Genomic DNA, 56,262 nt, shown 5'->3' on the forward strand with positions numbered 1-56,262 from the left:
CATGACTACTCGTAGTATGACTATGGGCATTGTTAAAACTAAAACATACATCATGCCCTGTTCTTTTTCTATAGTGAGATTTACATTTGGCGTTCTCTAGCCAAGAGCGTGTTTTTAAGCAACATCGCGATAGTCATCGGACCAACTCCACCAGGTACTGGCGTTATAAAGCTCGCTTTTTTACTGACGTTCTCAAAATCAACATCACCCGTAATACGATAGCCTTTTTCGGTTGTATCATCAGGCACTCGGGTAATTCCAACGTCAATGATCACCGCATCATCTTTTACCATTTCGGCCTTCAAGAAGTTGGGCACTCCAAGAGCTGAAATAATAATATCGGCTTGAGACGTAATTTGTGTAATGTTTTTGGTATGACTATGCGTTAAAGTAACAGTAGAGTTCCCTGGAAATCCTTTCCTTCCCATTAAAATACTCATTGGACGGCCAACAATATGGCTTCTACCAATAACAACAGTATGCTTGCCCTGAGTATCAACATTATACCTGTCCAAAAGCTCCAATATCCCAAATGGTGTTGCAGGAATAAAGGTGGACATATCAAGAGCCATTTTCCCAAAATTCATTGGGTGGAAACCATCCACATCCTTATCTGGGTTCACGGCTAAAATCACTTTTTGAGTATCAATTTGCTTTGGTAATGGCAGTTGAATAATGAACCCATCAATCTCTGGATTTTCGTTCAATTCCTTAATCTTATCCAACAATTCAACTTGACTTACGGTATTGGAAAGGCGCACCATGGTAGATTCAAACCCAACTCGTTCACAGGCCTTAACTTTGCTGGCTACATAGGTCAAACTGGCACCATCATTGCCCACTATAATTGCAGCAAGATGTGGCACTTTTTCCCCGTTTTCCTTCATTCTTTTTACCTGTTCGGCAATTTCATTTTTAATGTCATTGCTTATTTTTTTTCCATCTAAGATTGTCATTCCTTTAATAGTTTACAGTCGCAGTCGCAGTTTTCAGTTTGATTGTGGTAAACATATCATTCTGGCTTAACTCCGAATTTACCTGGATTATTGATCATAAAATTTATTAATTTTCTAATTTCTAATGATTAAATGTTTAAATCCTGAAATGTAGAATCATCTATATAATTGCAAGCCAAAGCAAATTCCAACCATGCGAAAGTTTCTGAATTTTAGCAGCCGCATCGGTAAGCTTACTTATAAAGTGACGCGGATACAATCGCTTTCTATACGATTCAGAAATATAAGCCGTGACTCAACGAGAACTTCTAATTAATTGACTAATTAATGAATACGTCTTCTCTTTTGGAAAATTTTTAGAGACTTCGAAAATATCCATGGCCAATTCTAATGACTTTTGACACACTATCAGTTTCTTGAAATCCATATCACAAAAGTTTATTAAGTATAGAAAAACCAGTATTGCGATTGCGACTGAAAACTGCCAACTGAAGCCTACCTCATCCCCTTCATCGCCTGCATCATCGCCTTTCCTTTGCCACCTTGCATCATTTTCATCATCTTGCTCATCTGGTTGAATTGCTTTAAAAGCTGATTCACTTCTTGCACGGAAGTTCCTGAGCCTTTTCCAATACGTTTTTTTCTACTGGCATTTATTACTGATGGATTTGCCCGTTCTAATGGGGTCATGGAATGGATGATGGCTTCAATACCTTTAAAAGCATCATCATCAATATCAATATCTTTCATCATTTTCCCAGCTCCCGGGATCATTCCTATCAGATCCTTCATATTACCCATCTTCTTGATCTGCTGAATTTGCTTTAAGAAGTCATCAAACCCAAATTGATTTTTGGCAATTTTCTTTTGAAGTTTTCGTGCTTCCTCCTCGTCAAACTGCTCTTGGGCACGTTCAACAAGAGATACGACATCTCCCATTCCCAGAATACGATCTGCCATACGCGATGGATAGAACACGTCAATCGCTTCCATTTTTTCACCCGTACCAATAAACTTAATTGGTTTATTGACTACCGATTTAATAGAAATGGCCGCCCCCCCACGAGTATCACCATCCAATTTAGTCAGAATAACACCGTCAAAATTTAAGACATCATTAAAGGCTTTGGCGGTATTAACGGCATCCTGGCCGGTCATGGCATCAACTACAAATAAAATTTCCTGTGGCTGAATGGCATCACGGATATTGGAAATCTCGGTCATCATCGCTTCATCTACAGCCAATCGTCCTGCGGTATCAATAATGACCACATTATGACCATTTGCTTTAGCATGTGCAATACCTGCCTTTGCAATAGCTACAGGATCTGTATTTCCCTTGTCGCTATAAACCTCAACATTGATTTGTTCTCCCACTACATGAAGTTGATCAACAGCAGCTGGACGATAAACGTCACAGGCAATCAATAAAGGTTTTTTTGTTTTTTTGTTTTTAAGATAATTGGCAAGTTTACCGGAAAAAGTCGTTTTACCAGAACCTTGTAAACCAGACATCAAAATTATGCTTGGATTACCTGAAAGATTAATACCCTCAGCATCGCCACCCATGAGCTCAGTCAACTCATCCTTGACCAATTTCACCATCAACTGGCCTGGCTGCAAAGTGGTCAATACGTTTTGACCCAAGGCTTTTTCCTTAACCGTATTGGTAAATTCCTTGGCAATTTTAAAGTTGACATCGGCATCCAACAAGGCTCTTCGTACCTCTTTTAAGGTTTCGGCAACGTTGACCTCCGTAATACTTCCGTGCCCTTTAAGGACGTGCAGGGCTTTATCTAACTTTTCACTTAAATTATTAAACATATATTTTCAGTCTTCTGTTTGTAGTATTAAAAACTACAAGAATTAAATTTTGAGTTGCAAATTTACATATTTGATGTCTATTTATAAAACCTAAAGGCTTAATAAATATCATCTTGGCAAGCTTGTCGGACATTGAACTTCAGATCTCTCTAATCCCAATAACCGTCGGGAGGGGTCACATGCGCTCAGGTACATCAATCCCCAACAGACCAAATGCATTCTTTATGGTCACCGCCACTTTATTGGACAAGGCTACCCTAAAGGCCTTTTCATTGTCATTTTCCGCTCCAAGAATAGACACATTCTGATAAAAGGAATTGAACTCTTTTACCAAATCATAGGTGTAATTGGCCACCAATGCAGGGCTGTGATTATCTGCGGCATTTTGGATCACTTCAGGAAACAACAACAACTGTTTGATCAATTCTTTTTCCTTACCGTGAAGTGCTATATCCTGTATGTCTATAACCGCATTTAAATCTGATTTTCTTAATATGGATTGAATTCTAGCATAGGTATACTGAATAAACGGCCCCGTATTACCTTGGAAGTCGATTGACTCCTTCGGATCGAAAAGAATGCGTTTTCTTGGATCCACTTTTAAAATAAAATATTTCAAGGCACCCAAACCGATAGATTTGTACAGTTCTTGTTTTTCAGCATCTGAATACCCTTCCAATTTGCCCAATTCCTCTGAAATCTCTTCAGCAGTCTTAGCCATTTCAACAATCAAATCATCGGCGTCAACAACAGTTCCTTCCCTACTCTTCATTTTTCCAGAAGGTAAATCGACCATGCCATAACTTAAATGGAATAAATTTTTCGCCCATTCAAATCCCAGTTTCTTAATGATTAAAAACAACACTTGAAAATGGTATTCCTGTTCATTGCCTACGGTATAAACCATTCCGCCAACATCAGGAAAATCTTTAACACGCTGAATGGCCGTACCAATATCTTGGGTCATGTAAACTGCGGTACCATCTGAACGTAAAACAATTTTTTCATCCAAACCGTCTTCGGTCAAATCGCACCAAACAGAGCCATCTTCCTTCTTGAAAAACACTCCTGACTTCAATCCTTCTACCACAAATTCCTTTCCTAAGAGATAGGTTTGGCTTTCGTAATAAAGTTTATCAAAATCAACCCCCAAATTTTTATAGGTTTGATCAAAACCTTTATAAACCCAAGCGTTCATTTTTTCCCAAAGGGCAACCGTTTCTACATCGCCAGCTTCCCATTTCTGAAGCATTTCCTGAGCTTCAATGATAATAGGAGCTTGTTTTTTCGCATTTTCTTCAGACTTACCTTGGGCCACCAACTCCTGAATTTCCTTCTTGTATTCTTGATCAAACTTAACATAGTAGTTCCCTACCAACTTATCGCCTTTTAAACCCGATGACTCGGGAGTCTCTCCATTTCCAAAACGTTTCCAAGCCAACATACTCTTACAAATATGAATACCTCGGTCATTAATAATTTGCGTTTTATATACTTTTTTACCGGAAGCTTTTAATATCTCAGAAACACTATAACCCAATAAGTTGTTTCTAATATGTCCCAAGTGTAATGGCTTATTGGTGTTTGGCGATGAATATTCCACCATTATGGCTTTATCTTTTGGTTGAGGGGCTGCAAATCCGTAAGATTCATTATCTTTTATGGTTTCAAAAATTTTGAGATAATGTGCATCCTCAATTTCAATATTTAAAAAGCCTTTCACGACATTGAAGGATTTTACGACATCAATGTTTTCCAACAGATATTGGCCAATCTGTTCGCCAATCTGAACTGGATTCCCTTTTACCACCCGCAACATTGGAAAAATCACCACAGTGACATCACCCACAAACTCTTTACGGGTGGATTGTAGTTCTACCGACTCCAAGGTCGCGCCAAAAAGTTCATTTACTGCTTTTTTTACTTGATGTGATAAGGTTTCCTGAAGATTCATCTGCTGTTCATTTTAAGTTTGCAAAGATAGGATTTTAATTAATTTTTTATAAGTGCAATAGCTCTATTGTTAGGAAAAAGCTATAAGTCTAAGGGCTGATCATAACCTCATCTGATTTGATTTTTCAAAATTTGATTAAATTTGAACTTCAAAACTTCCTATGAATCGCATCTTCTACTTTCTGAGTCTCATATTTATTATTATAGGATGTGACGATTCCAAATATACTTCCGATGTTTTATCACCAGTAGAACCTCAGTTTTATAAAGGCATGGATTTATCATTTCAATCGGAGTTGGAAAAATACGATCTGGTCTATAAAGACGAAAACGGAAAGCCCATCACCCTTTTAGATTACGTTTCTGAAAACGGAACCAATCTCGTCCGCCTCAAGTTATGGCACACCCCACAGAATGGACAGAACAGTTTATCAGATGTCAAAGCGTATGCACTAAAAATAAAAAGCAGGAATATGGATTTTCTACTAGACTTTCATTATTCGGATACCTGGGCCGATCCAGGGTCGCAAACGCCACCTCAAGCATGGCAAAATATGAACTTTGATGAAATTAAAAATGCCATTTACAACTATACAAAAGAGGTCCTTCTCGAATTAAAAGAACAAAATACACTTCCAAAAATCATTCAGATAGGAAATGAAACGGACAGTGGCCTTTTATAGAATTACGGAAAAGTTTGGAATGAACATAACGACAATTGGCCCAATTATGCTGCCCTGGTAAAAGAAGCCATAAAGGGAGCAAAGGAGGTTGACCCGAACAACAATATTCAAATTATGCTGCACCATTCGAGTGTTGAAGATGCGATATATTTTTTCAATGAACTCCAACCCTATCATTTAGAGTTTGACATTATCGGACTTTCTTATTACCCACAATTTCAGACCAAAGATTTGGGTTTGGTAAAAACAAAACTCAATACCTTGGCAACTACTTTTAACAAAGATATTTTAATGGTAGAAATGGCCTATCCATTTACTTTGGAATGGAACGACAAGAGCATCAACTTTATTGGCGACGACAGCCAGATACTGACAGAATTCCCAGCAACTCCATGGGGTCAGAAAGCCTATCTTGAATGGCTTGTGAACACTGTTAAATCCATTCCAAACCAAAAAGGAATTGGTTTTTGCTATTGGGCGCCAGACTGGGTTGCCTTTGTTGGCAATGGGAACACCTCAACAAAGGGGAGTGCTTGGGAAAACCAATGCATGTTTGATTTTGACCATAAGGCCCTACCAATCTTTGACGTTTTTAGAAACAATTAGCATTTATTTTAATCTCTTACCTCCCAGAAATCCCAACACCAAAGCCACCAATCCAAGGCCTATGGTCATATAAGCATCCGTATTATCTTGAATATCCACACTGAAATCCCCAATGCCAATAGAGGCTTCCGGCGCAATTAAGGTGTATATGCCATATACTAGCAGTACAGTGCCTACAACCATCAAAATGGTTTTAATCGTTTTATTCATTCTTGTGTTATTTAATTTCATTAAAGTTAGTCAATATTCCTTTTCATCTTATTTTTTATAAACCAATGATTCGTAACCTTTTGTGCAACCTTAAATTTCCGCATATCAGCATTTTGCATTTCATCGATGAAAGTGTCGTTTTTCTAAGATATTGACCTTTCACCCGATATCTAAATTATTCAAAAAAAATACCATATCACTTCATCTAATTTTTTGGCATTAAAACCCGAAAATTAGATTATTAAAACCCTTTTATCCATTTTTGAAGAAGCTATTAATCAAGGTCCCAAAAAACGTTGATGCATATATTGAAAAGTCCTTAACACCATTGTTATTGTATTTTTGTGTAAGTGCCTACCCTCTCCCTCAAGGCAAGCTCAAATCACATCGCATTACAATTTTATAACTAATTGCAAAAAAATGAAACGGTTAATTGCCTTAGCTGCCTTTTTTGCTGTCTTGTCTGGTTATTCCCAAACCAAAGAGATAGACAGTCTTGCTATACAATTAGCTTTTCAAAAGCAGGATTCCTCCAAGGTTGACACCTCGATACTTCTTATTAAAGCACTTTATAAAGCGCAAGATTATCAAAAGGCACTCTCCTATATTTCAGAAACCGAGCAGCTTTCAAAATCAATTAACTACGCCAAAGGCATCGCAGCAGTCAATTATTTTCAAGCCCTTATCTATGCCGATAGAAATGACTATTTCAATGCAATTGACCATTTCAATAAATCGAAAAAATTATATACAGAGCTCAATGATGCTTTAGGAGTCGCACAAGTGAGCAACAGTATTGGTCTTTTAGAGATCAAAAGAGGGAATTACAGAAACGGGTTATTGAATTCCCTATCTGCAATCAGAATATTTGAAGAACGCAACTTGTACGAAGATCTTAGTTTGGCTTACAACAATCTGGCAAAAGCCTATTATAATACGAACCAAATTGATAAATCGCTTGAATTCAACCTGAAAGCTTTAAATATTAGAGAGCGGTTAAATGATAGTTCAGGCATTAAAATGTCCACAAAGAATATTGCCCAACTGTATTCAAGGCGGAAAGAACACCGAAAGGCAATTGAATACTATGAAGACGTTTTATCGATGCTCAATCCTGAAGCAGACCAAGCCCTAAAAGGAGAAATATTGCCACGTATAGGCGAAGAGTACCTTAAGTTTAAAGATTATGACAAGGCCGCCAAATACCTTGTGGAAGGCCTTAAATTTAACCGAAGAGCTAATGATAAGGAAGGTATTTTACGAGCCTTGAATTCAATCGGACAACTTAATCTGGAGCAGAAAAACACGCGATTGGCAGAAAGTCAAATCTACGAAGCCCATGACTTGGCAAAAGGAGTGGGGAACAACGAAGAACTTCTTAAAAACTACAAACTTTTAATGGCCTTGGACTCCACCAAAGGAAAGTTTGAAAATGCCTATCGTTGGCAACGCGAGTATTTTAGTTTAAAGCACATTTTAGATCAGGAAAACCAACCTTATTTGCCGGTAAATACCGACTCCATTGAGGATATTCTTGAGAATGAAGCCAACCTTGAGACGACAACGCCTGATGACACCATAAAAGAAACGGCTAACAATACCAATCAAGTCAAAAATTTAAAGCTTCTTTCTTACGGATTAATCGTTGCATTTCTCATCGTTCTGACCTTTTTACTACTGATTTATCTGAAAAGAAAAAGCTCTATTAAATACACCCAGGAACTTGAGGAAAAGAATAAGCAGATCCAGCTTCAAAATGAAGCCATTATGGAGCAAAAACTCCATCTCCAAGAAATCAATGACGTTAAAGATCGTTTGTTCAGTATTGTTTCTCATGATCTAAAAGACTCCATATCGTCCATTAAAGCATTCTTAGATTTACTTAAGGAAGACAGTATTAGTAGAGAAGAATTCAATGAGTTGATTCCGGAATTGAGTGAAAATGCCGATAATGCCTCCTTATTATTGTTCAATCTTTTAAATTGGTCGAAATCGCAAATGCAAAACTTGGAACCAAAGCCCGAGCTTTTTGATGTTCAAGAAGTGTTTCACAGTAAAGTCAGATTGATAGAACAAAAAATTGAACAAAAACGGATTGTCCTCATTGATGAATCTCAGCAGGGATTCATCTATGCTGATAAAAGTATGGTGGAAATTATTATCCAGAACCTATTGACCAATGCCGTAAAATTTAGTCGTGTTGGAGATATTATTACCATCTCCAATAAAGAACACAATGGAAAGTCCTTAATCTGTGTGGAAGATACAGGAGTTGGGATTCCAAAAGAAAACCTCAAAAAGCTTTTTCAAAACAATAATTTCACGACTGTTGGCACCAAGAACGAAAAGGGTACCGGTTTAGGTCTGACAATCTGTAAGGAATTAGTAGAACTTAACCAAGGTCGAATTTGGGTTGAAAGCACTCCGAATGTTGGCACAAAATTCTATGTAGAGCTTCCCAAGATGAAAACGGAAGAAGAGAGCTAAAAAGGGTTTCGAGTTTCGAGTTTCGGGTTCAAAGTTATTCCTTGATTACATAGAATTAATCATTTTTAATTCAATTCCAGTTTTGCTCAATTCAATTTTATCTTCCTGCTTTCGGCAAAAACACTTCCGCCATCATACAACGAGCACTTCCACCACCACACGTTTCTATAGTTTCCAAATCACTGTACAACATCTCGCAATGCATGGAAAGTTTCGCAATTTGCATGCTGGTTAAACTGTCATGTGCCGCCTTACTCATCACCAAGTAGCGTTTTTCATCGGCGCCTCTCACCTGTAGCATATTGCCAGCAAAACTGTGCATTTGGGCTTCGGTAATTGCAATAACTTCCTTACCGTCTTTTTTCAGATGGTCCACGACGTTTTTACGCTCCTTTTTATCATCGATACTATCCAAGCAAATGACAGCAAAAGTTTCAGCAATACACATCATGACGTTGGTATGATAAATAGGCAAACGGTCATCATCCACAGTTTGATACGCTGTAAAAATGACAGGAAAATAGTCAAAATCTTCACAAAACTCTATAAATAGTTCTTCATCTGCCCGTGGAGAAAGCGCACAGTATGCCTTTTTATGTACCCGATCCATAATAATACTGCCAGTACCTTCCAAAAAGAAATGATCTTCTTCGGCACTGGTATAGTCCATTATATTTGTAATCTCAAAGCCTTCTTCTTCCAAACGGTCGAGCAGTTCTTCACGTCGTTCCTTACGCCTATTCTCGGCAAACATTGGATATAGTGCCACATCGCCATTTTCATGAAAGCTTACCCAGTTATTTGGGAAGATAGAGTCAGGAGTATCGTTGACCTTATCATCATCTTCCACAATAACATTGACACCTACAGCTCTGAGCTTTTCTACAAAGGCATCAAATTCGGCTTGAGCCTTTGCATTGATTTCAGAGTTCTTTATATCCAAATCTTCCTGAAAATAATTATTGACCGCTGTTTGTTCATTCATCCTAAAATTTACAGGCCGAATCATCAAGATTGTATTTGTGGTTTGGTGCATAGTAAAGGCGATTTTATGCCGGCAAAAATAGTTTAATTTGATTAAATTTGGAAGCTATTGCGATTTTAAATATGCGCAGAGCTCAAATGCAAATTACTTCTGATGAAAACCATTTTTATTTTCTTTTTAACGAGTCTTTCCATCATCGCTCAAGAAGCGAATCTGCCCAAGGATTACTTGACAGTTTTTGAAAAAAGCAACGGACTTGAAACGGCAAGCTATCAAGAAGTAATTGCGTATTATCAACTCTTGTCTGATAACTATCCTGAAATCCGTATGGACAGTATCGGCATGACAGATGCTGGCATACCTCTGCACATAGTGATTTTCAATCCTGATAAGGTTTTCGACTTTGAATCCATTAGAAAAACCAAGCAGACGATGATGATCAATAACGGCATCCATCCAGGAGAACCTGATGGCATTGATGCCACAATGCTTTTATTCAGAGATCTTGCACAAGGCAAAATTGCAACACCAGTGCATACTGTATTGGTAACTATTCCTATTTATAATGTTGGAGGAAGCCTAAATAGAAACTCCACCACCCGTACCAACCAAGTTGGACCTAAGGAATACGGCTTTAGAGGTAATGCCAGAAACTATGATCTGAACCGCGACTTTATAAAAGCAGATACCAAAAACGCTCGTAGTTTCACCCAAATTTATCACTTGGTCCAACCTGCAGTTTTTATCGACAACCATGTGAGCAATGGCGCCGATTACCAATATACCTTGACCCATTTATTTACACAGCACAATAAACTTGGAGGTGATTTGGGTGAATATCTCCATGAGGAAATGATGCCAAGTTTGGAAAGTAAATTGGCCCACAAGAAATGGGACATCACGCCTTATGTCAATGTTTTTAACGAGGTACCTGAAGCCGGATTTACCCAATTTTTGGATTCACCACGTTATTCTACAGGCTATACGGCAATGTTCAACAGCTTAGGAATGATGGTCGAAACCCATATGCTCAAACCTTACAAACCACGAGTGGAAGGCACTTACGAATTGATGAAAAGCATGTTGGAGATCATGGAAACTGATCATAATAAAATAAAGGAACTACGTGCCGATGCTATTAAACAATTTCAAGCTTCAAAAACCTATCCCCTAGATTGGATGGTTGACACCACAAAATCGACCCGTCTGACATTTAAAGGCTACGAAGGCAAGATGATTCCAAGTGAGATCACAGGAGCAAATCGCTTAAAATATGATAGAAGCAAACCATTCACAAAGGATGTGGTCTACAAAAACTATTTCAAGCCAAAAGTTGAAGTCTCTGTCCCAACGGCTTATATCATTCCTCAAGGTTGGTGGAACGTTATTGACTTGTTGAAGCTGAACCAAGTTGAAATGACATTTCTTGAAAAAGACACGACCATTACTGTTGAAAGTTATAAAATAGATACTTACCAAACCAGAAATCAGGCCTATGAGGGGCATTACCAACATTATAACACCAAAGTGATTCCATCAACCCAAGCCATGCGATTCAAAAAAGGAGACTATTTTATTTCTACAGATCAGGACGCTATAAGATACCTCTTGGAAACCTTAGAGCCACAAGCGCCCGATTCATTTTTTAATTGGAATTTCTTCGATACGATTCTGCAACAGAAAGAAGGTTTCTCGCCTTATGCATTTGAGGACGTTGCAGCCGAATTATTAAAGAATAAACCAGAATTACTTGCTGCTTTCGAAACCAAAAAGAAATCGGAACCTGAATTTGCAAAAAGCTGGTATGCACAATTGGATTGGCTGCATAAGCAAAGTGAGTATTATGAGTTGGCACATATGCGGTATCCTGTGTATAGAGTGATGCAACATTCCACTGACCAATGAAGCAAACCATACCGTAAATACTCTTGGGGATTGTATTTGATAAGATTCTAATTTGAAATTTAAACCAAAAGCTTAATATTGGCATACGAATTTTCCATAGCTTTCTTAACCTGGGTTGGGTTCAGCCATTCTACTTTTGTGATGCCTTCGTCTTCCTGGGGTATCAATTCGCCTTTATAAGTGGAAGTCATTTCAAACCAATAGGTTATTTTCAGTTGGTGTCTCCCGTTCCTTTTAAAAATATGATAGGTCGTTTCCAATGGTTTGATAATTTTCAGACCATTGACTTTGGTTTCTTCCTCAACCTCTCTCAAAGAGGTTTCCTCAATGCTTTCATTCCCCTCTATTTTTCCTTTGGGCAAATCCCATTTATCATTTCTGTAAATAAAAAGAATTTCACCTTTATCGTTAAATACCTTGCCCCCACCGGCAACCACATTTGGTAACTTCTTTAAAAATGATTTCAAAAGTTTTTTTTCGCTCTTACCAATGATCCTTACACCTTTTAAGTCGGTAGAATTGAGTTCTCTAATAACTTTTCCTATGTTGACCGTTCGCATCAAGTAATTTTTAAAATGCTTTTCTTTCTTGACCTCTGTAGTCAAAATAATAGGTTTGTCATTGACAAAAACTTTATACATCTTTTCTATAATGAAGAATTGAATTTGTAAAAATATAATAATTTGATTCACAGCGCGGTCTTTGAAAAAATTTTTCCGCAAATTTTTAAATTTAAAATCTATAAAATTGTTTAATTTTACCCCATGATTCTTAATAAACAAACCGCTAAAAAGACTGCCGAACTGCTATTGCAGATTCACGCGATCAAACTACAACCGAATGAACCATTTACGTGGGCCTCTGGTTGGAAATCACCAATTTACTGCGACAATCGCATCATACTTTCTTATCCACCCATCCGTAATTTCGTTCGTGAAACCATGGCCAAACATATTGAACAGCAATATGGAAAACCCGACGTCATAGCTGGAGTTGCCACTGGGGCCATTGGTATTGGTATTTTAGTGGCTGAGTATTTGGGACTGCCATTTGTGTATGTCAGACCAGAACCAAAAGGTCATGGGCGTCAAAATCAAATTGAAGGTTATATTGAGAAAGGCCAGAGTGTGGTAGTGGTAGAAGATTTGATCAGCACAGGCAAAAGTAGTCTTAATGCCGTAAAGGCTTTAGAAGAAGCTGGCGTTAATGTTAAAGGAATGGTCGCCATTTTCACATACGGATTTGAAGTGGCCAATAACAATTTTAAAGAAGCCGATGTTACCTTACAAACATTAAGTAATTATGAATCACTGTTGGAACAAGCCTTAGACACTAAATATATCACCACTAAGGAACAGAAAGTTTTGGCAGATTGGAATGCCAGACCAAGCGAATGGAATGCTTCTTGATGTTCCTTCACCAACAAAAATGAAGTCGTGAGGGAATGGATCGAGGGATCGTTTTCAGCCAAAAAGCACGACTTAACCACAACAATATAAAATAATTATTTCCCCTCCGCAGCATTATCGCAAACGGGATAAAACAACAAACAAAAATGAATTTAGAATCACCAAAAGTAAGTCTTGGGAAAAGCCCACAAGAAGTCTTCGACTTCCTATCTGATGTTAAGAATTTCGAACAGTTAATGCCTGATAATATCAGTAAATTTGAAGTCTTGGGCGAGGATAAGTTTTTATTCGCATTAAAAGGAATGCCTGAGATTGTATTGAAGAAGAAGGAAAGCAACGCGCCAAATAAAATTGTTCTTGGTGCTGCCGGAGGAAAATTGGATTTTTCACTGACTGGCGATATCCAAGAAACAGGAGACAATCAGAGTGATGTTAAATTGACCTTCGAAGGCGATTTCAATCCTATGATGGCCATGATGATCAAAGGTCCAATTTCAAAATTCATTGAGACCTTGGTAACCAACATGTCCAAAGCGGTTTAATACAACAGAGCTACTTCCTTAAAGTCAAAACTTCTTATCTTGTTGTCTTGAACTTTAACCTGTAGTAGTCCAACATCTGAAATTCCAATAATATAACCTGAAAACACAGAACCTTCAGCATCTTGAAATGTTGAAGGTTTGTTTTTTCTAAATAGCTGTGATTCGTATCGTGCTTTTAAAGATTTGAACTGCTTTTCTTTCAAACAATTAAAATGGATATCAATCTGTTTTAAAACCAAGTTCAATACCTCGTCCAAATTGTTCACTTGCCCTGAAAGCAACAGTAAGGATGATGCGTTTGGCAATCCCGTAAAATCGGTCTGATTGACATTGAGCCCTATTCCAATTACAGACCCACTAATCACGTTTATTTTGATGACATTCTCAATCAGAATTCCCCCAATTTTTTTATTGTCTGACAAAATGTCGTTGGGCCATTTCACCTTTAATTTGGCTATTCCCAGGCTCTTTAAGGCCTCATAGACCGCCAAGGAGACCGCCATACTGATATAGAAATGTTGCCGAATATTGAGAAATGAAACATCCTTAAACACACTAAACGTAAGGTTCTTGGCCTCTTGAGAGCTCCAAACGGTTCCCATTTGCCCTCGTCCATTGGTCTGTAAACTAGCAACTACCGTCAAACCATCTTCAGCATTGCCTCCACTACTGAGCCTTTTTAAGTACGTGTTAGTTGAGTCAATGGCATCAAGTTTGATTATACGCATGTGCAAGCTTCAATAATTTATAAATTTCTTATGAGATTATAAGGCTTAAAAGAATTAAAAAAAACAATAACTTTGCACAAATTTAAAATAAATTAATGGCGAAAGAAAATAATAACTCAGATGCACTGATTTCCACTATATTAGAAGGTATTGAAGACGTCAAGGGAAAAGAGATCAAAATTCTCGACTTGCGGGATATTGAAAACACGGTTTGTGATTATTTCATTATTTGCGAAGGAAACTCAAATACACAAGTAAATGCCATTGTGAATGCTGTTCAAAAGAAAGTCAGTAAAACCCTTAAAGATCATCCTTGGCATGTTGAAGGAAGTGACAATGCAGAATGGGTTCTAATGGATTATGTCAATGTGGTGGTCCACGTATTTCAAAAACATATAAGACAATATTACGATATCGAAGGCCTTTGGGGCGACGCAAAAACAACCGTTATAGAAACCAGTTACTAAAAAAAGATTAATGTCAAAAGAAAATAAAAACTTAAACAAAAAGCCAAAGTTAAGTCCGTACTGGATCTATGGAATGGTCATTGCTGCTTTTTTCGCAGTTCAGATATTCTCAGGTGGTTTTGGTGGACAGGATGCTAAAACTACAACACCAGCTCAGTTTTTTGAATATTTAAAAAATGGAGATGTTGCCAAAGTTGAAATTGTCAACAATAGAGAGGCCAAAGTATATTTAACAGAAGCCGCACTTCAAACAGATACCCATAAAGGGACCAGGCCCAATAACATTATTCCTACTGTCAACCCTAGTCCGAATTACAAATTTGAATTTGGTGATTTGGCACTTTTTCAGGAAGAAATCAGAAACGTTATTAAAGAAAATAACCTCAGCAACACCGAAGTCACTTTTGAGACTGAGCACAACGTATGGGGAGATTTCCTTTTGGGTCTCCTACCATTTATCTTGATCATTGGAGTTTGGATTTTCATCATGAGACGGATGTCTGGTGGCGCTGGCGGTGGTGCTGGTGGCCAGATATTCAACATAGGGAAATCTAAAGCCAAATTGTTCGATGAAAATACTGATATAAAGACTTCATTTAAAGATGTTGCAGGTTTGGAAGGCGCCAAGGAAGAAGTTCAAGAAATTGTGGACTTCTTAAAGACTCCAGAAAAATACACCTCCTTGGGGGGTAAAATTCCTAAGGGAGCACTCCTTGTAGGACCTCCAGGTACAGGTAAAACCTTATTGGCCAAAGCGGTTGCAGGTGAAGCTAAGGTTCCTTTCTTCTCCTTATCCGGCTCAGATTTCGTAGAAATGTTTGTGGGTGTCGGAGCTTCAAGAGTGCGTGATTTGTTCAAACAAGCAAAGGAAAAATCGCCTTCTATTATTTTTATTGATGAGATTGACGCCATTGGCCGTGCCAGAGGCAAAAATGCCATGTCCGGTTCCAATGATGAGCGTGAAAACACACTGAATCAGTTATTGACCGAAATGGATGGATTTGGTACCAATACCAACGTTATTGTCCTTGCCGCAACCAATAGAGCTGATATATTAGATAAAGCATTAATGCGAGCTGGTCGATTTGACAGACAAATTTTTGTAGATCTTCCGGACATCGTTGAACGAAAGGAGATATTTGAAGTCCATTTAAGACCCATCAAAAAGGGCGAGGATTTAGACATCGATTTCCTTGCCAGGCAAACACCGGGATTTTCGGGTGCAGATATTGCCAACGTATGTAATGAGGCTGCCTTGATTGCTGCTCGTAAAGGCAATAAGGCCGTTCACAAACAAGATTTCTTGGATGCCGTAGATAGAATTATTGGTGGTCTTGAAAAGAAGAATAAGATCATTACTCCAGACGAGAAACGCGCTGTTGCCTTCCATGAAGCTGGTCATGCCACGATAAGTTGGATGTTGGAACATGCTGCGCCTTTGGTGAAAGTAACCATTGTACCAAGAGGACGATCTTTAGGTGCTGCTTGGTATTTACCTGAAGAACGTCTGATCGTAAGAACAGAACAAATGTTGGACGAAATGTGTGCTGCCCTTGGGGGTCGGGCCGCTGAGCAGGTCATTTTTGGCAAGATTTCAACAGGTGCTTTAAGCGATTTGGAAAAAGTTACAAAGCAAGCACGTGCTATGGTAACCGTTTACGGGCTAAGCGATAAAGTAGGAAATATAACTTACTACGATTCCTCTGGGCAATCTGAATACGGATTTACCAAACCTTACAGTGAGCAAACGGCAGAGTTGATTGATAAAGAAATCTCTGAAATTATTGAAACGCAATACTTGCGCGCCATCAAGATTTTGGAGGAAAACAAGGATAAATTAACCGAATTAGCAGAAGAGCTACTTGAAAAAGAAGTTATTTTCAAGGATAATCTTGAACGTATTTTTGGTATTCGTCCATTTGATAAGGACGTTTTGGAACGGGAGAACAAGGCGAAGGAAACCCCTCCAGAAATTGAGAACGTTGAAGTGCCGGCAGAAGATATTAAAAAAGATGAACCACTAGTTTAGAATCCAGTTTCAAATTCATATAAAAAACTTAAATTAATCTTATGTTAATTTAAGTTTTTTTATATTTGAGCTAATCATTAGTAAAATCAGGTTAATAGCAAACCATACATGAGTCTATTTCGTAAAATTTTCGGCCTAAAAGACACGCCAGAAGATCACATAAAAAGCGAAGAGAGAGGCAAGTACATGCCTGAAATCAAGCTGCCTATAGACGAAAAATTTACTATAAATTTCAAAGCTAATGGGGGAAAATTTCTGTATTGTGAAAATATGGAAGAAATCCATAAAACCTTAAAAAAAATCCTACAAGAAAACAACTGGGAAGGCAAGAGCGTTTTTCTGTTAGACACACGACTTAAGGATTTATTCAAGGATTTTGATCTTAAATCCACCAGAAACCCTTCAGAAAGTGAATATTTCTTATCTACCTGCGAATATCTAATAGCAGATGACGGCTCCTTATTGATTTCCTCCAACCAAATTGCAGAAAAGCAATTGCGGGACTTACCTCCCAATTTTGTAATCTACGCAACCACAAGTCAGTTTGTTGAAAATATTGGTGAAGGTCTTAGAGGCATTAAAAACAAGAATAGAGATAAAATCCCTACCAACATCACAACTATCAAACATTTCAAAACCATAGAAGATAAAAACTTTCTTAGTTATGGAAGTAGCTCAAAAAACCTATATTTGCTGCTACTAGAAGATCTTTAATGAACCTTTTTACTTTATTCTATGTCCAGAAATTCATTTCAAATGTCTCATCTGTTATTTCAATCTCCTTAAACACAACAGATGAACGAACTTAGTACAAGAGCCGTTTCTGGCGCAATCTACATTTCATTGCTGATACTTTCTATATATTGGCAATATATGTTGGTGGTTCTTTTTTTTGCCTTTGGACTTATCTGTATGGCCGAATTTAAAAAGCTCATCCAATTAGAAAGTAAAGCTCCCTATATCGTTTTTACCGTGATGTATTTGGCCTTTAGCATTTGGGCCGTCATTCCTGAAACAGATTTAGGCTTTAATGAAACCATAAAAATTCTTCATGTCCTTACCATTTTTGTACAACTATTTTTAATCAAGGATTTATTTTCTGAAAAAAAAATCCCTCTCTTTGAGTCCAAACGCTATCTACTCACCACGTTTTATCTTACTAGTGCATTTATATTTCTCATATTGATTGCAAATAATGATAAAGAGTTCACACCCATGCTGCTTTTAGGCGCATTTATATTAATTTGGGTGAATGATACGGGGGCTTATTTGGTAGGTAAAAATTTTGGAAAACAGAAACTGTTCCCAAGTGTATCTCCAAAAAAAACTGTTGAAGGCTTTATGGGTGGCCTATTTTTTGCTTGCGTGGCTAGTTATTTTATTGCTACATTTACAGGTACTTTAGATTTTACGCGTTGGCTCATTTTGGGTATTATTGCGAGTGTTTTTGGAACTTTGGGCGACTTGATTGAGTCTAAGTTCAAAAGGCAAGCTGGTGTCAAGGACAGTGGTGTCATCATGCCAGGACACGGCGGTTTGTTAGATCGGCTGGATAGCATTATTTTTGCTGCACCATTTTTTTATTTATTTTTAAGATTATTCCCCTATGTTACATAAAGAAGGCCATAAAATAGTGCTGATATCTATCGCAGTCGTTGTGATAGCCATCATGTGCATTGATTACTTTGTCACGATATCTTGGCTAAGAACGAGTTTAATGTTAGTGATAATAGCATTCTTTCTCATTATTCTTCAGTTTTTTAGAAATCCGAAGCGTATTGGCACACTTCACGACCATCATGTACTGTCGCCAGTTGACGGAAAGGTTGTGGTCATTGAAGAAGTTTTTGAGAAGGAATTCTTTAAGGATAAACGTATTCAGGTGTCGGTGTTTATGTCGCCCATCAACGTACATGTTACGCGCTATCCAATAGGCGGCAAAGTAGTATTTAGCAAATACCATCCTGGGAAATTTTTGGTGGCATGGCATCCAAAAGCCAGTGAAGAAAACGAGCGCACCACCGTGGTGGTTGAAAATGAATTTTTCGGCAAGGTGCTGTACCGTCAAATTGCGGGAGCTTTGGCAAAGCGAATTGTCAATTATGCCCAAGTAGATGATGACGTACAGCAAGGAGCTGATTCTGGATTTATAAAATTTGGTTCGAGGGTAGATTTATTTTTACCTTTGGATACTGAGATAAAAGTAACACTTAACCAAAAAGTAAAAGGTGGCATAAGCGTAATTGCAGAAACAAAATGACGTCAGAAGATAGTTTAGATATTGAATTTAATGAGGCTGTAGAGCGCATCAACAGCTACACAGAACCGTTTCCTGCAGATCTGTTACTTCGACTCTACGCCTATTACAAAAAGGCAACCAATAACTACAAGACCCCAAGAAGCAAGAAACCAATCATCACTGCGTTTAAAACCAATGCCCTATTTCAGGTACAAAATGTAACACCAGACGAGGCGAAACGCATCTATATTGACCTGGTCAATCATTATTTTCTGTACGGAAAATAGGTTAAACTTCTTCCTAAGTTAGATTCAGAAAAGTATTGTTTATCGAATTTTATTCTAATATATTTATTGCGTTGGATTTTGTGATGAATGAATTCGCGATTTCATTGCTTTACATTTCGCTAACAATAAAGATACCAATACAATCATTCCAATCGATAGCGCCTTGACATCAAAAACACTTTTAAGAAATGATTATATCTTAGTGCTTCTAATGAGCGTGATGCATTTTTTAACCATCAAAAACGTTATTGCCACATTTGTATATTTGGTCGTTGCAGTGGTAGTGAGTATCTATTTTTTTCCTGTAAGATTATTCTTGGGAAACGATTTTTTGAGTGAATCCAATAAAAAGAAAGTGGCTTTAGCGCTTTCATATTTTGTGATCAGCAATATCATCACATTAACGGCGCTGATAATTTATGCAGATGGCAAAGGGTTTCTCCACACGACCCTTTTAATATATCACGTTATAAATATGGCTTTTATCTTCTACTTTCATTTTAAGGAAAATATGCGTTACAACTTTAGACTATCTATTTGCGCCACTTTTTTAAGCACGGCTGTCGTTGGTTTGCAATACTAATGGCAAAGGTTATTCAAGTGATAATTTTTAGCGCGTTCCTTAATCTCTGATTAGAGGCATCGTACTGCATCGCAACAAGCCTTCCTGCTTGGATATTTCGGCATAAGGCACTTCTTCCACAGTAAAGCCATTTGTTCGAAGCCAATCATTCAAACGTGTGAAATTCCGTTCTGATATAACCACATTTTCTGAAATGGAAAATACATTGCTGTACATATGGTACATTTCCTCACGGGTAATATGGAATAAATTCTCTTTTCCAAACAAATTGACCAAGTACATATAGTCACTTTCTTCCCTGAAGCCACTTTTATAAATAATCCCCTTGTCTGTCCCAACAGGCTGAAAACAACAATCTAAATGTAGTGCATTATCTCTGGGTTCTATTTTTGATTTGACCAAATCAAATTCTTTCACAATCTTATTGGGAAACAAATCCTTTATAAAATTGACACCCTCCATATTGGTCCGTGCGGTAATATATTCGCTATAATCACTTCCTTTGTAGGTACCCACAAAGATGTGGTCGTTCCAGAGCATCACGTCACCACCTTCAACATGGGCTTCCTCCGGTGGACTTATTACTTTGATTGGATCAATTTGATCAATGACATACTGAATGGCATCCAGTTCCTTTTCCCTATCTGGTAGAATATTGGCCTTAATAAAGGTGTCGTCTATAACGAATGCAATATCTCTTGCAAAAATTTGGTTATAATCTTTGATCAGTTCAGGCCTAAAGACCTTAACCTCATATTTTTCAAAAACTTTGGCTACAGCCTCCATTTCAAGTACCATATCCGCTTCAATTGGATAGGTTCCTGCCTTTATGTGCTCCAATGATTTTGGGTCATATGCATCTTCTGCTTTGGGTGTTGGGCCATTACTAATGGCCGTGCCCAATACAACAACCCGGAGTCTTGATGTTTCGTTTTTAATATTCAGTTTTAGCATGATCTAAAGTATAAAAAAAGCTCCATTTGAAAAAATGAAGCTTTATTGCATTAATAGATGTGTTTTAACGCTTATCAATATTTTTAAAAGATCTTAAAGTTTCACCAACATAAATCTGTCTTGGTCTTCCAATTGGCTCTTTGTTCAATCTCATTTCTCTCCATTGTGCAATCCAGCCTGGCAATCGTCCTAAGGCAAACATCACCGTAAACATATCTGTCGGGATGCCCATCGCTCTGTAAATGATCCCAGAATAGAAGTCCACATTAGGATAAAGCTTGCGTTCCACAAAATAAGGATCTTTCAGAGCTTCCTTTTCTAGAGCCTTTGCTATATCTAAAATTTTGTCTTCCACACCCAGATCGTTCAATACTTCGTCGGCTGCTTTTTTAATGATTTTAGCCCTCGGGTCGAAGTTTTTATAAACGCGGTGTCCAAAGCCCATTAAACGGAATGGATCCTCTCTATCTTTAGCTTTGGCCATATATTTGTCAGTATCTCCACCGTCCACATTGATAGCTTCCAACATTTCTAAAACCGCTTGATTGGCGCCACCATGTAGTGGTCCCCATAGTGCAGAAATACCTGTAGAAAGAGATGCGAACAAACCTACGTGAGATGAACCTGCAATTCGTACTGTAGACGTAGAGCAATTTTGCTCATGATCAGCATGAAGGATCAATAATTTATCCAAAGCATTTAAGATAATAGGATTGATTTTATAGTCTTCATTAGGCTGTTTGAACATCATTTTAAGAATGTTCTCCACATAGCCCAAGTTTTTATCGCCGTAATCTAAAGGCAACCCGTTCTTTTTGCGGAAGGTCCAAGCTACCAAAACAGGGAATTTACCCAATATTTTCACGATAGCCTTATACATGTCCTCTTCAGAATCAACATTTACTGAAGATGGGTTAAAAGCCGTGAGTGCACTTGTAAGTGAGGCAATAACGCCCATAGGATGCGCCGATTTAGGAAATGCATCTACAATTTTACGAATATCCTCATCAACAACTGATTGTGCTTTTATATCCGCATGGAATTTATCCAATTGCACTTTTGTTGGTAATTCTCCAAAAATCAGAAGGAAAGCAACTTCAAGAAAATCTGCCTTTTCTGCCAATTCTTCGATAGAATATCCTCGATATCTTAAGATTCCTTTTTCACCATCCAAAAATGTGATGGCACTCTCACAAGAACCTGTATTTTTATACCCTGGATCGAGCGTAATGACACTATCGGTCGTGGCTCTTAAATTACTGATATCGATGGCAACCTCTTTCTCGGTGCCTATAATTAATGGAAATTCGTATTTTTTACCGTGTATTTCTATCGTAGCTTTATCTGACATATGGATTTATAAGTTTTATTTGAGTTTTTATTTGATGGATGTCACGAAATTACAAAATATATCACGATATATAAAGCAACTTAACAAGCATTTTAACAATCTTTATATTTTTAAAAACTATACAAAACATTGGTAAAAATGGTCTGTTCTTCGATTGGTTTTATATTTTTGTTTGTCGTCAAATGGCACAAAGATCGAGTTGGTTTTCTCTGGAAATTTCAAAATATTATTTAAAAAATAAATAGGTATGAGATTTATTATTTGTTTGCTCTTTTTACTGACTTATAGCTATTCGCAAGGACAGGTGATCAACGTAGAAACGTTAAGAAAAAAGACCGATTCTGCAAAATGGACGGGATCTGTGAGTTTAGATGCGAGCCTCATCAAAAACAAGAACAACATCTTTAAAATTGCAACCAAAGCAGATCTTCAATATAATAACAAAAAGGAGTTATGGCTTTTTATCAATGATTTAAAATTTGAGAAGGCAGCAGGTGAATCATTCGTCAACAAAGGCACCCAACATTTGCGCTATAATTATACGATTACTGAAAAGATTAAGATGGAAGGCTTTGCCCAAGCTCAGTACGATGCAATCTCCGAAATAGATTTTAGAGGATTGATTGGTGCTGGACCACGATTCAAGCTTAGCACCAATGACGATTATCGGTTTTATTTGGGAACTTTAATTATGTATGAATATGAAAAAGCCTCAGATATTGCAACGGATAGAGTCCATAAAGACGTCCGCGGAAGCACCTACTTATCATTTAGTCTTTATCCAACGGAAACATTAGCCATCATCAGTACCAGTTATTATCAACCCCGATTGGATAAACTAAAGGATTTTAGGTTATCAAGTACCACAAGCGTACTATTCAAAATCTGGGAGAATCTCGCTTTTAAAACCACGTTCATATACAACTTTGATGCTTATCCAGTGGTCACCATACCTAAATCACAATACGAATGGACAAATGGGCTTTTATATACGTTTTAAAATCTGATATTATTTTAAAAGAAGGAATATGGTCTATCATTAAACAAAATAACCCAAACGCATCAACGTTTGGGTTATTAAATTAAGTATTTATCTATATTTATTTCTTAATCTTAAATGCTTTCTCCTTTGGGAAATAGGCCACATTCTCAAGTTCTTCTTCAATACGCAACAACTGATTGTATTTTGCCATACGGTCACTACGTGATGCCGAACCTGTTTTTATCTGTCCACAGTTTAAAGCAACTGCCAAATCGGCAATGGTATTGTCTTCGGTCTCACCAGATCGATGCGACATAACTGAGGTATAACCAGCATTGTGGGCCATATTGACAGCAGCGATGGTTTCTGTCAAGGTTCCGATTTGGTTGACTTTAATAAGAATTGAATTGGCAATCCCGTTCTCGATACCTCTTGATAAACGTTCCACATTGGTAACAAACAGGTCATCACCCACCAATTGTACTTTTTTACCTATTTTTTCAGTCAAATATTTCCAGCCGTCCCAATCGTTTTCATCCATTCCATCTTCAATAGAGATTATTGGATATTTAGACGCTAATTCTGCCAAGTAATCCGCTTGCTCTGTACTTGTTCTTACTTTTCCAGATTCGCCTTCATACTTGCTATAATCATATTTACCATCCACATAGAATTCGGCTGCGGCGCAATCTAAAGCAATCATCACATCATCGCCAAAAGAATAACCAGCATTTCCTACTGCTGTTTTGATAGTATCCAAAGCATCTTCAGTCCCACCAGCCAAGTTTGGTGCGAATCCACCTTCATCTCCTACAGCAGTACTTAAACCTCTACGGTGCAAAACATCTTTGAGATGATGGAAAATCTCCGTTCCCATTTGCATGGCATGTGTGAAATCTTTTGCCTTTACCGGAATGATCATAAACTCCTGGAAAGCGATAGGTGCATCCGAATGTGATCCACCATTAATGATGTTCATCATTGGTAAAGGAAGAGTGTTGGCCGAAACACCGCCAACATATCTGTATAATGGCATACCCAATTCGCCGGCAGCTGCTTTCGCAACGGCTAAAGAAACACCCAGAATGGCATTGGCGCCCAATTTCGATTTGTTTTTAGTTCCGTCCAAATCAATCATCAACTGATCTACCTTATTTTGTTCAAAAACAGAAGTGCCCAAAAGTTCCTGAGCAATAATGCCATTCACATTTTCAACTGCCTTAAGCACACCCTTGCCCATATAGGCCTTTCCGCCATCTCTAAGTTCTACAGCCTCATGTTCGCCCGTAGAAGCTCCAGAAGGCACCGCAGCGCGACCCATAATGCCATTTTCGGTAATAACATCTACTTCGACCGTCGGATTTCCACGTGAATCAAAAATTTGTCTTGCATGAATGTTGATGATGATACTCATTGTTATATATTTTATTGTTATTGATATTTTTTGTTGATAAAATCCTCACTAGACTTTCCAAGTTTTGAGAAACCGAGAGGTTTGATCAATGTAAATTTACGAAATAGTTCACCCAAACTTCCCATTGGGCTTCAGAATTACAAATAAAAACAGCGATAATGATTTCGCTATAAGAAAACCTCAAAAAAGCCGATGGTTTTTTGAGGTTTTCATACTATTTTTTTTTGATGTTTTCTACAAATTGATCAAACAGGTAGTTTGCATCATTAGGTCCTGGACTTGCCTCCGGATGGTATTGAACAGAGAACACATTTTTTGATTTCATCCGAAGTCCAGCAACGGTATTATCGTTTAAATGCACATGTGTGATTTCAATGTCCGGATGGTTTTCAGTTTCCTCTCGATTAATGGCAAAACCGTGGTTTTGAGACGTGATTTCACCTTTGCCAGTGATCAGGTTTTTTACTGGATGGTTGATGCCCCTATGGCCATTATTCATCTTATAGGTTGAAATGCCATTGGCCAATGCAATAATCTGGTGTCCCAAACATATACCGAAAAGCGGTCTGTCCCGTTCAATGATTTCTTTGGTCAGAGTGATGGCACTCTCTAATGGTTCTGGATCTCCAGGCCCGTTGGAAATAAAAAATCCGTCAGGCTTAAAAGCGTCCATTTCCTCAAAAGTGGCATCAAACGGAAACACTTTAATATACACATCTTTTCTGGCCAAATTCCGAAGTATATTTCGTTTAATTCCCAAGTCAAGGGCAGAAACGCGGTAAGTTGCATTTTCATCACCTACAAAATAGGCTTCTTTTGTACTGACTTTTGATGCCAGTTCAAGACCTTCCATTTCAGGCACGGCGGCCAGTTGTTTCTTTAACCCTTCGATATTATCTACTTCGGTGGATATGACGGCATTCATAGCGCCGTTATCCCTTATATAACTCACTAATGCTCGTGTATCAACGTCAGACACTGTGAATAGATCATACTTATCCAAGAATTCTTCCAAGGAAGCATTTGCTGCCGGTCTGGAGTAATTGTAGCTAAAATTCTTACAAATCAATCCGGCAATTTGTATGGCATCAGATTCAATTTCATCCTTATGGGTACCGTAGTTTCCTAAATGTGCTGTAGTAGCCACCATTAGTTGTCCAAAATAAGATGGATCTGTGATGACTTCCTGATAACCTGTGGCTCCAGTGTTAAAACAAATTTCGCCAAAGGCTGTACCTTGTTTTCCTATTGATTTACCGTGAAAAATAGTACCATCTGAAAGTAGAATGATGGCTTTGTGTTTTTTAGTATATTTCAAAATAAAAAATATTACTTGTTTAGTTGTTCAGTTATATAGACCTACAAGGTTTTAAAAACCTTGCAGGACGTTTTAAAAACCTTTCAGAACGTTTTAAAGTTTTGCAAAATTGCATAAAAAAAAGGATAAACTAAAACGTTTATCCTTTTTATATTTATAAATGTACAGCCATTTATTCTTCTTCCTCGTTGGTTGCTTTATCTTCAACAACTGGAGCAGCAGGTGCAACAGGAGTAGTAGATTTTTTGGAACGCCCTCTACGGGTTGATTTTTTCTTAGGTTGTTTATCGGCGTTGTAGATTTCGTTGAAATCTACCAATTCGATCATTGCCATATCAGCGTTATCACCTAAACGATTACCCAATTTGATGATACGTGTGTATCCTCCTGGACGATCGCCAACTTTTGGTGCAACTTCTCTGAACAGTTCAGCAACGGCTTCTTTTTGTCTAATTCTACTGTACACAATACGTCTGTTGTGTGTGGTATCTTCTTTAGACTTTGTAATCATTGGCTCAACAAATTGCTTTAAAGCTTTTGCTTTCGCAACTGTAGTGTTGATACGTTTGTGTTCTATTAAAGAACAAGCCATATTAGCCAACATTGCATTTCTGTGTGCGGTTTTACGACCTAAATGGTTTCCTTTTTTTCCGTGTCTCATGACCTTTGTTTATAACCTTCATCTTGCTACAACCCATTTTGAGGAGCAAACTATGAAGCGATTAATGATTTTTGATTTGCGACGTACGATTCACGATTTCCCTATTCTGAAATCGCGAATCGTAAATCTAATAGTATTTAGTCTTTATCTAATTTGTATTTACTTAAATCCATTCCGAAGTTCAAACCTTTTCCTCCTACTAATTCTTCTAGTTCTGTCAAGGATTTCTTTCCGAAGTTTCTAAATTTCATTAAGTCATTTTTATTGTAAGACACTAAATCTCCCAAAGTATCTACTTCTGCAGCTTTTAGACAGTTAAGAGCACGTACTGAAAGATCCAAATCAACCAATTTGGTTTTCAATAGTTGTCTCATGTGAAGTGATTCTTCATCATAAGTTTCTGTTTGTGCAATTTCATCGGCTTCTAATGTGATACGCTCGTCAGAGAATAGCATGAAGTGATGGATTAGAATCTTAGCTGCTTCAGTCAATGCATCCTTAGGATTGATTGATCCGTCAGTAATAATTTCGAAAATTAATTTTTCGTAATCTGTTTTTTGCTCAACACGGTAGTTTTCAACCGCATATTTCACATTGTTTATTGGTGTGAAAATTGAATCTGTAAAGATGGTTCCGATTGGTGCAGATGCTTTTTTATTCTCTTCTGCAGGAACATATCCTCTACCCTTTTCAATGGTCAACTCCATGTTGATGCTCACTTTAGCATCTAAATTACAGATGACCAAATCTTTGTTCAACACCTGAAATCCTGAGATGAATTTCTGAAAATCTCCGGCAGTAATTTGTTCTTGTCCTGAAATGGAAATGGTAACGGTTTCGTTATCAACTTCATCGATTTGACGCTTAAAGTTAATTTGCTTTAAGTTCAAAATAATTTCAGTGACATCCTCAACTATGCCGGCAATTGTTGAAAATTCGTGATCAACACCTTCAATTCTCACAGATGTTATAGCAAAGCCTTCCAAAGAAGACAACAAAACTCTTCTTAAAGCATTACCTACTGTTAATCCATAGCCTGGTTCTAAAGGTCTAAATTCAAACTTCCCTTCAAAAGGAGTTGAATCAATCATAATGACTTTGTCGGGCTTTTGAAAATTTAATATTGCCATAGTGCGTTTTGTATCAGTTATTATTTAGAGTATAATTCGACGATAAATTGCTCGTTGATATTTTCCGGAATTTGAACTCTTTCAGGAACTGAAACGAAAGTTCCTTGTTTAGTTTCATTGTTCCAGGTCATCCACTCGTACACGTTGCTAGAATTTGCTAGTGCATTTTGGATGACTTCAAGAGATTTCGATTTTTCTCTTACAGCAATGACGTCACCTGCTTTCAATTGGTAGGAAGGAATGTTTACAATATCTCCGTTAACAGTGATATGTCTGTGTGAAACTAATTGGCGTGCACCACTTCTTGAAGGTGACAATCCCAATCGGTAAACCACGTTATCCAAACGAGATTCACATAATTGTAACAATACTTCACCGGTAATACCTCGTGCAGCAGTTGCTTTTTTAAACATGTTTCTGAATTGCTTTTCTAAAATACCATAGGTATATTTAGCTTTTTGCTTTTCCATTAACTGGAGAGCGTATTCAGATTTTTTTCCACGACGCTTGTTTGCACCGTGTTGACCTGGAGGATAGTTTCTTTTTTCGAAAGCCTTATCATCTCCGAAAATAGCTTCACCGAATTTTCGGGCTATTTTAGTTTTAGGACCAGTATATCTTGCCATTTCTTAAATTTAATTATGAGAGTGCTTATGAATTAAGGTCTTAATCTATCCTTCGATAAACAGTGATCTCTCGTTGATACTTGTTTATTATTTTTTTCAGTTTGCAAATTTACATATAAAAAACTAATATCAACCACTTTATGTGATTGATATTAATTCTATATATAATATAAATTATACACGTCTACGTTTAGGAGGACGACATCCGTTATGTGGCAATGGTGTAACGTCAATAATTTCTGTTACTTCAATACCTGCATTATGGATAGAACGGATAGCAGATTCTCTTCCGTTTCCTGGTCCTTTAACATATACCTTTACTTTCTTCAGTCCAGCTTCTCTTGCTACAGCTGCAGCATCTTCAGCGGCTACTTGAGCTGCATACGGAGTATTCTTCTTAGAACCTCTAAAGCCCATTTTACCTGCTGATGACCAAGAAACGACATCACCTTTTTTGTTTGTCAAAGAAATAATGATGTTGTTGAATGAAGCAGCGATATGGGCTTCTCCATTTGCTTCAACAATAACCTTACGCTTTTTAACTTTTGTACTTGACTTTGCCATAATTTTTAGTTTCTAGTTGTTAGCTTTTAGTTGTTAGAATCCTAGACTTTTACATTTCAGGCAGATTCATCTAACGTCTAATTACTAATGACTAATGTCTTGTTATTATTTAGTTACCTTTTTCTTGTTAGCAACAGTTTTTCTTCTTCCTTTTCTGGTTCTAGAGTTGTTTTTTGTACGCTGACCTCTCAATGGAAGTCCAACTCTATGACGGATACCTCTGTAACATCCAATATCCATTAATCGCTTAATGTTTAATTGAATTTCAGAACGTAACTCACCTTCAATTGTTAAAGCGCCTACTGCCTCACGGATATTGCTGATTTCATCATCAGTCCAGTCTTGAACCTTTGTGTTTTCATCAACCTTAGCTTGGGCCAAAATGTCTTTTGCTCTGCTTGCACCTATTCCATAGATGTAAGTTAAAGAGACTACTCCTCTTTTTTGTTTTGGTATATCAACACCTGCAATTCTTGCCATATCTATCCTTGTCTTTGTTTGAATCTAGGATTCTTTTTGTTAATGACGTAAAGTCTACCTTTTCTGCGCACTAGTTTACAGTCTGCGCTTCTCTTTTTAACTGATGCTCTTACTTTCATCTGTTTTTTGTTATTAGTTCTATACTGTTTAGTCGGAACCTTTCGATTTCAATCTTAATTAGTACCTATAAGTTATGCGAGCCTTTGATAAATCATAAGGGCTCATTTCCAATTTTACTTTGTCTCCTGGTAACAATTTAATGTAATGCATACGCATTTTACCAGAAATATGCGCTGTTACAATGTGTCCATTTTCCAATTCAACACGGAACATAGCATTCGATAATGCTTCAATGATTGATCCGTCTTGTTCTATTGCTGCTTGTTTTGCCATTTTTAAATTATTAGTTATTAGTTATTAGTTATTTGGGAGCTTTACTTAAAATTGATTTGTATGAGCACAACTCACTTCTAACATCTAACGTCTAACTTCTATCCTCTTTTAAGCTATTGCTTTTCTATTCTTGCCGGTTTTCATTAAGCCGTCATAGTGTTTGTTCAACAGATATGAATTGACCTGTTGCATCGTGTCTATTGCAACTCCTACCATAATCAATAATGATGTACCTCCAAAAAACAATGCCCAACCATCCTGTACGCCCATCAATTTTACGACAACCGCTGGGAACACAGCAATCATTGCCAAAAATATGGAACCTGGTAAGGTTATCTGAGACATTATTTTATCTAAATATTCAGAAGTTTCAGTTCCTGGTCTAATTCCAGGTATAAATCCACCACTACGTTTTAAATCATCAGCCATTTTATTGGTTGGCACAGTAATGGCGGTGTAGAAATACGTAAACACGATAATCAACAATCCAAATACGATATTGTACCAAAGACCAAAAAAGTCGTTGAAATTGGTCTGTAACCATTGTCCAACAGGTCCTTCACCCAGTCCTTTACCAATTAAGGTAGGGACAAACATAATTGCCTGTGCAAAGATAATTGGCATTACTCCAGATGCATTCAATTTTAAAGGCAAGAACTGTCTTGATCCAAACACATTCTTCTCGTAACCACCAGAAGCCGTACGACGTGCGTATTGGACGGCAATCTTACGAACGCCCATGACCAACATGATGGATAGTAAGATGATCACGAACCAAATTACCAATTCGATCAACACCATCATTAAGCCACCGTTTCCACCACCCTCTACTCTAGAAGCAAAGTTCTGAACAAATGATGCAGGCATACGTGCAATGATACCAACCATAATTAATAATGAGATCCCATTACCAATTCCTTTATCAGTAATCTTTTCACCCAACCACATGGCAAAAACGCATCCAGTAACCAATATAATTACTGAAGACACATAAAACATCGTTCCAGTTCCCAATAAAAATGCCGATGTAGGAATACCCAAAGCTGGTAAACTTGCCAAATATCCTGGTGCTTGTACCAAACAGATAGCAATGGTCAACCAACGTGTTATTTGAGTAATCTTCTTTTGGCCACTCGCCCCATCCTTCTGTAATTTTTGAAGGTAAGGAATTGCGATTCCCATTAATTGAACAACAATTGAAGCTGAAATGTATGGCATAATCCCTAAGGCAAATACAGAGGCATTAGCAAAAGCTCCACCCGTAAAGGCATTTAGAAGCCCTAAAATACCTTGATCCGTATTACTGGCCAACTCTCCCAATTGACTTGCATCAATACCTGGTAAAACGACTTGAGCACCAAAACGATAAACTAAAAGTAGACCAAGCGTAAGCATGATTCTATCTTTTAGTTCTGTTATTTTCCAAACATTTTTTAAAGTCTCTATAAATTTCATCCTCTAAACGATCTTATAAAGTTACAGCTTCTCCTCCTGCAGCTTCAATAGCAGCTTTTGCTGAAGCAGTAAATTTATGAGCAGTTACGGTTAATTTTGATGTTAACTCACCACGGCCTAATATTTTAACAAGATCATTCTTGCCAACAAGACCTAGTTCTAAAAGTGTCACCAAATCAACAGTATCCTTAATGACTTTATCATCCACCAATTGTTGTAAGGTATCAAGATTTACACCTTGATATTCTACACGATTGACATTTGTAAATCCAAACTTAGGCACACGTCTTTGAAGTGGCATTTGTCCTCCTTCAAAACCTAATTTCTTAGAATAACCAGAACGCGATTTAGCTCCTTTGTGTCCACGAGTTGCGGTACCACCTTTTCCAGAACCTTGTCCTCTACCTATTCTTTTGCCTTGATTTTTAACTGACCCTTCAGCCGGTTTTAAATTACTTAAATCCATTGTTATGCTGTATTATTTTGTTTAATCTGTTCAATTCTATTTTATCCTAAGGTCAGATTGAATAAATCGTTAAACCTTTAATAAAATTGAAAGCATATTGTTAATTAATTTCTTCTACAGAAACTAAATGTTGAACTTTATTAATCATTCCAAGGATACTTGGCGTATCGTCATGCTCAACAACCTGATTCATTTTACGCAAACCCAAAGATTCCAATATTCTCTTTTGCTTTGACGTACGGTTGATAGCACTCTTTACTTTTTTTACTTTAATCTTTGCCATTATTGTATTGATTAACCGTTAAATACTTTCTCAAGTGAAATTCCTCTATCCTGGGCAACAGATTTTGCGCTTCTCAACTGCAGCAAGGCATCAAAAGTTGCTTTTACTACGTTATGAGGGTTAGAAGATCCTTGCGATTTTGATAATACGTCCTGGATACCTACTGCCTCCAAAACAGTTCTTACAGCTCCACCAGCAATTACTCCGGTACCTTCAGTAGCTGGAATAATATTTACTCTTGCTCCGCCGTACTTACCTTTTTGTTCGTGAGGTAAAGTCTTTCTAAGAAGTGGAATTCTTACCAAGTTTTTCTTGGCATCTTCAATACCTTTAGCAATAGCCGTTGCCACATCTTTAGATTTCCCTAAACCTTGTCCAACAACACCTGCTTCATCTCCAACTACAACAATAGCTGAAAATCCGAATGCTCTACCACCTTTAGTAACTTTAGTAACTCTTTGAACCCCTATAAGATGATCTTTAAGGTCTAAACCACTTGGCTTTACTAATTCTGCGTTTTTATATTTTCGATACATAATGTCTTAAAATTTTAGTCCTGCTTCTCTAGCACCATCTGCTAACGATTTTACTCTTCCGTGATAGCGATAACCACCTCTATCAAAAGAGATCGTTTCTACACCGGCTTTCAATGCTTTTTCACCAAGCGCTTTCCCTACAAGGGCAGCAATTTCTGATTTGGTTCCTTTTGCAGAACTAATATCTTTATCTCTTGAAGATGCAGCACTAATAGTATTACCAGTTACATCGTCTATAATTTGAGCATAAATTTCTTTATTGCTTCTATACACAGCCAAACGAGGTCTTGTTTCTGTTCCAGAAACAATCTTTCGGATTCTGCTCTTTATTCTTAATCTTCTTTGATTTTTTGTCAATGCCATAACTAAACGATTATGCTGATTTACCTGCTTTTCTTCTTAATTCTTCTCCTACAAACTTAATTCCTTTTCCTTTGTAAGGTTCAGGTTTTCTATAACTACGAATCTTCGCTGCAACCTGTCCTACCAATTGTTTGTCATGTGAAGTTAACTTTACTATTGGATTCTTTCCCTTTTCTGAAATCGTTTCCACTTTAACTTCTGGCGCTACAGATAAAACGATGTTATGAGAGAATCCTAAAGCCAAATCCAATTTTTGTCCTTGGTTTGTAGCTCTATAACCTACACCTACCAATTCCAATTGTTTGGTCCAACCTTCAGATACTCCATGTACCATATTATTAACCAATGATCTGTAAAGACCATGGTTGGTTCTTGCTTCCTTACTGTCTGATGGACGTGCTACTGACACTTCATCATCTTTGACTGTAATTTCAACGTTTGAAAATTCCTGAGTTAATTCACCCAACTTTCCCTTAACGGTAATTACGTTGTCTTTGACGTCTACGGTAACCCCTTTTGGGATTGCTATTGGATTATTTCCTATTCTTGACATATCTTCCCTTTTTTAGTAAACGTAGCACAATAACTCACCACCAACATTCGCTCTATGCGCTTGCTTTCCTGTCATTACTCCGTGAGAAGTAGAGACAATTGCAATTCCAAGTCCGTTAAGGATTCTTGGCATTTCACTTGAGCTTGCGTATTTACGTAAACCTGGTTTACTTAATCTTTGAATTTCTCTGATAACAGGTTCTTTAGTCTCTTTGTTGTACTTAAGGGCTATCTTGATAGTGCCTTGTACTGAAGAGTCGTCAAACTTGTAACTTAAAATATATCCTTGGTCGAATAATATTTTAGTGATTTCTTTTTTAAGATTGGATGCAGGAATCTCAACTACTCTGTGGTTGGCCATTACTGCATTTCTAACTCGCGTTAGATAATCTGCGATTGGATCTGTATTCATTTATATTAAATTGCGGACGTGGTTTTTGGTTCTTTCCAAACCTTTGCCCAGTTTATACTCTTATTATGATGTACAAATAAAATGTTGAACATCTGAGATGCGGTTCATCGCCTCACTACAATGCGATTTATCGCACTGTGTTAGAAACACAAGGCATTGTGTTTCTACCAAGATGCTTTGCGCACTCCTGGTATCAACCCTTGATTTGCCATTTCGCGTAACATTACACGAGAGATTCCGAAAATACGAACATATCCTCTTGGTCTTCCGGTCAGTTTACAACGGTTATGCAAACGTACAGGTGATGCATTTCGTGGTAATTTCTGTAGGCCTTCATAATCGCCAGCTTCTTTTAAAGCTTTGCGTTTGTCGGCATACTTATCTACCATTCTCTGTCTTTTCACCTCACGGGCTTTCATTGATTCTTTAGCCATATCTTAATTCTTTTGAAAAGGTAAACCCAATTCTGTTAATAGCGATTTTGCTTCTTTATCTGTATCAGCTGAAGTCACAAAGGTAATATCCATTCCAGAAATATTATTGACTTTATCAATATCAATTTCAGGGAAGATGATTTGCTCCGTAATCCCTAGGTTATAATTACCTCGGCCATCAAATCCACTGGCTTTAATACCATTGAAGTCTCTTACCCTTGGTAATGCTGCTGTTACCAAACGGTCTAGAAACTCATACATTTGCTCTCCGCGTAATGTCACTCTAGCGCCAATTGGCATACCCTTACGTAATTTAAACGATGCGATATCTTTTTTAGATACTGTAGGGACAGCTTTCTGACCAGAAATTTTGGTCAACTCGTCCACTGCATGATCCACTAATTTTTTATCGGCAACGGCAGCGCCCACTCCTTTTGATATGACTATCTTTTGAAGTTTAGGTACTTGCATTACGTTTTTATATCCGAATTCTTCTGTAAGAGCGGAAATTACTTTTTCCTTGTACTCTTGTTTTAATCTTGGAATATATGCCATAACTAAATTACTTCATTTGATTTTTTAGAAAATCTCACTTTTTTATCGCCTTCCATTCTATAGCCAACGCGTGTTGTCTCACCTTTTTTGGTCAAAAGTGATAAGTTGGAAATATGAATAGGCGCTTCTTTTTCTACAATGCCACCTTGCGGGTTTTGTGCACTTGGTTTAGTATGTTTCTTAACCATGTTCACACCTTCAACGATTGCCTTGTTTTTATCCTTTAAGATCTTTACAACTTTACCTTCGGTACCTTTATGGTCTCCGGCAATGACTTGTACTGTATCTCCTGATTTTATTTTAAACTTTGTCGTCATTTTTATCTTTTTTTGAAATGCTTAGCTGTTGAAACGCAACATCTGGCGTTTTTACAGCACTTCAGGTGCCAATGATACAATTTTCATGAATTGCTTATCACGAAGTTCTCTTGCTACAGGTCCGAAAACACGTGTGCCTCTCATTTCTCCTTGCGGATTTAAAAGAACACAAGCATTATCATCGAATCTGATGTATGATCCGTCTGGGCGTCTTACCTCCTTTTTGGTACGTACAACAACAGCCGTAGAAACAGCTCCTTTTTTGATGTTACCATTAGGTGTTGCATCTTTTACAGAAACAACTATCTTGTCACCTAAAGAAGCATATCTTCTTTTAGTGCCACCAAGAACACGGATAGTCAATACTTCCTTTGCTCCAGTGTTATCAGCTACTTTTAATCTTGATTCTTGTTGTAACATAATTACTTAGCTCTTTCAATTATTTCTACTAGTCTCCAACATTTAGATTTACTTAAAGGTCGTGTTTCCATGATCTTTACCGTATCTCCAATGTTACAGTCATTTGTCTCATCGTGCGCAACGTATTTTTTCGTTTTCAACACGAATTTTCCATACATAGGATGTTTTACCTTTTTAACTTCGGCAACAACGATGGATTTCATCATTTTGTTACTAGTTACAACTCCTATACGTTCTTTTCTTAAATTTCTTTTTTCCATCTTTCAGCGGAATACAAATTATTGTACTTCTCTTTTAGTTAATTCGGTTGCAATTCTTGCTACAGAACGTCTGACGTTGCGTAATTGAATCGGATTTTCTAATGGAGAGATAGCATGAGCCATATTCAGGTCAGCATAACTCTTTTTAGTTTCACCTAACTTATCTTGTAATTCAGCTGTAGAAAGCTGTTTAATTTCTGATTGCTTCATAATATCTTATTATTAAACACCGTAATCTCTGGCGATTACGAATTTTGTTTTTACAGGTAATTTTTGAGCAGCCAAACGCAATGCTTCTTTTGCCACGTCTATTGGCACGCCACCTACTTCAAACATAACCCTACCAGGTTTTACTACTGCTACCCAATATTCTACAGCACCTTTACCCTTACCCATACGTACTTCAAGAGGCTTTTTGGTGATAGGCTTGTCTGGAAATATTTTGATCCAAAGTTGCCCTTCTCTTTTCATATAACGTGTAGCTGCAATACGAGCTGCTTCAATTTGACGAGATGTCAAAAACATTCCTGTTTCGTGAACCGATTTTATACCGAACATCCCATTTGAAAGTTCATGTCCTCTACCGGTATTTCCTTTCATGCGGCCTTTTTGCTGCTTACGGAATTTTGTCTTTCTAGGTTGTAACATTTTTCTTTTACTTTAAAAATTACTTTCTACGACGGGCCTTGTTGTTCCCACCACGTCTTGGTGCATCAGATCCTCCTTTGCCACCTTGTTTTTTGGATAAACCAACCAACGGTGAAAGCTCTCTTTTACCATACACTTCACCTTTCATGATCCACACCTTAACACCCAATCTACCGTAAGTAGTATGTGCCTCAACTAAAGCATAGTCAATATCGGCTCTAAACGTCGATAATGGAATTCTTCCTTCTTTGTAGTGCTCAGAACGTGCCATCTCAGCACCGTTCAAACGACCACTAATTTGAATCTTGATTCCTTCAGCGTTCATACGCATTGTAGCAGCAATTGCCATTTTGATGGCACGTCTGTACGAAATACGATTCTCGATTTGTCGAGCAACGCTAGATGCCACTAAAAATGCATCCAATTCTGGTCTCTTGATCTCGAAGATGTTCAATTGAACTTCCTTATCAGTAATTTTTTTGAGTTCTTCTTTTAACTTGTCTACCTCTTGACCGCCTTTCCCGATAATGATACCAGGACGCGCCGTAGTGATAGTAACGGTTACAAGTTTAAGCGTACGCTCAATAATTACTCTTGACACACTTGCTTTAGATAAACGAGCGTGAACATATTTTCTAATCTTATCGTCTTCAGCAAGTTTATCTCCATAATCATTGCCACCATACCAGTTAGATTCCCATCCTCTGATAATTCCTAAACGATTTCCGATTGGATTTGTCTTTTGTCCCATATCTCTATTTAAGCTTGTGTGTTATTTTTTGCTCCAATGACCACGGTTACGTGGTTGGAACGTTTTCTTATTCTGTGTGCACGACCCTGAGGTGCTGGACGTAATCTTTTCAACATTGCGCCACCATCTACTCTGATCTCTTTTACGAACAAGTCAGCATCTTCAATGCTTGCGTCTTCGTTTTTAGCTTGCCAATTGGCAATTGCTGAAAGCACCAATTTTTCTAATCGACGAGATGCTTCTTTAGGGCTAAATCTTAAGATATTTAGAGCCATTTCAGCTTTTTGTCCTCTAACCAAATCCGCTACTAAACGCATTTTTCTCGGTGATGTAGGACAGTTATTAAGCTTAGCAAAAGCAATGTGCTTTTTTTCTTCCTTAATAGCGTCTGCCATTTGTTTTTTACGACTTCCCATAGCTCTACTTATTTTTTACCTTTATTTTTTGCACCTGCGTGACCTCTAAACGATCGGGTTGGTGAAAATTCTCCTAATTTGTGACCTACCATGTTCTCAGTTATATAAACCGGTACAAATTGACGACCATTGTGAACAGCAATTGTTTGTCCAACAAAATCCGGTGAAATCATAGAGGCTCTAGACCACGTTTTGATAACCGTCTTTTTGTTTGAAGCTACATTCTCTTCAACTTTCTTACTCAATTTATAATGGATGTAAGGTCCTTTTTTTAATGAACGTGCCATATTATCTCAATTATTTCTTTCTACGTTCTACAATATACTTGTTGCTCGCCTTGGTTCTAGTACGTGTTCTGTACCCTTTGGCTGGAATTCCTTTTCTTGATCTTGGATGACCACCTGAAGCACGACCTTCACCACCACCCATTGGGTGATCGACAGGGTTCATAGCTACCGGTCTTACACGTGGACGTCTTCCTAACCATCTTGATCTACCTGCTTTACCAGATACAATCAATTGATGATCATGATTGGACACCGCACCAATAGTTGCCATACATTCTACAAGTATCAAACGGGTTTCACCAGAAGGTAATTTCACAGATGCGAATTTCCCATCTCTCGCCATCAATTGGGCGAATGAACCAGCACTTCTGGCCATGATTGCTCCCTGTCCAGGACGCAATTCAATACATGAAATAATAGTACCGAGTGGCACATGCTTCAATGTCATTGCATTTCCAATTTCTGGAGCAATATTCTCAGTTCCAGAAACTACATTCTGCCCTACGTTTAAACCCGCTTGAGCAATTATGTAACGTTTTTCACCATCTTGATAATTCAAAAGAGCGATAAATGCCGTTCTGTTTGGATCGTACTCGATTGATGCAACCTCCGCTGGAATTCCAGGTTTATTACGCTTGAAATCGATGATACGATATCTCTTTTTATGACCGCCTCCTATTTGGCGCATGGTCATTTTTCCTTGACTGTTTCTTCCACCAGATCTTTTATTCGGAACGAGTAAACTCTTTTCCGGCTTATCAGTAGTAATGGCGTCATATCCATTGACTACTCTAAATCGCTGACCTGCTGTGATCGGTTTTAATTTTCTTACTGACATTTGTCTTTAATTACATGTTACTGTATAAATCAATAGATTCACCTTCCGCCAGTTGTACAATTGCTTTTTTGACAGCATTTGTTTTACCAACCTGAATACCTGTCTTTGTGTGACGGGTTCTTCTGTCTGGACGGACATTTATAGTACGAACTTTTTCAACGGAAACGCCATAAGCAGCTTCTACCGCTTTTTTTATTTCAACCTTGTTCGCCTTCGTATTCACTTGGAAGCTATAGCAGTTATTTAACTCGCTATTAGCTGTCGCTTTTTCAGTGATTATAGGTTTAATTAAGATACTCATGTTTCCTTATTTACTTAAATTCGATTCGATACCTTCTAAAGAGCTCTCCAAAAGGATTAACTTGTTTGCATTTAAAATTTTGTAAGTGCTTAATTCTGAATTCATTACAACGTCAGAACCTTTTAAATTACGTGAGGACAAATATACATTATTATTTGACGCTCCCAACACAAACAAAGATTTTTTATTCTCAACTCCCAACGCTTTCAACACGTTAGTGAAGTTTTTGGTTTTTGGAGAGTCAAAATTGAAGTCTTCCATCACCACGATTGCATCATCCTTAGCTTTCATTGTCAAGGCCGATTTTCGCGCTAAGCGCTTAAGTCCTTTGTTCAATTTGAAGCTATAATTTTTTGGTCTTGGACCAAACATACGTCCTCCACCTCTGAAAATCCCAGACTTGATTGATCCTGCACGTGCAGTACCAGTACCTTTCTGTTTTTTGATCTTACGTGTACTTCCAGAGATTTCTGCTCTTTCCTTGGCCTTGTGCGTTCCTTGACGTTGGTTAGCAAGAAATTGCTTAACATCTAAGTAAACCGCATGGTTATTAGGTTCAATAGCAAACACATCAGCCGAAAGCTCAACCTTTCTTCCTGTGTCTTTTCCGTTTACATCTACAACTGCTACTTTCATTATTTCTGAATAATTACATAAGAGTTTTTATGGCCAGGAACACATCCTTTAACCACCAATAAGTTCTTTTCAGGAACTACTTTATAAACTCTTAAATTTTCAACATTCACTCTTTCGCCACCCATTCTACCGGCCATTTTCTTTCCTTTGAATATTCTTCCAGGATATGAAGCAGCACCAACAGAACCAGGAGCTCTACCCATACTTTGCTGACCATGGGTCATTTCTGATCCACCAAATCCGTGACGTCTTACGACACCTTGGAATCCTTTTCCTTTAGAAGTACCAGTTATATCAACATATTCACCTTCGATGAAATGATCTACAGTGATGGCATCACCTAATTTGTAATTTTCTTCAAATCCTCGGAATTCAACGACTTTTCTTTTAACAGAAGTACCGGCTTTCTTAGCATGACCTGCTTCAGCTTTTGTGGCGCTTTTCTCTGTCTTGTCATCGAAACCAAGTTGAAGAGCACTATACCCGTCAACCTCTTTGGTTCTGACTTGGGTAACGATACATGGTCCAGCTTCGATTACTGTACAAGGAATGTTTTTCCCGTTTTCATCAAAGATGCTGGTCATACCGATCTTTTTTCCTATTAACCCAGACATAATTATTATTTAATGATTATTATTAATTACTTACTATTCAATTTTTGCTTGTTTGCACTGACAAGTCGAAACTTGTCCGTACGGATCCAAAATATTCAGGGCCGAAAAATACTTCAGCCCTGAATGTATTTTTACCGTTTTTCCCTCGCCCGCAGCTTAGGACATGTTGAGACGCAATGCATTGCGTCTTTACTATACTTTGATCTCTACTTCTACCCCACTTGGCAATTCAAGCTTCATCAAAGCATCAATGGTTTTTGATGAAGAGCTATAGATATCCAAAAGTCTTTTGTAAGAACTTAATTGGAACTGCTCTCTAGCTTTCTTGTTGACGTGTGGAGAACGTAGTACAGTGAAAATTTTCTTGTGTGTTGGTAATGGAATCGGTCCCGTTACAACTGCGCCTGTACTTTTTACTGTTTTAACAATCTTGTCTGCAGATTTATCTACTAAACTGTGATCGTATGATTTTAGCTTTATTCTGATTTTTTGACTCATTTTCTTATAATTTAAGCTTCGACGCCTTTAGCTGCCTTAATCACCTCTTCAGATATGTTAGAAGGTGTTTCAGCATAATGTGAAAATTCCATTGTTGATGTTGCACGACCTGAAGACAATGTTCTTAATGTCGTAACATATCCAAACATTTCAGATAATGGCACAGTAGCTTTAACCGTTTTAGCTCCAGCTCTATCACCCATATCACTCACTTGTCCTCTTCTTCGGTTTAAATCTCCAACAATATCACCCATGTTTTCCTCAGGTGTAATCACCTCGATTTTCATGATAGGCTCCATTATAACAGCTTTTGCAGCTTTTGCAGCATTTCTAAATCCGATTCTTGCCGCCAATTCAAATGACAGTTGATCAGAATCGACATCATGGTAAGAACCATCTGTCAACACCACTTTCATTGCATCAACTTCGTAGCCCGCCAATGGACCATTGACCATAGCTTGTTTAAATCCTTTTTCAATTGAAGGGATAAATTCCTTAGGAATATTACCTCCTTTAATTTCAGAAATAAACTCCAATCCTACCTTACCTTCATCAGCTGGACCCAATGTGAATTGGATATCAGCAAATTTACCACGTCCACCAGATTGTTTTTTATAAACCTCTCTATGTTGAGCCGCTTGGGTAATGGCTTCTTTATATTCAACTTGCGGTGCACCTTGGTTGACTTCAACTTTGAATTCACGACGCATACGGTCCACAATAATATCTAAGTGAAGCTCACCCATCCCTGAAATAATAGTCTGTCCTGATGCTTCGTCAGTTCTTACTGTAAACGTTGGATCTTCTTCAGCCAATTTAGCCAAGGCCATCCCCATTTTATCAACATCTGCTTTAGTTTTTGGCTCCACAGCGATACCAATAACCGGATCTGGGAAATCCATAGATTCTAAAACAATTGGATGTTTTTCATCAGACATGGTATCACCAGTCTTAATATCTTTAAATCCTACTGCAGCTCCAATATCACCCGCCTCGATAAAATCAATCGCATTTTGTTTGTTAGAGTGCATTTGGTAGATACGTGAGATACGCTCTTTCTTTCCTGAACGGTTGTTCAAGATATAAGAACCTGCGTCCAAACGTCCTGAGTAAACTCTAAAGAAAGCCAATCGACCAACAAAAGGATCCGTAGCAATCTTAAATGCCAATGCTGAGAAAGGTTCTGCAACACTTGGTTTACGTCTCTCTTCTTTTTCTGTATCTGGATTAACCCCTACAACACTTTCTCTATCCATTGGAGAAGGTAAGTAGCGACAAACAGCGTCCAATAAAAACTGAACTCCTTTATTTTTGAATGACGATCCACAAACCATTGGTATAATGGCCATATCCATCACCGCAGCTCTTAACGCAGCGTGTACTTCATCTTCAGTAATAGAGTCTTCATCTTCCATGAATTTCTCTAATAAGTTCTCGTCGTAAGTAGCTACTTCTTCAATTAGCAAAGCTCTGTACTCACGAACTTCATCCTTCATGTCTTCAGGAATCGGCACCACGTCATATGTTGAACCAAAGTTTTCATCGTGCCATACTACGGCTCTATTTCTCACTAAATCAACAACACCTTTAAAGTCAGCTTCGTCTCCAATAGGCAATACAATTGGCACTGCATTAGACCCAAGCATTTCTTTAACCTGTTTGTTAACTTCTAAAAAGTTAGCACCTTGACGGTCCATTTTATTGACAAACCCAATTCTTGGTACTTTATAGTTGTCAGCTAGCCTCCAGTTAGTTTCAGACTGTGGCTCAACACCATCAACTGCACTAAACAAGAAGACCAACCCATCAAGTACACGTAATGAACGGTTGACTTCAACCGTAAAATCAACGTGACCTGGAGTATCAATTATATTAAAATGGTAGCTTTGAGCATCTTCTGTTGGTTCTCCATTTTCCTTTGGAAATACCCAATCACAAGTCGTTGCAGCAGAAGTAATGGTAATACCTCTTTCTGCTTCCTGCTCCATCCAGTCCATAGTTGATGACCCTTCGTGAGTTTCACCTAACTTATGGTTAACACCGGTATAAAACAAGATCCGTTCTGTAGTTGTAGTTTTTCCAGCATCAATATGTGCTGCAATTCCTATATTTCTTGTAAGTTTTAAATCTCTTGCCATATATTAGAATCTAAAGTGTGAGAATGCTTTGTTAGCTTCTGCCATTTTATGTGTATCCATGCGTTTTTTAACAGCAGCACCTTCTTCTTTGGCTGCGGCTAAGATTTCAGCAGCAAGTTTTGCTGGCATAGATTTTTCGTTTCTTTTACGGGCGTAAGTAATCATCCATTTCATTGCGGTTGATACTTTACGGTCTGGACGAATCTGCATTGGGATTTGGAATGTTGCACCTCCAACACGTCGGCTACGTACTTCTACGTGAGGCATTACGTTAGATAAAGCATCTTTCCATGTTTCCAAGGCTGTTTTCTCGTCGTCAGTTTTCTTTGATTCTACAATGTCAATTGCATCGTAAAATACTTTAAAAGCCACAGACTTCTTTCCATCCCACATCATCATATTAACAAAACGAGTTACTAACTGGTCGTTAAAACGTGGATCTGGTAAAAGCGGTCTCTTTTTTGCTGCTCTTTTTCTCATGTCTTCTTTTTGAGTTTAATTGTTAATTGCTAATCGTTATTCGCTTAAATGCTACGCACTTACAACTCATAACCCTTAACTCCTAACTTGTTTTACTTCTTAGGGCGTTTTGTTCCGTACTTAGATCTACGTTGCGTTCTACCTGTAACACCTGCTGTGTCTAAGGCACCACGAACGATGTGATATCTAACTCCTGGCAAATCCTTTACCCTTCCACCTCTAACCAATACTATCGAGTGCTCCTGAAGATTGTGACCTTCGCCGCCGATGTATGCGTTGACCTCGTTACCGTTTGTCAAACGAACCCTTGCCACCTTACGCATTGCTGAGTTAGGTTTCTTAGGTGTCGTCGTGTAAACACGAGTACACACACCACGTCTTTGTGGACACGAATCAAGGGCAACCGATTTACTCTTCTTGGTTATTTTGGTTCTTCCTTTTCGTACTAATTGTGAAATTGTTGGCATATATTTCTATATAAATTTATTTTACTCCTCGCTTTTGAGGGCTGCAAAGGTAGAAAATAATTTCTCTTTTTCAAATGTATAGTGATTAATTTTTAATTCTTTAGCTAATTATTTAACATAGCACATATTTTTAGACAAAATTTTCCGTTAGCTTTGAAGATGTTTAAGTATAACATGACCTTAAAAACATTCTTTTTTTTAGTTTTTATTGGATGGATCTCCTCTTCAAACCTTATGGCTCAATCTTTAGCCCTCAAAGCTGTTGGCACCACTGATGATGAGACAACCGTACTTGAGGCCTTGGAATATCAGCAGAAATTTGACGACTTTAATTCGCTTCAACTAGAGGTCAATTCAATTGCGAATTCCTTATCCCATTTAGGCTATTTGGAAAGTAAGTTGCTCGATCTTAAGAAGACCAGCGACTCATCTTTTGTGGCCACCTACTTTTTAGGGGGGCACTATACCATGGCCAGAATATATTTTGATCCCGATTTTAATACGAAAATCCTGAAATTAGTATCCAATTCCATTGCAGAACGTTATTTTGAGGTTGACATTAATACATTAGAGGCATCGCTACAAACGCTAAACGCTGAGATTGCGAACACGGGCGATCCTTTTTCAACCACGCGACTAACCAATATCAAAAAGGAAGGGGGTGTTTTGTTGGCCGACTTAAAAATTGTCGCGCAACATCCAAGGACAATCGACACGGTTATTGTTAAGGGCTACGATAAATTTCCAAAATCGTTTGTGAAGCGCTACCTGAAGATCAAGAGCAAGCAGGATTTCAATCTAAAAACCATAAAGGAAAAAACGGAGGCTTTAGAGAATTTACAGTTTGCCGCTCAGATAAAAGATCCAGAAGTCCTGTTCACGAGAGACTCTACCTTACTATATATATATGTAGAAAAGCAGAAAAGCAATACATTTGATGGGTTCCTCGGCTTTGGTACGAACACTGATACGGATAAAATAGAATTTGACGGCTACCTAAACCTCAACTTGATCAACAATCTGAATTATGGAGAATCATTCCGATTGCTCTATAAAAGTGATGAAAGCGAGCAAAAGACGTTTGATGTCAAAGCAAAGCTCCCCTATATATTGGGGTCGCCAATAGGAATACAACTGGGTCTCAATATTTTTAAAAAGGATTCCTCTTTTGTTACCACAACGCAATTTGCCAAAATGGATTATCAATTTGATCCAAAAAACAGTGTGGCTTTGGGAATTAACACGCAGGCATCTACCAATTTATTGGACAATCCCATCTTAACCATTAACGATTTTAAATCGACCTTCTACAATTTAAGTTACAATCATTCAGAGCCGCAGCGTTACGACAAATTGTTTCCGATTAACTTTATGTTTGACGTATCCTTTGGAATGGGCAATAGATTTATTGATGACACTGACCAATCACAAACTAAATTGGAGCTGAACAGTTTCAAGATCGTCAATCTTAATTTTAGGAACAGTATTTATGGGCAGATCAATACTGCTATTTTACATTCGGATACTTATGTTGAAAACGAATTGTTCCGGTTTGGAGGGATCAATTCCATTAGAGGCTTTGAGGAAAACAGTTTGGCAGCCAATTTATATATGGTCTTTAATACAGAATACCGTTATAAGGTTTCAAACAATCTTTATGTCAATTCGATTATTGACCTCGCCTATTACGAAAATCAGATCCTGGACATAAAAAGCAAGCTTCTGGGATTGGGTTTTGGATTTGGAGTGCTCACACAAGCTGGTCTTTTTAAATTGAACTATAGCAATGGCAGCACAGAAAATCAAAGTATCAAACTGTCAAACTCCAAAATACATATCAGTTTATCGGCAATTTTTTAAGTAATCCTTATAATAAAGCGCTCATAGATATCAACAGGATTTCCAAGAAATCTGCGCGACCTAAACCCTGACCAAATCAGCCTTCAACCTTCAGACATTTGGACGGAACGCAATGCACTCAATCGATTTAGTTAGTTTAATAGGTTGTATTTCAGTGTTCTAAATATTTTTATTTGGATTAAAATCAAATTCGGTGAGTTTTTAATTGGTTTTTTAACTTTTTATTAGCACTTTTGGAACAGGCTAATTCAAATTAATTTAAATATGAAAACACAGTTTCGTGTAATTCTAACGCTATTCATAGTGTTAGTCGCACATACGTTGTATGCGCAAGACAAAGTGATTTCAGGAGTCATATCGGACCAATCTGGTTTACCGCTTCCTGGAGTTAACATTATTGTAAAGGGCACCTCAGTTGGTACCCAATCAGATTTTGATGGAAAGTATTCCATTGAAGCAAGTACAGGTGATATTCTCTCGTTCACCTATGTTGGACTCAAACCTCAAGAAATTACAGTAGGCACATCCAGCACAATCAACGTCACCATGGTAGAAGACGCTGCAATGCTTGATGAAGTTGTTGTAACGGCTTTGGGTATTTCAAGGGAGAAAAAATCATTAGGTTATTCCACTCAAGAAGTTGAAGGTGAAGATTTAAGCACTGTTAAAAGTGGCAACTTCGTCAATGCCCTTTCAGGTAGAGCATCCGGGGTTCAAATCAAAAGGAACAATAACCTTGGCGGATCTACGAACGTAGTCATTCGGGGGAATGCGTCTTTAACGGGCAGCAACCAGGCTTTATTTGTTATTGATGGTGTACCTATCAATAATACGAATACCAATTCGGCCAGTCAAGCTCAGGCTTCCGGTGGATATTACGACTATGGTAATACGGCGTCTGACATCAACCCTGACGACATTGAATCAGTGAACATCCTTAAGGGTGCAGCAGCATCGGCCCTATACGGCTCCAGAGCTGCCAACGGGGTGATTATGATCACGACCAAAACCGGTAAAAAGAGTAAAGGATTAGGAATTACAGTTAATTCTGGCGTTACCTTCGGATCTATTGACAAGAGCACTTTTGCTAAATATCAAAAAGATTATGGTGCTGGTTATGGTGCTTACTATGACGGGCCAGGTGGTTTTTGGTATATGGAAGATATCAATGGTGACGGAATTGATGACCAAGTAGTACCATACACTGAAGATGGTTCGTATGGAGCTCCATTTGATTCAAGTTTGTTAGTTTACCAATGGGATTCGTTTGATCCTGATTCACCAAACTATCTCACTCCAACACCATGGGTAAGTGCTGCCAATGGTCCGATAACCTTTTTCGAAACTCCAGTCACAACTACCAATTCAATCTCTATTGAAAATGGTCTGGAAAATGGATCTTACAGATTGGGTTATACACGTTTTGAACAGAATGGTCTTATGCCTAACAGCAATATCACCAAGCACAATTTTTCAATCAGTGGTAATTATAAGTTAAACGAAAAATTAACTGCCACAGGTTATGCCAATTACATTAAAACAGATGGTTTAGGAAGAAACTCTACGGGGTATAGCGACAACATCATTTCAATGTTTAAACAATGGTGGCAAACCAACGTTGACTTAAAGGATCAAAAGGACATTTATTTTGCGACTCGCAGAAATGTCACTTGGAACCCTGGTACATCAGCTCCTGGCGAAGTACCTATCTTCTGGGACAACCCTTACTTTGCACGATACGAAAACTATCAGAATGATTCAAGAAATCGTTTTATAGGAAATGTATCCTTAAACTATGAATTGACGGATTGGTTGGACATAACTGGTAGAATTGCTACAGATACTTATTCTGAAATGCAAGAAGAAAGAAGAGCTAATGGTAGTGTACCGTCGGCTTTTGGGGTCAATCGTGGTAACGTAGATTCTGGATATTTAAGAAGAAATATCAGTAACACGGAAACCAACTACGATTTAATGCTCAATTTCAATAAAGACTTAGGCGAAAAATTCAACCTAAAAGGTATTTTAGGAGTCAATATTCGTAGAAATGAATACCAAATGATCTACGCTTCAACCAATGGTGGATTGAGTGTACCAAAATTATACTCGTTACAAAATAGTGTTGGCCCATTACCTTTGCCAAAGGAAACTGCCGAAAAAGTTGGGGTTGATGGTGTATATGCAAGTGCCTCTCTGGGATATGACGATTTTATATTCGTTGATGCCACAATAAGAAGAGACCATTCATCAACTCTACCAGAAGACAATAGCACGTTTTACTATCCGTCTATAGCTACGAGTTTTGTATTTTCAAATTTAATTGAATCAGATGTCATTTCTTTTGGAAAACTACGAGCAAGTTATGCTGAGGTAGGTAATAGTGCTCCGTTCGACTTTTTGTACGATAGCTTTACAGTAAATACGCCAATCGGGACTTCTAACACCTCCGTTGGAGATGTCAAGAAAAATCCGAATCTTAAACCAGAAAACACTGAAAGTGTTGAATTAGGTTTAGAGATGCGTTTTCTTAAAAGTAGGTTAGGACTGGATGTGGCATTGTACAAAACCAATTCTGTAGATCAGATTTATGGTGTACCTGTTTCTACAGCTACCGGATTTACTTCTAAAATCTTAAATGCCGGTGAAATTGAAAATAAAGGTGTAGAGGTCACCATCTTTGCGGCACCTGTTAGAAACGACGATTTTTCTTGGGACATGAACATCAACTGGTCTACCAACAAAAACAAGGTCATTGCTTTAGCGGATGGTATTGATAATTTACAATTAGGTTCTTTCCAAGGAGGAATTACACTTAACGCAAGAGTTGGGGAGCCTTATGGTGTTATCAACGGAACAGACTACACGTATATTGACGGTCAACGCGTTGTGGATGAAACTTCTGGAGAATACATTAAAACCTCTACGTCAGATCAAGTTATTGGCGACATCAATCCAGAATGGTCTGCAGGTTTCTCCAATAAATTCACATACAAAAACGTATCACTTAGCTTCTTAATTGATGTTCAAAAAGGTGGTAGCATTTTCTCTTTAGATAATTATTACGGAATGGCTACAGGTCTCTATGCCGAGACATCATTTATCAATGATCTCGGAAACCCTGTTAGAAACACCCTCGCTGACGGTGGTGGCTTTATCAACCCAGGAGTTAATCCTGATGGTTCTATCAACACAACACGTATTAGAGCGGACAGATTTGGTGCCTTCGGATACCGTAGAGGCTTACCGGACAAAGCGTTTGTTTATGACGCTGGATTTGTGAAATTGAGAGAAGTAGCATTATCATACAGCTTACCTCAAAGTTTAATTGGTCAATCATCATTATTTAAGGATGTGACATTTAGCGTTATTGGTTCAAATCTTTGGATCATTGATAAAAGTCTTCCGCATGCCGATCCAGAAAGTGGATTAGGTGCTGGTAACCTACAAGGATATTCTGTAGGTTCACTTCCTACAACGCGGGACTTTGCATTTAACGTTAAATTGAAATTTTAAAAACTACTGAAAATGAAAAAAGTAATATTATTATTAATAGGCGCAGTCGCCATATATTCTTGCTCTAGTGATTTAGAGAATCTCAATCAGAATATAAAAGATCCTGCGAGCGTACCTGGTGAATCATTATTTACTGGTGCACAAAAAAACCTGATGGACCAAATTGCCGAAATTAATGTTAACCTCAATAACACCCAATTGTGGTCGCAGTTTTTGCAAGAGGCTACCTATACTGACGAAAGTAATTATGATCAGGTTACACGAACCATTCCCCAAAGTCATTGGGATGTGATGTACAAAGATGTTCTGAAAGATTTGGATGAGGCTTCCAAAGTAATCTCAGAAACTACTTATACTACAGATGCATTAAATGCTTTAAAACCAAATAAGCTGTTAATCAATGAAATACTATCCATTTATGCTTATAGCAATCTTGTAGAAACCTTTGGAGATGTACCATATTCTGAAGCTTTAGACATTGACAACTTGTTGCCTAAATATGATGATGGACTTACCATCTACAAAGATCTCCTCACTCGACTAACAGTTGCCATCAATGCACTGGATACCTCAAAAGGAAGCTATGGTAGTGCCGATAGAATTTATCAAGGTGACGTTTCAAAATGGAAGATGTTTGCCAACTCATTAAAATTGAGAATGGCGAATTTAATATCAGACATTGAGCCTGGTATAGCGCAAACCGCTATAACTGAAGCCTTGGACAGTGGTGTTATAACCTCTCCTGATGACAATGCTACCTACAGTTATTTAACAGCTGATCCGAATACCAATCCGGTTTATGTATCATTGGTATTAAGCGGTAGAAAAGATTATGTTGCGGGGAAAACGGTAATTGATATCATGAACGATTTGAACGATCCTAGAAGACCTCTATATTTTACAATGGTAGATGGCGAGTACAAAGGAGGTGTTATTGGTCAAGAATCAACTTATGCTAACTTTTCGCATTTCTCTGAGCAATTTGAAAATGCTTCTCTTCCAGGAATCTTGTTTTCGTATTCAGAAGTAGAATTCATTTTGGCAGAATTAGCTGCAAAAAACTTTACGGTTCCAAGCACTGCAATGGAGCATTATAACAATGGAGTTGCGGCCTCTATAGTATATTGGGGTGGTACACCAGCAGAAGCAGTAGCCTATTTGGCACAACCTGAGGTTAACTATCTCACTGCTATTGCCACGAGTACAGCAACGACACCTTGGAAAGAGGTTATCGGTACACAAAAGTGGTTATCCTTATTTAGCCGGGGAATGGAAGCTTGGACTTCGATCCGTCTTTTAGATTACCCTATCATGGCAGAGCCTGTTGATGCCGTGTCAGGATATCCAAACAGATATACCTACCCTATTGTTGAGCAGACCTTAAATGGTGCAAGTTATAATGCTGCATCGGCTGCTATAGGCGAAGATACTGCCGAACAAAAATTATTTTGGGACGTAAATTAATGTAATTTGCCTACTTGAAATTTGAAAACCTCTTAAGCTTTATGTTTAAGAGGTTTTTTTGTTCTTCCTTCTAAAAAATTGATCATCTTATAAATGCATTCTTAAATAAACCTTCCCAAACTAAGAAGGTTATTTTATACCTTTGCGCCCATGGAACACGAAACAACTATTTTTGGAATCAGAGCGGTTATAGAGGCTATTAAATCTGGTGAAAACATTGACAAAATCTTTTTACAAAAGGGATTGCGCGGCGATTTGTCTACTGAATTGGAACAGCTTTTACATAAAGAACGATTAAACTTTTCTTATGTGCCTGTTGAAAAACTCAACCGACTGACCACTAAAAACCATCAAGGGGTTGTGGCTCAAATTGCGCCTATCAGTTTCTATCCGTTGGAAGAATTGGTCACCAATGTTATGGAATCAGGCAAGACGCCTTTATTTCTACTTTTGGATCAGATAAGCGATGTCCGTAATTTTGGTGCCATCATCAGAACTGCAGAATGTACCGGGGTTTCTGGAATTATCATTCAGAAAAAAGGTGGCGCTCCCGTTAATGGCGATACTATTAAAACGAGCGCAGGTGCCATTTTCAAGATTCCCATCTGCAAGGTCGATCATATCAAAGATGCTGTGTTTTATATGCAGGCATCAGGTATTAAAGTGATTGCCGCCACTGAAAAAACCGACCAAAATCTTTATGATGTATCCTTTACCGAACCCTGTGCGATTATTATGGGCTCTGAAGGAAAAGGCATTAACCCTTCAATTTTAAAGATTGTAGATGAGAAAGCCAAATTGCCGATTCTGGGCGAGATTGAGTCCTTAAATGTTTCTGTGGCCTGTGGTGCGTTTTTGTATGAGGTGGTGAGACAAAGGATGTGAATTAGGCATGAGGGATTAGGGATTAGGGTTAGAAGATTTTTGATTGAGGATTGACGATTTTTGATTGTTGATTTTGCATTCCTAACTCAACCATTACACATCGAATATGTCCAGACAGGCAAAGGGAACAGATTTCGGCAACAAATAAAACTAAAAATTAATACCATTGTAATCTATTCGATGGGTGTCATTGACCTCATTATTCATTTTTAGGGGTCTTATTATAAATATAATTGACTCTGGGTCCGCTATGTTGCTCATCTTTTTCAATATCATCTTCTTGTACATCCGGTAGGCCGACAATTTCACTTTCATCTTCATTTTCCAATTCTAAATTTTCGATAAAGTTGCCGTTTTCATCAAAATGTTTTAAAAACGGATCGTCCTCTTCATTATATTGTGGTTCCTGCCATACGTACCGTTCTGGTTTGGCAATGGATTTTCTAAAGATAACGGCAAACAGCATTCCTGTGATGAGCCCTCCCAAATGCCCCTCCCATGACATACCGTCCTTTATGGGGAGCACATACCAAATCATACTACCGTATAAAAAGATAATCATGAGTGACAAGGCCACCAATCGGTAATGTTTGGCAAAAATGCCTTTAAAAAAAATAAAACTGACCAAGACGTAAATAAGTCCGCTGGCACCAATATGGTTTGATGGTCTTCCAATAATCCAAGTAATCAATCCTGAAAGGAGAATGCCGTAAAGCAAGACTTTCCAAGCAATGGGCCTGTAAAAATAAAATAAGGCCATGGTGAGTACTACCAACGGAATACTATTGTGATAAATGTGTTCAATATTGGAATGGATGAGTGGACTTAAGACAATACCTCGCAAACCAATCAAACTTTCAGGGACAATACCCCAGGTTTTGATGACCGGAAAAAAGCGCACTTGCAACCAGAACACCACCCAAATAAGCATTAAAAAAAAGATGGGATAGGCTACAACGCCTGTTGAATACCTGAAATGTTGTTGATTGCTCATGGTTAAATTTAAAGGTTTATTATCAAATTCGTATCCATTTGACCGAAATATGAAATATTGTCACATTTCTGCATGAGTGATGGAGCGGTTTGTTTGAAATCCTTTTTGTTTTTTTTTCAAAACAAAAAGATTGAGCCGCGAGAGCACGACTTTTTTGTCCTTCACAAAAAAGGCATGCCCAAAAAAGAGTCATCAAGACACAATGTCTTACAATAGTATATTAGTAAATTAATTATTTCAAAGATATTCATGTAATTTTGCATTATGAATGCACCATTAGCAGAACGTTTACGACCAAAATATTTAAAAGACTATTTGAGTCAATCGCATTTGATTGGCGACAAAGGGGTTTTGACGCAACATATCAAGCAGGGCGTCATCCCGTCCATGATATTTTGGGGACCTCCTGGAACGGGGAAAACGACCTTGGCAAATATTATTGCCAATGAGTCCAATCGTCCGTTTTACAAGCTGAGCGCCATCAACTCTGGAGTCAAGGACATCCGGGAAGTGATTGATAAAGCAAAACAAAGTGGCGGTTTGTTTACAGCTAAAAATCCGTTGTTGTTTATTGACGAGATTCATCGCTTCAGTAAATCACAACAGGATTCGCTGCTGGAAGCGGTTGAAAAAGGTTGGGTCACGCTCATTGGTGCCACGACGGAAAATCCGAGTTTTGAAGTCATTCCCGCCCTTCTCTCACGTGCTCAAGTGTATGTACTGAATTCATTTGACAAGAAAGACCTGGAAGACTTATTGCAACGCGCTATTACCCAAGATGAGATCCTTTCAAAGCGCAATATCCAACTCAAGGAAACCGAGGCATTACTGCGTCTTTCAGGTGGGGACGCTCGAAAGCTTTTGAATATTTTTGAACTGATCATTACTTCTTATGACGATGATGAAAAGATTGTGATTACCAATGACTCGGTGCTTGAGAAAGTCCAAAGCAATACGGTGCGTTACGATAAAACTGGGGAACAGCATTATGATATAATCTCGGCATTCATTAAATCGATTCGCGGTAGTGATCCGAACGCGGCCGTATATTGGTTGGCTCGGATGATTGAAGGTGGTGAGGATGTGAAATTTATTGCAAGGCGTTTGCTCATTTTGGCTAGTGAGGATATTGGCAATGCCAATCCGACCGCATTGGTCATGGCAAATACCACATTTCAGGCCGTTTCTGTAATTGGACATCCAGAATCTCGCATTATACTGAGTCAGTGCGCCACCTATTTAGCCACCTCTCCAAAAAGCAATTCGGCTTATGAAGCTATTGGGAGAGCCCAACAATTGGTGAGGGAGACCGGTGATTTACCGGTGCCTTTATCGATCCGGAATGCCCCAACCAAACTCATGAAAGAATTGGGCTATGGCGATAATTACCAATACGCCCATAGCTACGAAAACAACTTTGTGCCTCAAGAGTTTCTTCCTGATGACATAAAAAACACCAAACTTTACGAGCCCGGAAATAACGCCAGGGAAAACTCGCAGCGTGAATTTTTAAAACAACGTTGGAAGACGAAATATGGGTATTAGAGGGTAGTGGGTAGTGGGTAGTGGGTAATGGGTAATGGGTAGTGGGTAGTGGGTAGTTGGACAAAAGACGATAGAATTGAGATAAAAGACCAAAAGAAATTAGTGATTGAAGATTGAAGATTTTTGAATAACGAATAACGAATAATGGTCAACTCCATTCTGGAACATTCAAAAAGACCATAGAAAATAGACAATAGAAAACAGACGATAGAGATTAAAAAAAGACTCTAGGACATGAGTGAAATTGAGAGGCAATGATAAATGATCTTGATATGTATATAATTAAAACCCCGAGGCAAGAAAAGCACTTCGGGGTTTTTATTTGATAAACAGTCTTAGTTATTTAGTTAAATTTCACATTAAGCGTTTTCATTGAAACACCAGAATCATTAGCTTTTGAAACAATCCAACTGTTGTTCATTTTATAGACAATGGCATCTTGCCCTTTAACGATATACACATCTTCCTTACCTGAAAATACCAGATGATACAGAACTTTAGAAGACGCGTCTGTAATTGTGTAGCCGTTTGCGGCAGGGTTTGCAAATAAGGTTTGGATACTTTCATCAGATTTATTTTCTTTTTTTAAGGTTTCAGCAAGCTCGATTTTAGCCTCTTTCTTAACGGGCTTTTCTTCTTTAACGTCCAAGTCAATCTTTTCTTGGTCCACTACACTATTTTGTTTATCGGCTATGGCTTTCGCATCATCGGCTTCTTTTTGAAGTCGCATTTCTCTTAGCGCCTCCACCTCTTTTTTTAAACGCTCAATTTCTTCTTGAACCTGTAAGTCGTCTGCATTTTGAGAAGGCGAGGTTGTGGTTTTGGCTACGATTTTAGCGCTTGGCTGATAAGAGTAATTTATATTATCAAAACTTTTAAAAGCATCTCTTAGCGCCAAATTATAGACTTTGGCATATTCTTTTTCCCGTGACTCGCCAATTTCTGAAGAGAGCACCACTTTATTGTTACAATCTTTTAGGTGCACCTGCAATTTGGTATTTAAGAATGCTTTGTGTTTTTCAACATCTGCATACAGGCCGAGACAACGGTTATTGTTCAAGTCTTCCGGAAACTCTTCGTCGGCCAACAGTGTTTTAAATCCTTGTTTTTCAAATAAGAACTTGGTCAAGGAGTTTGTTTGATATTGGTCAGGTTCATTTAAAAAGTTATAGGATGTGGGTACGATGACGTATTTATAAGCATTGATATTTTCTTGAGAGAGTCCTTTAAGGTTGAACAAAATCAAAAAGGCGCATAGTGTTAAAATGGATTTCATAGGATACTTGGATATATTAATTTGATTATAAAGATACAATAAAGTTGGAAAAAGCAATCAAGGCTGATAGGCAATTAAAACAAAGATCTTCATTGATAAATACATGAAATTAAATTTTAGATTCAGATCAATCCTTCCCTATTCCATCTTCTTATAAACACCAGTGCCATTAGGATTTAAAGCGATTTAATTGGTCACTAGAGCTACTTTTAAAGCGAACCATACCACTACAGATATTTTTTAAGTTCCGATAAATGTTTGATCTGCTTAATATGCGGTTCAGTTTGGTCATTTCTGTAATTGAAAAATATAGCGTCATACCCAACATTCAGTGCTCCCAAAATATCGGCTTCATAATTATCGCCAATCATGATGCTCTCTTTTGGTTGGGCTTTCGCAATATTGAGTGCAAAATCAAAAATAATAGGATTTGGTTTCTTAACGCCTGCAACTTCAGCATTGGTGATGGTCTTAAAGTAGGAAGTGATTGCGGAAGCATTCATCTTTTTCAACTGTGGCTCTTCAAAACCATTGGTGATGATGTGCAAGTGGTATTTGGGTTGCAAATACTGTAGGAGGTCAAGCGTACCTTCAAATAGATGGCTGAAGCTGGACAAAAACTCTATATAATCCATGGCAAGATTATGGATCAAGGTCTCATCAACAGCAAACCCGATTTCATTAAACGTGTCGCGCAGTCTGCCGTATCGCAATTCAATCTTATCAATCTCGTCATTTCTATAGCGTTTCCAATATCTCAAATTCACTGGTTCGTAAACCTCCAAGAAAGTTTCCAAACTGATTTCGACGTGATGCTTCTTAAATATTTTAT

65 protein-coding genes and 1 pseudogene (2 of these 66 cut by a window edge) are annotated in these 56,262 nt (G+C 37.9%); 18 read left to right on the forward strand and 48 right to left on the reverse strand.

Annotation, left to right across the window (positions count from 1 at the left end; translation table 11 throughout):
* The 5 genes from G6N06_RS14645 to argS all read right to left on the reverse strand — a co-directional run.
* Positions 1–54, reverse strand: partial view of a YwaF family protein gene (locus tag G6N06_RS14645; protein WP_240338078.1) — the 5' portion only. It extends 690 nt beyond the left edge of the window; only the first 54 of its 744 coding nucleotides appear in the window; it begins with the start codon at positions 52–54; the stop codon falls past the left edge of the window.
* 26 nt (positions 55–80) lie between these two features.
* Positions 81–956 (reverse strand): bifunctional 5,10-methylenetetrahydrofolate dehydrogenase/5,10-methenyltetrahydrofolate cyclohydrolase, encoded by an 876-nt coding sequence (locus G6N06_RS14650; RefSeq protein WP_163517539.1) that lies wholly within the window; start codon positions 954–956, stop codon positions 81–83.
* A 295-nt stretch (positions 957–1,251) separates the two neighbouring features.
* Positions 1,252–1,383 (reverse strand): four helix bundle protein, encoded by a 132-nt coding sequence (locus G6N06_RS20060; protein WP_308469760.1) that lies wholly within the window; start codon positions 1,381–1,383, stop codon positions 1,252–1,254.
* A 68-nt stretch (positions 1,384–1,451) separates the two neighbouring features.
* The gene (gene ffh, locus G6N06_RS14660; RefSeq protein WP_163517540.1) at positions 1,452–2,780 is read right to left on the reverse strand and encodes a signal recognition particle protein; all 1,329 of its coding nucleotides are present in this window, start codon (positions 2,778–2,780) and stop codon (positions 1,452–1,454) included.
* A 175-nt stretch (positions 2,781–2,955) separates the two neighbouring features.
* Entirely contained in the window at positions 2,956–4,734 is a 1,779-nt protein-coding gene (argS, locus tag G6N06_RS14665) for an arginine--tRNA ligase (protein ID WP_163517541.1), read from the reverse strand.
* Between the two features lie 271 nt (positions 4,735–5,005).
* Between argS and G6N06_RS19920 the strand changes: the two are divergent.
* A pseudogene (locus G6N06_RS19920) lies at positions 5,006–6,022 on the forward strand (glycoside hydrolase family 53 protein).
* Between the two features lie 3 nt (positions 6,023–6,025).
* Here G6N06_RS19920 and G6N06_RS14680 read toward each other — a convergent pair.
* Positions 6,026–6,232, reverse strand: coding sequence for a hypothetical protein (locus G6N06_RS14680; RefSeq protein ID WP_163517543.1), 207 nt, complete (start codon positions 6,230–6,232; stop codon positions 6,026–6,028).
* 420 nt (positions 6,233–6,652) lie between these two features.
* Between G6N06_RS14680 and G6N06_RS14685 the strand changes: the two genes are divergently transcribed.
* Positions 6,653–8,719 (forward strand): tetratricopeptide repeat-containing sensor histidine kinase, encoded by a 2,067-nt coding sequence (locus G6N06_RS14685; RefSeq protein WP_163517544.1) that lies wholly within the window; start codon positions 6,653–6,655, stop codon positions 8,717–8,719.
* Between the two features lie 97 nt (positions 8,720–8,816).
* On the opposite strand, the gene ctlX is transcribed toward G6N06_RS14685, so the two are convergent.
* Positions 8,817–9,755: a citrulline utilization hydrolase CtlX gene (gene ctlX / locus G6N06_RS14690; RefSeq protein ID WP_163517545.1), complete on the reverse strand. Its 939-nt coding sequence runs from the start codon at positions 9,753–9,755 to the stop codon at positions 8,817–8,819.
* A 102-nt stretch (positions 9,756–9,857) separates the two neighbouring features.
* On the opposite strand from ctlX, the gene G6N06_RS14695 reads away from it, so the two are divergent.
* Entirely contained in the window at positions 9,858–11,609 is a 1,752-nt protein-coding gene (locus G6N06_RS14695; protein WP_163517546.1) for a M14 family metallopeptidase, read from the forward strand.
* 59 nt (positions 11,610–11,668) lie between these two features.
* On the opposite strand, the gene G6N06_RS14700 is transcribed toward G6N06_RS14695, so the two are convergent.
* Positions 11,669–12,250, reverse strand: a complete 582-nt coding sequence (locus G6N06_RS14700) for an NUDIX hydrolase (protein ID WP_163517547.1) — start codon at positions 12,248–12,250, stop codon at positions 11,669–11,671.
* Positions 12,251–12,373: 123 nt separating this feature from the next.
* Between G6N06_RS14700 and pyrE the strand changes: the two genes are divergently transcribed.
* Positions 12,374–13,018 (forward strand): orotate phosphoribosyltransferase, encoded by a 645-nt coding sequence (pyrE, locus tag G6N06_RS14705; RefSeq protein WP_163517548.1) that lies wholly within the window; start codon positions 12,374–12,376, stop codon positions 13,016–13,018.
* 146 nt (positions 13,019–13,164) lie between these two features.
* Positions 13,165–13,560 carry an SRPBCC family protein gene (locus tag G6N06_RS14710; RefSeq protein ID WP_163517549.1) on the forward strand — a complete coding sequence of 132 codons (396 nt, stop codon included), beginning with the start codon at positions 13,165–13,167 and terminating at the stop codon, positions 13,558–13,560.
* Here G6N06_RS14710 and G6N06_RS14715 read toward each other — a convergent pair.
* Positions 13,557–14,288, reverse strand: coding sequence for a biotin--[acetyl-CoA-carboxylase] ligase (locus G6N06_RS14715; RefSeq protein ID WP_163517550.1), 732 nt, complete (start codon positions 14,286–14,288; stop codon positions 13,557–13,559). The genes G6N06_RS14710 and G6N06_RS14715 overlap by 4 nt on opposite strands.
* A gap of 95 nt (positions 14,289–14,383) precedes the next feature.
* Here G6N06_RS14715 and rsfS point away from each other — a divergent pair, with 95 nt between their 5' ends.
* From rsfS to G6N06_RS14750, 7 genes are all read left to right on the forward strand, one after another.
* Positions 14,384–14,755, forward strand: a complete 372-nt coding sequence (gene rsfS / locus G6N06_RS14720; protein WP_163517551.1) for a ribosome silencing factor — start codon at positions 14,384–14,386, stop codon at positions 14,753–14,755.
* A gap of 10 nt (positions 14,756–14,765) precedes the next feature.
* Entirely contained in the window at positions 14,766–16,784 is a 2,019-nt protein-coding gene (gene ftsH, locus G6N06_RS14725) for an ATP-dependent zinc metalloprotease FtsH (RefSeq protein ID WP_163517552.1), read from the forward strand.
* Positions 16,785–16,892: 108 nt separating this feature from the next.
* A complete protein-coding gene (locus G6N06_RS14730) occupies positions 16,893–17,498 on the forward strand; it encodes an LUD domain-containing protein (protein WP_163517553.1) in 606 nt (201 codons plus the stop codon).
* A gap of 81 nt (positions 17,499–17,579) precedes the next feature.
* A complete protein-coding gene (locus G6N06_RS14735; RefSeq protein ID WP_163517554.1) occupies positions 17,580–18,401 on the forward strand; it encodes a phosphatidate cytidylyltransferase in 822 nt (273 codons plus the stop codon).
* Entirely contained in the window at positions 18,391–19,044 is a 654-nt protein-coding gene (locus tag G6N06_RS14740) for a phosphatidylserine decarboxylase family protein (RefSeq protein WP_163517555.1), read from the forward strand. The genes G6N06_RS14735 and G6N06_RS14740 overlap by 11 nt, the downstream gene beginning before the upstream one ends.
* Positions 19,041–19,310, forward strand: coding sequence for an acyl-CoA-binding protein (locus tag G6N06_RS14745; RefSeq protein ID WP_163517556.1), 270 nt, complete (start codon positions 19,041–19,043; stop codon positions 19,308–19,310). The genes G6N06_RS14740 and G6N06_RS14745 overlap by 4 nt, the downstream gene beginning before the upstream one ends.
* 163 nt (positions 19,311–19,473) lie before the next feature.
* The gene (locus G6N06_RS14750; protein ID WP_163517557.1) at positions 19,474–19,893 is read left to right on the forward strand and encodes a hypothetical protein; all 420 of its coding nucleotides are present in this window, start codon (positions 19,474–19,476) and stop codon (positions 19,891–19,893) included.
* Between the two features lie 39 nt (positions 19,894–19,932).
* On the opposite strand, the gene G6N06_RS14755 is transcribed toward G6N06_RS14750, so the two are convergent.
* Positions 19,933–20,847, reverse strand: a complete 915-nt coding sequence (locus G6N06_RS14755; RefSeq protein ID WP_163517558.1) for a dimethylarginine dimethylaminohydrolase family protein — start codon at positions 20,845–20,847, stop codon at positions 19,933–19,935.
* Between the two features lie 64 nt (positions 20,848–20,911).
* Positions 20,912–22,198, reverse strand: coding sequence for a citrate synthase (locus tag G6N06_RS14760; protein WP_163517559.1), 1,287 nt, complete (start codon positions 22,196–22,198; stop codon positions 20,912–20,914).
* 247 nt (positions 22,199–22,445) lie between these two features.
* Here G6N06_RS14760 and G6N06_RS14765 point away from each other — a divergent pair, with 247 nt between their 5' ends.
* The gene (locus tag G6N06_RS14765) at positions 22,446–23,198 is read left to right on the forward strand and encodes a DUF481 domain-containing protein (RefSeq protein WP_163517560.1); all 753 of its coding nucleotides are present in this window, start codon (positions 22,446–22,448) and stop codon (positions 23,196–23,198) included.
* A 100-nt stretch (positions 23,199–23,298) separates the two neighbouring features.
* On the opposite strand, the gene eno is transcribed toward G6N06_RS14765, so the two are convergent.
* From eno to rpsL, 34 genes are all read right to left on the reverse strand, one after another.
* The gene (eno, locus tag G6N06_RS14770) at positions 23,299–24,594 is read right to left on the reverse strand and encodes a phosphopyruvate hydratase (protein WP_163517561.1); all 1,296 of its coding nucleotides are present in this window, start codon (positions 24,592–24,594) and stop codon (positions 23,299–23,301) included.
* A 214-nt stretch (positions 24,595–24,808) separates the two neighbouring features.
* A complete protein-coding gene (carA, locus tag G6N06_RS14775; protein WP_163517562.1) occupies positions 24,809–25,912 on the reverse strand; it encodes a glutamine-hydrolyzing carbamoyl-phosphate synthase small subunit in 1,104 nt (367 codons plus the stop codon).
* A 172-nt stretch (positions 25,913–26,084) separates the two neighbouring features.
* Entirely contained in the window at positions 26,085–26,573 is a 489-nt protein-coding gene (gene rplQ / locus G6N06_RS14780) for a 50S ribosomal protein L17 (RefSeq protein WP_163517563.1), read from the reverse strand.
* Between the two features lie 137 nt (positions 26,574–26,710).
* Positions 26,711–27,703 carry a DNA-directed RNA polymerase subunit alpha gene (locus G6N06_RS14785; RefSeq protein WP_163517564.1) on the reverse strand — a complete coding sequence of 331 codons (993 nt, stop codon included), beginning with the start codon at positions 27,701–27,703 and terminating at the stop codon, positions 26,711–26,713.
* A gap of 20 nt (positions 27,704–27,723) precedes the next feature.
* On the reverse strand, positions 27,724–28,329 hold the full coding sequence (rpsD, locus tag G6N06_RS14790; protein ID WP_163517565.1) for a 30S ribosomal protein S4: 606 nt from the start codon (positions 28,327–28,329) through the stop codon (positions 27,724–27,726).
* 174 nt (positions 28,330–28,503) lie between these two features.
* Positions 28,504–28,893 (reverse strand): 30S ribosomal protein S11, encoded by a 390-nt coding sequence (gene rpsK / locus G6N06_RS14795; protein WP_163517566.1) that lies wholly within the window; start codon positions 28,891–28,893, stop codon positions 28,504–28,506.
* 105 nt (positions 28,894–28,998) lie between these two features.
* A complete protein-coding gene (gene rpsM, locus G6N06_RS14800; protein WP_163517567.1) occupies positions 28,999–29,373 on the reverse strand; it encodes a 30S ribosomal protein S13 in 375 nt (124 codons plus the stop codon).
* 2 nt (positions 29,374–29,375) lie between these two features.
* Positions 29,376–29,492, reverse strand: a complete 117-nt coding sequence (gene ykgO, locus G6N06_RS14805; RefSeq protein WP_008269159.1) for a type B 50S ribosomal protein L36 — start codon at positions 29,490–29,492, stop codon at positions 29,376–29,378.
* Between the two features lie 58 nt (positions 29,493–29,550).
* A complete protein-coding gene (gene infA / locus G6N06_RS14810; protein WP_027126052.1) occupies positions 29,551–29,766 on the reverse strand; it encodes a translation initiation factor IF-1 in 216 nt (71 codons plus the stop codon).
* Positions 29,767–29,874: 108 nt separating this feature from the next.
* Positions 29,875–31,221: a preprotein translocase subunit SecY gene (secY, locus tag G6N06_RS14815; RefSeq protein ID WP_163517568.1), complete on the reverse strand. Its 1,347-nt coding sequence runs from the start codon at positions 31,219–31,221 to the stop codon at positions 29,875–29,877.
* Positions 31,222–31,234: 13 nt separating this feature from the next.
* On the reverse strand, positions 31,235–31,687 hold the full coding sequence (gene rplO, locus G6N06_RS14820) for a 50S ribosomal protein L15 (protein WP_163517569.1): 453 nt from the start codon (positions 31,685–31,687) through the stop codon (positions 31,235–31,237).
* A gap of 100 nt (positions 31,688–31,787) precedes the next feature.
* A complete protein-coding gene (gene rpmD, locus G6N06_RS14825) occupies positions 31,788–31,970 on the reverse strand; it encodes a 50S ribosomal protein L30 (protein ID WP_163517570.1) in 183 nt (60 codons plus the stop codon).
* Between the two features lie 11 nt (positions 31,971–31,981).
* Positions 31,982–32,506 carry a 30S ribosomal protein S5 gene (gene rpsE / locus G6N06_RS14830; protein ID WP_163517571.1) on the reverse strand — a complete coding sequence of 175 codons (525 nt, stop codon included), beginning with the start codon at positions 32,504–32,506 and terminating at the stop codon, positions 31,982–31,984.
* A 6-nt stretch (positions 32,507–32,512) separates the two neighbouring features.
* Positions 32,513–32,869, reverse strand: a complete 357-nt coding sequence (gene rplR, locus G6N06_RS14835) for a 50S ribosomal protein L18 (RefSeq protein WP_163517572.1) — start codon at positions 32,867–32,869, stop codon at positions 32,513–32,515.
* Between the two features lie 10 nt (positions 32,870–32,879).
* On the reverse strand, positions 32,880–33,422 hold the full coding sequence (rplF, locus tag G6N06_RS14840) for a 50S ribosomal protein L6 (protein WP_163517573.1): 543 nt from the start codon (positions 33,420–33,422) through the stop codon (positions 32,880–32,882).
* A gap of 12 nt (positions 33,423–33,434) precedes the next feature.
* Positions 33,435–33,833 carry a 30S ribosomal protein S8 gene (rpsH, locus tag G6N06_RS14845; protein ID WP_163517574.1) on the reverse strand — a complete coding sequence of 133 codons (399 nt, stop codon included), beginning with the start codon at positions 33,831–33,833 and terminating at the stop codon, positions 33,435–33,437.
* Between the two features lie 164 nt (positions 33,834–33,997).
* The gene (gene rpsN / locus G6N06_RS14850; protein ID WP_163517575.1) at positions 33,998–34,267 is read right to left on the reverse strand and encodes a 30S ribosomal protein S14; all 270 of its coding nucleotides are present in this window, start codon (positions 34,265–34,267) and stop codon (positions 33,998–34,000) included.
* Positions 34,268–34,270: 3 nt separating this feature from the next.
* Positions 34,271–34,822 carry a 50S ribosomal protein L5 gene (rplE, locus tag G6N06_RS14855; RefSeq protein WP_163517576.1) on the reverse strand — a complete coding sequence of 184 codons (552 nt, stop codon included), beginning with the start codon at positions 34,820–34,822 and terminating at the stop codon, positions 34,271–34,273.
* A gap of 2 nt (positions 34,823–34,824) precedes the next feature.
* Positions 34,825–35,139, reverse strand: coding sequence for a 50S ribosomal protein L24 (gene rplX / locus G6N06_RS14860; RefSeq protein WP_163517577.1), 315 nt, complete (start codon positions 35,137–35,139; stop codon positions 34,825–34,827).
* 51 nt (positions 35,140–35,190) lie between these two features.
* Positions 35,191–35,559 carry a 50S ribosomal protein L14 gene (rplN, locus tag G6N06_RS14865; protein WP_129018488.1) on the reverse strand — a complete coding sequence of 123 codons (369 nt, stop codon included), beginning with the start codon at positions 35,557–35,559 and terminating at the stop codon, positions 35,191–35,193.
* A 2-nt stretch (positions 35,560–35,561) separates the two neighbouring features.
* Positions 35,562–35,819 carry a 30S ribosomal protein S17 gene (gene rpsQ / locus G6N06_RS14870; protein WP_013869035.1) on the reverse strand — a complete coding sequence of 86 codons (258 nt, stop codon included), beginning with the start codon at positions 35,817–35,819 and terminating at the stop codon, positions 35,562–35,564.
* 18 nt (positions 35,820–35,837) lie between these two features.
* On the reverse strand, positions 35,838–36,029 hold the full coding sequence (rpmC, locus tag G6N06_RS14875; RefSeq protein WP_027126039.1) for a 50S ribosomal protein L29: 192 nt from the start codon (positions 36,027–36,029) through the stop codon (positions 35,838–35,840).
* A gap of 12 nt (positions 36,030–36,041) precedes the next feature.
* Positions 36,042–36,467, reverse strand: a complete 426-nt coding sequence (gene rplP, locus G6N06_RS14880) for a 50S ribosomal protein L16 (RefSeq protein ID WP_163517578.1) — start codon at positions 36,465–36,467, stop codon at positions 36,042–36,044.
* A 19-nt stretch (positions 36,468–36,486) separates the two neighbouring features.
* Positions 36,487–37,218, reverse strand: coding sequence for a 30S ribosomal protein S3 (gene rpsC, locus G6N06_RS14885; protein ID WP_163517579.1), 732 nt, complete (start codon positions 37,216–37,218; stop codon positions 36,487–36,489).
* 8 nt (positions 37,219–37,226) lie between these two features.
* Positions 37,227–37,634, reverse strand: a complete 408-nt coding sequence (gene rplV / locus G6N06_RS14890) for a 50S ribosomal protein L22 (RefSeq protein WP_163517580.1) — start codon at positions 37,632–37,634, stop codon at positions 37,227–37,229.
* A gap of 8 nt (positions 37,635–37,642) precedes the next feature.
* On the reverse strand, positions 37,643–37,921 hold the full coding sequence (gene rpsS, locus G6N06_RS14895) for a 30S ribosomal protein S19 (protein WP_163517581.1): 279 nt from the start codon (positions 37,919–37,921) through the stop codon (positions 37,643–37,645).
* Between the two features lie 10 nt (positions 37,922–37,931).
* Positions 37,932–38,759, reverse strand: a complete 828-nt coding sequence (rplB, locus tag G6N06_RS14900) for a 50S ribosomal protein L2 (RefSeq protein WP_163517582.1) — start codon at positions 38,757–38,759, stop codon at positions 37,932–37,934.
* 10 nt (positions 38,760–38,769) lie between these two features.
* A complete protein-coding gene (gene rplW / locus G6N06_RS14905) occupies positions 38,770–39,060 on the reverse strand; it encodes a 50S ribosomal protein L23 (protein WP_163517583.1) in 291 nt (96 codons plus the stop codon).
* A 6-nt stretch (positions 39,061–39,066) separates the two neighbouring features.
* Positions 39,067–39,696, reverse strand: coding sequence for a 50S ribosomal protein L4 (gene rplD / locus G6N06_RS14910; RefSeq protein WP_163517584.1), 630 nt, complete (start codon positions 39,694–39,696; stop codon positions 39,067–39,069).
* A complete protein-coding gene (gene rplC / locus G6N06_RS14915) occupies positions 39,696–40,310 on the reverse strand; it encodes a 50S ribosomal protein L3 (RefSeq protein WP_163517585.1) in 615 nt (204 codons plus the stop codon). Before rplC ends, rplD begins: the two co-directional genes overlap by 1 nt.
* 192 nt (positions 40,311–40,502) lie before the next feature.
* Positions 40,503–40,808 carry a 30S ribosomal protein S10 gene (rpsJ, locus tag G6N06_RS14920; RefSeq protein ID WP_129018480.1) on the reverse strand — a complete coding sequence of 102 codons (306 nt, stop codon included), beginning with the start codon at positions 40,806–40,808 and terminating at the stop codon, positions 40,503–40,505.
* An 11-nt stretch (positions 40,809–40,819) separates the two neighbouring features.
* Complete coding sequence (gene fusA / locus G6N06_RS14925) at positions 40,820–42,946, reverse strand: elongation factor G (RefSeq protein WP_163517586.1); 2,127 nt, start codon at positions 42,944–42,946, stop codon at positions 40,820–40,822.
* A 3-nt stretch (positions 42,947–42,949) separates the two neighbouring features.
* The gene (rpsG, locus tag G6N06_RS14930; RefSeq protein ID WP_163517587.1) at positions 42,950–43,426 is read right to left on the reverse strand and encodes a 30S ribosomal protein S7; all 477 of its coding nucleotides are present in this window, start codon (positions 43,424–43,426) and stop codon (positions 42,950–42,952) included.
* Between the two features lie 92 nt (positions 43,427–43,518).
* Positions 43,519–43,893: a 30S ribosomal protein S12 gene (gene rpsL / locus G6N06_RS14935; RefSeq protein WP_027126027.1), complete on the reverse strand. Its 375-nt coding sequence runs from the start codon at positions 43,891–43,893 to the stop codon at positions 43,519–43,521.
* 234 nt (positions 43,894–44,127) lie between these two features.
* Here rpsL and G6N06_RS14940 point away from each other — a divergent pair, with 234 nt between their 5' ends.
* From G6N06_RS14940 to rlmB, 4 genes are all read left to right on the forward strand, one after another.
* On the forward strand, positions 44,128–45,753 hold the full coding sequence (locus G6N06_RS14940) for a BamA/TamA family outer membrane protein (RefSeq protein ID WP_163517588.1): 1,626 nt from the start codon (positions 44,128–44,130) through the stop codon (positions 45,751–45,753).
* Between the two features lie 264 nt (positions 45,754–46,017).
* Positions 46,018–49,266 (forward strand): SusC/RagA family TonB-linked outer membrane protein, encoded by a 3,249-nt coding sequence (locus G6N06_RS14945; protein ID WP_163517589.1) that lies wholly within the window; start codon positions 46,018–46,020, stop codon positions 49,264–49,266.
* 12 nt (positions 49,267–49,278) lie between these two features.
* Entirely contained in the window at positions 49,279–50,730 is a 1,452-nt protein-coding gene (locus tag G6N06_RS14950; protein WP_163517590.1) for a SusD/RagB family nutrient-binding outer membrane lipoprotein, read from the forward strand.
* Between the two features lie 150 nt (positions 50,731–50,880).
* Positions 50,881–51,615, forward strand: a complete 735-nt coding sequence (gene rlmB, locus G6N06_RS14955) for a 23S rRNA (guanosine(2251)-2'-O)-methyltransferase RlmB (RefSeq protein WP_163517591.1) — start codon at positions 50,881–50,883, stop codon at positions 51,613–51,615.
* 199 nt (positions 51,616–51,814) lie between these two features.
* Here rlmB and G6N06_RS14960 read toward each other — a convergent pair whose 3' ends face one another.
* The gene (locus tag G6N06_RS14960) at positions 51,815–52,609 is read right to left on the reverse strand and encodes a rhomboid family intramembrane serine protease (protein WP_163517592.1); all 795 of its coding nucleotides are present in this window, start codon (positions 52,607–52,609) and stop codon (positions 51,815–51,817) included.
* 264 nt (positions 52,610–52,873) lie between these two features.
* On the opposite strand from G6N06_RS14960, the gene G6N06_RS14965 reads away from it, so the two are divergent.
* Positions 52,874–54,154, forward strand: coding sequence for a replication-associated recombination protein A (locus G6N06_RS14965; protein ID WP_163517593.1), 1,281 nt, complete (start codon positions 52,874–52,876; stop codon positions 54,152–54,154).
* Between the two features lie 343 nt (positions 54,155–54,497).
* On the opposite strand, the gene G6N06_RS14970 is transcribed toward G6N06_RS14965, so the two are convergent.
* Entirely contained in the window at positions 54,498–55,430 is a 933-nt protein-coding gene (locus G6N06_RS14970) for a hypothetical protein (protein ID WP_163517594.1), read from the reverse strand.
* A gap of 227 nt (positions 55,431–55,657) precedes the next feature.
* Positions 55,658–56,262, reverse strand: partial view of a YjjG family noncanonical pyrimidine nucleotidase gene (locus tag G6N06_RS14975; RefSeq protein ID WP_163517595.1) — the 3' portion only. 85 nt of this gene lie beyond the right edge of the window; the window shows 605 of its 690 coding nt (coding positions 86–690); its start codon lies beyond the right edge, outside the window — the gene reads right to left on this strand; it ends in the stop codon at positions 55,658–55,660.

This window comes from Gelidibacter japonicus, from assembly GCF_010725055.1.
GTDB classification, from domain to species: domain Bacteria; phylum Bacteroidota; class Bacteroidia; order Flavobacteriales; family Flavobacteriaceae; genus Gelidibacter; species Gelidibacter japonicus.

What these genes read in the sequence shown, in the direction of transcription:
- G6N06_RS14650 (WP_163517539.1), bottom strand. Translation starts at nt 956, where the DNA reads ATGACAATCTTAGATGGAAAAAAAATAAGCAATGACATTAAAAATGAA.
- G6N06_RS20060 (WP_308469760.1), bottom strand. Translation starts at nt 1,383, where the DNA reads ATGGATTTCAAGAAACTGATAGTGTGTCAAAAGTCATTAGAATTGGCC.
- ffh (WP_163517540.1), bottom strand. Translation starts at nt 2,780, where the DNA reads ATGTTTAATAATTTAAGTGAAAAGTTAGATAAAGCCCTGCACGTCCTT.
- argS (WP_163517541.1), bottom strand. Translation starts at nt 4,734, where the DNA reads ATGAATCTTCAGGAAACCTTATCACATCAAGTAAAAAAAGCAGTAAAT.
- G6N06_RS14680 (WP_163517543.1), bottom strand. Translation starts at nt 6,232, where the DNA reads ATGAATAAAACGATTAAAACCATTTTGATGGTTGTAGGCACTGTACTG.
- G6N06_RS14685 (WP_163517544.1), top strand. Translation starts at nt 6,653, where the DNA reads ATGAAACGGTTAATTGCCTTAGCTGCCTTTTTTGCTGTCTTGTCTGGT.
- ctlX (WP_163517545.1), bottom strand. Translation starts at nt 9,755, where the DNA reads ATGCACCAAACCACAAATACAATCTTGATGATTCGGCCTGTAAATTTT.
- G6N06_RS14695 (WP_163517546.1), top strand. Translation starts at nt 9,858, where the DNA reads ATGAAAACCATTTTTATTTTCTTTTTAACGAGTCTTTCCATCATCGCT.
- G6N06_RS14700 (WP_163517547.1), bottom strand. Translation starts at nt 12,250, where the DNA reads ATGTATAAAGTTTTTGTCAATGACAAACCTATTATTTTGACTACAGAG.
- pyrE (WP_163517548.1), top strand. Translation starts at nt 12,374, where the DNA reads ATGATTCTTAATAAACAAACCGCTAAAAAGACTGCCGAACTGCTATTG.
- G6N06_RS14710 (WP_163517549.1), top strand. Translation starts at nt 13,165, where the DNA reads ATGAATTTAGAATCACCAAAAGTAAGTCTTGGGAAAAGCCCACAAGAA.
- G6N06_RS14715 (WP_163517550.1), bottom strand. Translation starts at nt 14,288, where the DNA reads ATGCGTATAATCAAACTTGATGCCATTGACTCAACTAACACGTACTTA.
- rsfS (WP_163517551.1), top strand. Translation starts at nt 14,384, where the DNA reads ATGGCGAAAGAAAATAATAACTCAGATGCACTGATTTCCACTATATTA.
- ftsH (WP_163517552.1), top strand. Translation starts at nt 14,766, where the DNA reads ATGTCAAAAGAAAATAAAAACTTAAACAAAAAGCCAAAGTTAAGTCCG.
- G6N06_RS14730 (WP_163517553.1), top strand. Translation starts at nt 16,893, where the DNA reads ATGAGTCTATTTCGTAAAATTTTCGGCCTAAAAGACACGCCAGAAGAT.
- G6N06_RS14735 (WP_163517554.1), top strand. Translation starts at nt 17,580, where the DNA reads ATGAACGAACTTAGTACAAGAGCCGTTTCTGGCGCAATCTACATTTCA.
- G6N06_RS14740 (WP_163517555.1), top strand. Translation starts at nt 18,391, where the DNA reads ATGTTACATAAAGAAGGCCATAAAATAGTGCTGATATCTATCGCAGTC.
- G6N06_RS14745 (WP_163517556.1), top strand. Translation starts at nt 19,041, where the DNA reads ATGACGTCAGAAGATAGTTTAGATATTGAATTTAATGAGGCTGTAGAG.
- G6N06_RS14755 (WP_163517558.1), bottom strand. Translation starts at nt 20,847, where the DNA reads ATGCTAAAACTGAATATTAAAAACGAAACATCAAGACTCCGGGTTGTT.
- G6N06_RS14760 (WP_163517559.1), bottom strand. Translation starts at nt 22,198, where the DNA reads ATGTCAGATAAAGCTACGATAGAAATACACGGTAAAAAATACGAATTT.
- G6N06_RS14765 (WP_163517560.1), top strand. Translation starts at nt 22,446, where the DNA reads ATGAGATTTATTATTTGTTTGCTCTTTTTACTGACTTATAGCTATTCG.
- eno (WP_163517561.1), bottom strand. Translation starts at nt 24,594, where the DNA reads ATGAGTATCATCATCAACATTCATGCAAGACAAATTTTTGATTCACGT.
- rplQ (WP_163517563.1), bottom strand. Translation starts at nt 26,573, where the DNA reads ATGAGACACGGAAAAAAAGGAAACCATTTAGGTCGTAAAACCGCACAC.
- G6N06_RS14785 (WP_163517564.1), bottom strand. Translation starts at nt 27,703, where the DNA reads ATGGCAATATTAAATTTTCAAAAGCCCGACAAAGTCATTATGATTGAT.
- rpsD (WP_163517565.1), bottom strand. Translation starts at nt 28,329, where the DNA reads ATGGCAAGATATACTGGTCCTAAAACTAAAATAGCCCGAAAATTCGGT.
- rpsK (WP_163517566.1), bottom strand. Translation starts at nt 28,893, where the DNA reads ATGGCAAAGTCAAGTACAAAAGTTAAAAAGCGTAAGGTTATTGTTGAA.
- rpsM (WP_163517567.1), bottom strand. Translation starts at nt 29,373, where the DNA reads ATGGCAAGAATTGCAGGTGTTGATATACCAAAACAAAAAAGAGGAGTA.
- ykgO (WP_008269159.1), bottom strand. Translation starts at nt 29,492, where the DNA reads ATGAAAGTAAGAGCATCAGTTAAAAAGAGAAGCGCAGACTGTAAACTA.
- infA (WP_027126052.1), bottom strand. Translation starts at nt 29,766, where the DNA reads ATGGCAAAACAAGCAGCAATAGAACAAGACGGATCAATCATTGAAGCA.
- secY (WP_163517568.1), bottom strand. Translation starts at nt 31,221, where the DNA reads ATGAAATTTATAGAGACTTTAAAAAATGTTTGGAAAATAACAGAACTA.
- rplO (WP_163517569.1), bottom strand. Translation starts at nt 31,687, where the DNA reads ATGGATTTAAGTAATTTAAAACCGGCTGAAGGGTCAGTTAAAAATCAA.
- rpmD (WP_163517570.1), bottom strand. Translation starts at nt 31,970, where the DNA reads ATGGCAAAGATTAAAGTAAAAAAAGTAAAGAGTGCTATCAACCGTACG.
- rpsE (WP_163517571.1), bottom strand. Translation starts at nt 32,506, where the DNA reads ATGTATCGAAAATATAAAAACGCAGAATTAGTAAAGCCAAGTGGTTTA.
- rplR (WP_163517572.1), bottom strand. Translation starts at nt 32,869, where the DNA reads ATGGCATTGACAAAAAATCAAAGAAGATTAAGAATAAAGAGCAGAATC.
- rplF (WP_163517573.1), bottom strand. Translation starts at nt 33,422, where the DNA reads ATGTCAAGAATAGGAAATAATCCAATAGCAATCCCAAAAGGGGTTACC.
- rpsH (WP_163517574.1), bottom strand. Translation starts at nt 33,833, where the DNA reads ATGAATACAGATCCAATCGCAGATTATCTAACGCGAGTTAGAAATGCA.
- rpsN (WP_163517575.1), bottom strand. Translation starts at nt 34,267, where the DNA reads ATGGCTAAAGAATCAATGAAAGCCCGTGAGGTGAAAAGACAGAGAATG.
- rplE (WP_163517576.1), bottom strand. Translation starts at nt 34,822, where the DNA reads ATGGCATATATTCCAAGATTAAAACAAGAGTACAAGGAAAAAGTAATT.
- rplX (WP_163517577.1), bottom strand. Translation starts at nt 35,139, where the DNA reads ATGACGACAAAGTTTAAAATAAAATCAGGAGATACAGTACAAGTCATT.
- rplN (WP_129018488.1), bottom strand. Translation starts at nt 35,559, where the DNA reads ATGTTACAACAAGAATCAAGATTAAAAGTAGCTGATAACACTGGAGCA.
- rpsQ (WP_013869035.1), bottom strand. Translation starts at nt 35,819, where the DNA reads ATGGAAAAAAGAAATTTAAGAAAAGAACGTATAGGAGTTGTAACTAGT.
- rpmC (WP_027126039.1), bottom strand. Translation starts at nt 36,029, where the DNA reads ATGAAGCAATCAGAAATTAAACAGCTTTCTACAGCTGAATTACAAGAT.
- rplP (WP_163517578.1), bottom strand. Translation starts at nt 36,467, where the DNA reads ATGTTACAACCTAGAAAGACAAAATTCCGTAAGCAGCAAAAAGGCCGC.
- rpsC (WP_163517579.1), bottom strand. Translation starts at nt 37,218, where the DNA reads ATGGGACAAAAGACAAATCCAATCGGAAATCGTTTAGGAATTATCAGA.
- rplV (WP_163517580.1), bottom strand. Translation starts at nt 37,634, where the DNA reads ATGGGAAGTCGTAAAAAACAAATGGCAGACGCTATTAAGGAAGAAAAA.
- rpsS (WP_163517581.1), bottom strand. Translation starts at nt 37,921, where the DNA reads ATGGCACGTTCATTAAAAAAAGGACCTTACATCCATTATAAATTGAGT.
- rplB (WP_163517582.1), bottom strand. Translation starts at nt 38,759, where the DNA reads ATGTCAGTAAGAAAATTAAAACCGATCACAGCAGGTCAGCGATTTAGA.
- rplW (WP_163517583.1), bottom strand. Translation starts at nt 39,060, where the DNA reads ATGAGTATCTTAATTAAACCTATAATCACTGAAAAAGCGACAGCTAAT.
- rplD (WP_163517584.1), bottom strand. Translation starts at nt 39,696, where the DNA reads ATGAAAGTAGCAGTTGTAGATGTAAACGGAAAAGACACAGGAAGAAAG.
- rplC (WP_163517585.1), bottom strand. Translation starts at nt 40,310, where the DNA reads ATGTCTGGGTTAATAGGAAAAAAGATCGGTATGACCAGCATCTTTGAT.
- rpsJ (WP_129018480.1), bottom strand. Translation starts at nt 40,808, where the DNA reads ATGAGTCAAAAAATCAGAATAAAGCTAAAATCATACGATCACAGTTTA.
- fusA (WP_163517586.1), bottom strand. Translation starts at nt 42,946, where the DNA reads ATGGCAAGAGATTTAAAACTTACAAGAAATATAGGAATTGCAGCACAT.
- rpsG (WP_163517587.1), bottom strand. Translation starts at nt 43,426, where the DNA reads ATGAGAAAAAGAGCAGCAAAAAAGAGACCGCTTTTACCAGATCCACGT.
- rpsL (WP_027126027.1), bottom strand. Translation starts at nt 43,893, where the DNA reads ATGCCAACAATTTCACAATTAGTACGAAAAGGAAGAACCAAAATAACC.
- G6N06_RS14940 (WP_163517588.1), top strand. Translation starts at nt 44,128, where the DNA reads ATGGCTCAATCTTTAGCCCTCAAAGCTGTTGGCACCACTGATGATGAG.
- G6N06_RS14945 (WP_163517589.1), top strand. Translation starts at nt 46,018, where the DNA reads ATGAAAACACAGTTTCGTGTAATTCTAACGCTATTCATAGTGTTAGTC.
- G6N06_RS14950 (WP_163517590.1), top strand. Translation starts at nt 49,279, where the DNA reads ATGAAAAAAGTAATATTATTATTAATAGGCGCAGTCGCCATATATTCT.
- rlmB (WP_163517591.1), top strand. Translation starts at nt 50,881, where the DNA reads ATGGAACACGAAACAACTATTTTTGGAATCAGAGCGGTTATAGAGGCT.
- G6N06_RS14960 (WP_163517592.1), bottom strand. Translation starts at nt 52,609, where the DNA reads ATGAGCAATCAACAACATTTCAGGTATTCAACAGGCGTTGTAGCCTAT.
- G6N06_RS14965 (WP_163517593.1), top strand. Translation starts at nt 52,874, where the DNA reads ATGAATGCACCATTAGCAGAACGTTTACGACCAAAATATTTAAAAGAC.
- G6N06_RS14970 (WP_163517594.1), bottom strand. Translation starts at nt 55,430, where the DNA reads ATGAAATCCATTTTAACACTATGCGCCTTTTTGATTTTGTTCAACCTT.